At 43.8% G+C, this 48159-nt stretch carries 43 protein-coding genes, 1 pseudogene and 1 riboswitch; of the genes and pseudogenes, 21 read left to right on the forward strand and 23 right to left on the reverse strand.

Annotated features, from left to right (window positions below):
• Positions 1-361 precede the first annotated feature (361 nt).
• From NI469_RS08850 to NI469_RS08875, 6 genes are all read left to right on the forward strand, one after another.
• Positions 362-1261 (forward strand): MlaA family lipoprotein, encoded by a 900-nt coding sequence (locus tag NI469_RS08850; protein ID WP_216986562.1) that lies wholly within the window; start codon positions 362-364, stop codon positions 1259-1261.
• 103 nt (positions 1262-1364) lie between these two features.
• A complete protein-coding gene (gene gigA, locus NI469_RS08855) occupies positions 1365-2333 on the forward strand; it encodes an RsbU family protein phosphatase GigA (RefSeq protein WP_004732911.1) in 969 nt (322 codons plus the stop codon).
• Between the two features lie 112 nt (positions 2334-2445).
• Positions 2446-2964, forward strand: a complete 519-nt coding sequence (gene gigB, locus NI469_RS08860; protein WP_216986561.1) for an anti-anti-sigma factor GigB — start codon at positions 2446-2448, stop codon at positions 2962-2964.
• Positions 2965-2984: 20 nt separating this feature from the next.
• The gene (locus tag NI469_RS08865) at positions 2985-3812 is read left to right on the forward strand and encodes a carbon-nitrogen hydrolase family protein (protein ID WP_216986560.1); all 828 of its coding nucleotides are present in this window, start codon (positions 2985-2987) and stop codon (positions 3810-3812) included.
• A gap of 102 nt (positions 3813-3914) precedes the next feature.
• Positions 3915-4340 (forward strand): organic hydroperoxide resistance protein, encoded by a 426-nt coding sequence (locus tag NI469_RS08870; RefSeq protein ID WP_004732917.1) that lies wholly within the window; start codon positions 3915-3917, stop codon positions 4338-4340.
• Between the two features lie 183 nt (positions 4341-4523).
• Positions 4524-4916, forward strand: a complete 393-nt coding sequence (locus tag NI469_RS08875; RefSeq protein ID WP_216986559.1) for a DUF4951 domain-containing protein — start codon at positions 4524-4526, stop codon at positions 4914-4916.
• A gap of 50 nt (positions 4917-4966) precedes the next feature.
• On the opposite strand, the gene gspE is transcribed toward NI469_RS08875, so the two are convergent.
• On the reverse strand, positions 4967-6454 hold the full coding sequence (gene gspE, locus NI469_RS08880) for a type II secretion system ATPase GspE (protein ID WP_253174898.1): 1488 nt from the start codon (positions 6452-6454) through the stop codon (positions 4967-4969).
• Positions 6455-6598: 144 nt separating this feature from the next.
• On the opposite strand from gspE, the gene NI469_RS08885 reads away from it, so the two are divergent.
• Positions 6599-7378 (forward strand): hypothetical protein, encoded by a 780-nt coding sequence (locus NI469_RS08885; protein WP_253174927.1) that lies wholly within the window; start codon positions 6599-6601, stop codon positions 7376-7378.
• A gap of 9 nt (positions 7379-7387) precedes the next feature.
• The gene (locus tag NI469_RS08890) at positions 7388-8311 is read left to right on the forward strand and encodes a mechanosensitive ion channel family protein (RefSeq protein ID WP_216986557.1); all 924 of its coding nucleotides are present in this window, start codon (positions 7388-7390) and stop codon (positions 8309-8311) included.
• 46 nt (positions 8312-8357) lie between these two features.
• Here the strand turns inward: NI469_RS08890 and NI469_RS08895 are convergent, their stop codons facing one another.
• Positions 8358-11066: a DUF2339 domain-containing protein gene (locus tag NI469_RS08895; RefSeq protein ID WP_253174900.1), complete on the reverse strand. Its 2709-nt coding sequence runs from the start codon at positions 11064-11066 to the stop codon at positions 8358-8360.
• Positions 11067-11227: 161 nt separating this feature from the next.
• Between NI469_RS08895 and polA the strand changes: the two genes are divergently transcribed.
• The gene (gene polA / locus NI469_RS08900) at positions 11228-13990 is read left to right on the forward strand and encodes a DNA polymerase I (RefSeq protein ID WP_253174902.1); all 2763 of its coding nucleotides are present in this window, start codon (positions 11228-11230) and stop codon (positions 13988-13990) included.
• Positions 13991-14351: 361 nt separating this feature from the next.
• On the opposite strand, the gene NI469_RS08905 is transcribed toward polA, so the two are convergent.
• From NI469_RS08905 to ppx, 5 genes are read right to left on the reverse strand one after another with little or no spacing between them, the layout of a single operon-like run.
• Positions 14352-14921 carry a YggT family protein gene (locus NI469_RS08905; RefSeq protein ID WP_064094707.1) on the reverse strand — a complete coding sequence of 190 codons (570 nt, stop codon included), beginning with the start codon at positions 14919-14921 and terminating at the stop codon, positions 14352-14354.
• A 19-nt stretch (positions 14922-14940) separates the two neighbouring features.
• Positions 14941-15780, reverse strand: a complete 840-nt coding sequence (proC, locus tag NI469_RS08910) for a pyrroline-5-carboxylate reductase (RefSeq protein WP_004647533.1) — start codon at positions 15778-15780, stop codon at positions 14941-14943.
• Positions 15781-15782: 2 nt separating this feature from the next.
• The gene (tilS, locus tag NI469_RS08915) at positions 15783-17159 is read right to left on the reverse strand and encodes a tRNA lysidine(34) synthetase TilS (RefSeq protein WP_253174904.1); all 1377 of its coding nucleotides are present in this window, start codon (positions 17157-17159) and stop codon (positions 15783-15785) included.
• Positions 17096-17920: an acetyl-CoA carboxylase carboxyltransferase subunit alpha gene (locus NI469_RS08920; RefSeq protein WP_004278263.1), complete on the reverse strand. Its 825-nt coding sequence runs from the start codon at positions 17918-17920 to the stop codon at positions 17096-17098. The genes tilS and NI469_RS08920 overlap by 64 nt, the downstream gene beginning before the upstream one ends.
• 30 nt (positions 17921-17950) lie before the next feature.
• Complete coding sequence (ppx, locus tag NI469_RS08925; protein WP_253174907.1) at positions 17951-19471, reverse strand: exopolyphosphatase; 1521 nt, start codon at positions 19469-19471, stop codon at positions 17951-17953.
• Positions 19472-19743: 272 nt separating this feature from the next.
• Between ppx and trxA the strand changes: the two genes are divergently transcribed.
• The 3 genes from trxA (at position 19744) to NI469_RS08940 (ending at position 22362) form a co-directional block, all read left to right on the forward strand.
• Positions 19744-20070: a thioredoxin gene (gene trxA, locus NI469_RS08930; protein WP_004278266.1), complete on the forward strand. Its 327-nt coding sequence runs from the start codon at positions 19744-19746 to the stop codon at positions 20068-20070.
• Between the two features lie 322 nt (positions 20071-20392).
• On the forward strand, positions 20393-21661 hold the full coding sequence (gene rho / locus NI469_RS08935) for a transcription termination factor Rho (RefSeq protein ID WP_004278267.1): 1269 nt from the start codon (positions 20393-20395) through the stop codon (positions 21659-21661).
• Between the two features lie 401 nt (positions 21662-22062).
• Positions 22063-22362 (forward strand): hypothetical protein, encoded by a 300-nt coding sequence (locus tag NI469_RS08940; RefSeq protein ID WP_071852242.1) that lies wholly within the window; start codon positions 22063-22065, stop codon positions 22360-22362.
• A 104-nt stretch (positions 22363-22466) separates the two neighbouring features.
• Here NI469_RS08940 and NI469_RS08945 read toward each other — a convergent pair whose 3' ends face one another.
• The 3 genes from NI469_RS08945 to pheS all read right to left on the reverse strand — a co-directional run bounded on the left by NI469_RS08945 (position 22467) and on the right by pheS (position 26259).
• Complete coding sequence (locus tag NI469_RS08945) at positions 22467-22763, reverse strand: integration host factor subunit alpha (protein WP_004783565.1); 297 nt, start codon at positions 22761-22763, stop codon at positions 22467-22469.
• Positions 22760-25141 (reverse strand): phenylalanine--tRNA ligase subunit beta, encoded by a 2382-nt coding sequence (pheT, locus tag NI469_RS08950; protein ID WP_253174914.1) that lies wholly within the window; start codon positions 25139-25141, stop codon positions 22760-22762. The genes NI469_RS08945 and pheT overlap by 4 nt, the downstream gene beginning before the upstream one ends.
• Before the next feature lie 137 nt (positions 25142-25278).
• Positions 25279-26259 carry a phenylalanine--tRNA ligase subunit alpha gene (pheS, locus tag NI469_RS08955; RefSeq protein WP_004278272.1) on the reverse strand — a complete coding sequence of 327 codons (981 nt, stop codon included), beginning with the start codon at positions 26257-26259 and terminating at the stop codon, positions 25279-25281.
• Positions 26260-26418: 159 nt separating this feature from the next.
• Between pheS and NI469_RS08960 the strand changes: the two genes are divergently transcribed.
• On the forward strand, positions 26419-27444 hold the full coding sequence (locus NI469_RS08960) for a hypothetical protein (RefSeq protein WP_253174915.1): 1026 nt from the start codon (positions 26419-26421) through the stop codon (positions 27442-27444).
• A gap of 525 nt (positions 27445-27969) precedes the next feature.
• Here NI469_RS08960 and NI469_RS08965 read toward each other — a convergent pair.
• From NI469_RS08965 to NI469_RS08995, 7 genes and pseudogenes are all read right to left on the reverse strand, one after another.
• Positions 27970-28107: pseudogene (locus tag NI469_RS08965) on the reverse strand (GNAT family N-acetyltransferase); the annotation flags it as partial.
• Between the two features lie 15 nt (positions 28108-28122).
• The gene (locus tag NI469_RS08970; protein WP_004732946.1) at positions 28123-28278 is read right to left on the reverse strand and encodes a hypothetical protein; all 156 of its coding nucleotides are present in this window, start codon (positions 28276-28278) and stop codon (positions 28123-28125) included.
• A gap of 156 nt (positions 28279-28434) precedes the next feature.
• Positions 28435-28794, reverse strand: coding sequence for a 50S ribosomal protein L20 (rplT, locus tag NI469_RS08975; RefSeq protein WP_004647525.1), 360 nt, complete (start codon positions 28792-28794; stop codon positions 28435-28437).
• 11 nt (positions 28795-28805) lie between these two features.
• Positions 28806-29000, reverse strand: coding sequence for a 50S ribosomal protein L35 (rpmI, locus tag NI469_RS08980; protein ID WP_004278281.1), 195 nt, complete (start codon positions 28998-29000; stop codon positions 28806-28808).
• Positions 29001-29186: 186 nt separating this feature from the next.
• Positions 29187-29609 carry a YqaA family protein gene (locus NI469_RS08985; protein ID WP_216986551.1) on the reverse strand — a complete coding sequence of 141 codons (423 nt, stop codon included), beginning with the start codon at positions 29607-29609 and terminating at the stop codon, positions 29187-29189.
• A gap of 7 nt (positions 29610-29616) precedes the next feature.
• Positions 29617-29907, reverse strand: coding sequence for a hypothetical protein (locus tag NI469_RS08990; RefSeq protein ID WP_004647523.1), 291 nt, complete (start codon positions 29905-29907; stop codon positions 29617-29619).
• A 74-nt stretch (positions 29908-29981) separates the two neighbouring features.
• Complete coding sequence (locus tag NI469_RS08995) at positions 29982-30602, reverse strand: glutathione S-transferase family protein (protein ID WP_004732952.1); 621 nt, start codon at positions 30600-30602, stop codon at positions 29982-29984.
• Between the two features lie 283 nt (positions 30603-30885).
• On the opposite strand from NI469_RS08995, the gene NI469_RS09000 reads away from it, so the two are divergent.
• Together NI469_RS09000 and NI469_RS09005 are read left to right on the forward strand one after the other, a co-directional pair.
• Positions 30886-31341 carry an Hsp20 family protein gene (locus tag NI469_RS09000; RefSeq protein ID WP_004647520.1) on the forward strand — a complete coding sequence of 152 codons (456 nt, stop codon included), beginning with the start codon at positions 30886-30888 and terminating at the stop codon, positions 31339-31341.
• A 104-nt stretch (positions 31342-31445) separates the two neighbouring features.
• The gene (locus tag NI469_RS09005; protein WP_153566419.1) at positions 31446-31997 is read left to right on the forward strand and encodes a hypothetical protein; all 552 of its coding nucleotides are present in this window, start codon (positions 31446-31448) and stop codon (positions 31995-31997) included.
• A gap of 43 nt (positions 31998-32040) precedes the next feature.
• Here NI469_RS09005 and infC read toward each other — a convergent pair whose 3' ends face one another.
• The 4 genes from infC to NI469_RS09025 all read right to left on the reverse strand — a co-directional run bounded on the left by infC (position 32041) and on the right by NI469_RS09025 (position 37211).
• Positions 32041-32592: a translation initiation factor IF-3 gene (infC, locus tag NI469_RS09010; protein ID WP_071850398.1), complete on the reverse strand. Its 552-nt coding sequence runs from the start codon at positions 32590-32592 to the stop codon at positions 32041-32043.
• Between the two features lie 5 nt (positions 32593-32597).
• Complete coding sequence (gene thrS, locus NI469_RS09015; protein WP_004278291.1) at positions 32598-34520, reverse strand: threonine--tRNA ligase; 1923 nt, start codon at positions 34518-34520, stop codon at positions 32598-32600.
• Positions 34521-34744: 224 nt separating this feature from the next.
• Positions 34745-35914, reverse strand: a complete 1170-nt coding sequence (locus tag NI469_RS09020) for an alanine racemase (protein WP_253174917.1) — start codon at positions 35912-35914, stop codon at positions 34745-34747.
• A 10-nt stretch (positions 35915-35924) separates the two neighbouring features.
• On the reverse strand, positions 35925-37211 hold the full coding sequence (locus NI469_RS09025; RefSeq protein ID WP_253174919.1) for a D-arabinono-1,4-lactone oxidase: 1287 nt from the start codon (positions 37209-37211) through the stop codon (positions 35925-35927).
• Positions 37212-37444: 233 nt separating this feature from the next.
• Here NI469_RS09025 and NI469_RS09030 point away from each other — a divergent pair, with 233 nt between their 5' ends.
• Positions 37445-39085, forward strand: a complete 1641-nt coding sequence (locus NI469_RS09030) for an acyl-CoA synthetase (RefSeq protein ID WP_253174921.1) — start codon at positions 37445-37447, stop codon at positions 39083-39085.
• Positions 39086-39210: 125 nt separating this feature from the next.
• On the opposite strand, the gene trpB is transcribed toward NI469_RS09030, so the two are convergent.
• Together trpB and NI469_RS09040 are read right to left on the reverse strand one after the other, a co-directional pair.
• Positions 39211-40455, reverse strand: coding sequence for a tryptophan synthase subunit beta (trpB, locus tag NI469_RS09035; protein WP_004732965.1), 1245 nt, complete (start codon positions 40453-40455; stop codon positions 39211-39213).
• On the reverse strand, positions 40436-41080 hold the full coding sequence (locus NI469_RS09040; RefSeq protein ID WP_253174923.1) for a phosphoribosylanthranilate isomerase: 645 nt from the start codon (positions 41078-41080) through the stop codon (positions 40436-40438). Before NI469_RS09040 ends, trpB begins: the two co-directional genes overlap by 20 nt.
• 144 nt (positions 41081-41224) lie before the next feature.
• Positions 41225-41435, forward strand: a riboswitch (cobalamin riboswitch).
• A 37-nt stretch (positions 41436-41472) separates the two neighbouring features.
• Between NI469_RS09040 and NI469_RS09045 the strand changes: the two genes are divergently transcribed.
• The 5 genes from NI469_RS09045 (at position 41473) to NI469_RS09065 (ending at position 48036) form a co-directional block, all read left to right on the forward strand.
• The gene (locus tag NI469_RS09045) at positions 41473-43308 is read left to right on the forward strand and encodes a TonB-dependent receptor plug domain-containing protein (RefSeq protein WP_253174925.1); all 1836 of its coding nucleotides are present in this window, start codon (positions 41473-41475) and stop codon (positions 43306-43308) included.
• Between the two features lie 102 nt (positions 43309-43410).
• Complete coding sequence (locus NI469_RS09050; RefSeq protein WP_005107832.1) at positions 43411-43995, forward strand: cob(I)yrinic acid a,c-diamide adenosyltransferase; 585 nt, start codon at positions 43411-43413, stop codon at positions 43993-43995.
• 142 nt (positions 43996-44137) lie between these two features.
• Positions 44138-44851, forward strand: coding sequence for a glycerophosphodiester phosphodiesterase (locus NI469_RS09055; protein ID WP_247143792.1), 714 nt, complete (start codon positions 44138-44140; stop codon positions 44849-44851).
• A 440-nt stretch (positions 44852-45291) separates the two neighbouring features.
• Entirely contained in the window at positions 45292-46458 is a 1167-nt protein-coding gene (locus NI469_RS09060) for an acyl-CoA desaturase (protein WP_004647507.1), read from the forward strand.
• A gap of 132 nt (positions 46459-46590) precedes the next feature.
• Positions 46591-48036, forward strand: a complete 1446-nt coding sequence (locus NI469_RS09065) for a protein adenylyltransferase SelO (protein ID WP_253173605.1) — start codon at positions 46591-46593, stop codon at positions 48034-48036.
• The last annotated feature ends 123 nt before the right edge of the window (positions 48037-48159 follow it).

A 48159-nucleotide genomic window follows, 5' to 3' on the forward strand; every position in this document is an offset into this window, starting at 1 on the left:
GTCACCAGCAAGCTAGGTCGGCTATATTACTCTCTATCTCTAGAAAGTCAACCAGTAATGAAAACTATTTTTAAACTTTCTTTCTAAAACCGAACTTAATCAAACTTAACTAAGTCATTGTTTTATCAGAAGTTTTAATCTTCATCACCGCCGATGGATGTGCATTCTACAGCATTTCAGAGCCCTTGCAACACCTTTTTCAAGAAAATCATTTTGTATGTATATTTTTTAAGCTTTTCGTGTGTTTTCATTCATTTTTTATACAAATTTGCTTAAATGATGTCTATTCGTGAATATAACGTTTATTATTTTCATACTAATAAGTAGTGCTACTTACACAGAAAAGGCCTCGGGTTACCTTATGCATCGTTCTATTTACTTATCTATATGTTTATTTTCTTTAGCCTCAAGCGCACATGTTTTCGCCGAGGTGGCCACCGATGTGGAAAATCTGGAAAACGAGCCTGCAAAAACGCCACTTAGAACAAAGATCTCAACCAAAGCGCAACAATTACAAACGCAACTGAAAGTTGATGCCAGTGCAGCACAGGCAGAAGAAGTTAAAGATCCTTTTCAGCCCTTAAATAGAAAGATCTATCAGTTTAATGATGCGATTGACCGCACCGTGGTACGCCCCATAGCTGTACAATATGTGGAAAAAGTTCCTCAAGATGTTCGTGGCAGCTATACCCAATTCCGCAGTAACCTGGGTGAACCTTGGAATGTGGTGAATCAGCTGATTCAAGGTCGTCCTGCCCGCGCTGCTAAATCTCTAGGTCGTTTTACTATTAATACCTTAACGACTTTAGGACTGGCTGATCCAGCACGTCGCCTTGGCTTGAGCCATGAAGAGGAAAAATTTGGAATTACTTTAGGGTATTATGGGGTGCCTTCTGGCCCTTATATCATGTTGCCATTTTTAGGTCCAAGTTCTGTCCGTGGGGTGATCGGTACTGCTGTAGATAGTCAGGCCCGTCCACAAAAATACATTCTCGAAGATGAAGATGGACTTTACTGGACTGATCAGTTTTGGCGTGCCATTGATACCCGTTCAGAAATACTGGACGTTGAAGGGGTGCTGACTGGCGATCGCTATGCGCAGATTCGCGATATTTATTTGCAACGTACCAATTATGCAATTGCAGAAAAGAAAGGTACAGAACAAGATACGCTGTTCCTAGAAGATGATTTTGAAGATGAGAATTCTGATGATGCACCTTCTAGTGATAGCAACATTGAATCTTCAAACGAAGATCTTTAAGTTTAAGCTTCATGTATGATTGCTAGTGAAAATCTGTTCGCTAGCAATACTTTGCTTGTTATAGTACATCTTATAACCAATCCTGGGATTGAATCACTTTTTTATGTATTTCATTCAACCGACTCGTGATATTCCTTACTTAGATCAAGTACTTGATACGCTTCCGCATGTTCAGATGATCTATCTGGATGATCATGAACTGTATGACTCTACGATTATTGCGATTGCAGATGTACATGATTATCTGAAATATAAGTGGAATCTACCTACGATTGTACTGGCCTTAGAAAATGAAGGTACTGCTTTGGCTCAGGCCTGGGAACAAGGTGCTTTAGCCGGCTGGATCTGGAACAAGCTTCCCGAGAATCCAGATCTAGCATTACAAAAAATTGATGCACAATATAAGCGTAACCAGGATAGCCGTGACCTTCCTTCTGCTGCAGAACTACAAAAAAAATTGTTACCGAATCCTATTGAACTGACCAATTACGAGGTCGAAACCTATTTTCAGCCTTCAGCCTATCTTTCAGGGGATTGGTATGATTATTGGAAAATCAGCGACAAAGAAGTGATTTTCTATTTGGCCGATGTATCCGGACATGGCGTCACCAGTAGTTTGCTCACGTCCTGGATGGCTGCTTTCCATGGTCGCTCCAAGACGCCGCGCGAGCTGATCAAGAAGCTGAACGGCATGCTGATGCAGGAAAATATTGAAAAGCACATCACCATGATTGCCGGGATTCTTAATCTGGAAACCCATGTATTGAAATGGTCTAGCGCCGGACATTATCCACCACCAATTATATTTGAACCCAATCAAGAGCCTAAAATCCTCTCTTCCAGCAGTTTCCCTTTGGGTTTAACCGAAGATCTTGAAGTTGAGGAAAATGAATGGGTATTAAGTCGCAATGCACGCTTTATTATCTGTTCGGATGGGGCATTAGAACCCTTTGATGGTGGTTTAAATGAACAATTCTCGCAATTATTACACCATTTGCAGAACCAATCTTTTCAGGCTCCGGAACATGTGGCTGACGATATCGCCTTTTTAAGCTTTATCCGCGTAAATTAGCAGTATATTTACAGACTTTATAAGCACTTAATTTGATTACTACTTTCAGCCACTTGAGTATCAATACACCCTATGGGATAATTTAATATCCTTCTCTGCAAATGGCATTTATATGTCAACAGGTCATATTGAATATGCAAGTCTGAACGGAACGCATATTTTTAAGCTTATCGGCGAAGTGCGTGCCCAATCTTGTATTAGTCTAGACAAATTACTGAACAAAATTGAACAGCAAGACAACGTAGTTGGCGCTATCGTTGATCTCACCGAAACTAGTTTCATTGACAGTACCGTACTCGGTGTTTTAGCGAAACTAGGACTCAAACTCAAGCAAGTACATAACATTCAGGCTGTCATGCTTTCTACCAATTCTGACATTACCACTTTGGCCAACAGTATGGGACTGAGCCAGGTGTTTGTGATTCTGAATTATTGTGGCGATCCAAATGTCTGCACACGTGCACTGATGGAAGAACATGTCACGCATCAAAATATGCTAAATACGGTTCTGGATGCACATAAAACCTTGATGAAACTGAATCAAAGCAATCAGAACATGTTTGAACCTTTAGTCAAACAGCTACAGAAAGAGCAAGACAATTTAGATAAAATTTCCGAGCAACAGGTATAACCATCTTATAAGAGGACCCTATGACTTTACTTTCTGTTGTACAAATGAATTCTCAAAATGAAATTGATGCCAATTTCGTGGAGATTGAATCTTTAATTCAACAAAGTAAGGCCAATGGTGCTGAACTGATTGTTTTCCCGGAAAACTTTGTCTGTTTTGCAGCAGGTAAACAGCGTGAAACTGCTGCACAATTTGAAGTGATTCAGCAACGTCTAGAACAACTTGCCCATGAATATGACACCTGGATCGTTGCCGGTACATTACCCTGCCCTTATCGTCCGGATGGTTCAATCATTGAGGATGGCCGGGTGCGTACCGTTAGCCTGTGTATCAGTCCGGAACGGACCGAAGCACGTTATGACAAAATTCACCTGTTTGATGTGCAAGTCGGCGATGCTGTCGGTGGTTATCAGGAATCCAAGTTCTTTGAACCCGGCACAGATGTTGTCGTAGCCAAAACACCTTTTGGCAATATTGGGTTAATGGTCTGTTATGACCTGCGCTTTCCGGAACTGGCGTTAAATTTACGAGCCAAAGGTGCAAACCTCTTGACCGCTCCTTCTGCCTTTACCTATACCACAGGTGAAATGCACTGGCAGCTTCTTCTGCAAACACGTGCTCTAGATAGCCAATGCTCGGTGCTTGGTGCAGCTCAACAAGGCTGGCATGGAGAAAAACGCCAGACTTGGGGACATGCAGCCGCCACCAATAGTCGTGGACAACTTCTTAATATGATCCATGCAGAAGGTACTCAACTCATCACCGTCGACTTTGATTTAAATGAACAGCAAAAAGTGCGTGAATCCATGCCTTTAATGCAACACCGTAGACTTCTTCAACTTTCCTGAATCGTTTCATTTGCTTGCATAAAATAACAAAATCCCTGCTTATTCTTCAGGTGAAATCACCGAGCATAGAAGCTCTACGAAAAATAAACAGGGATTTAACTCATGTCATTAGAAAAAGCCGTCTATACCGCACATGCCAAAGCCACAGGGGGCCGTGATGGCCGCGCCATTTCTGACGATCAGATTCTGGACGTCCAATTGGCCGTACCTAAAGAAATGGGGGGACCAGGCGGTGGAACCAATCCTGAACAGCTCTTTGCCGCAGGTTATTCCGCCTGTTTCTTGGGTGCAATGAAATTTGTTGCCAATCGTGACAAGCTCAATATCAGTAAAGATGCCTATATTGAAGGTGATGTTGGGATTGGTCCGATTCCTACCGGGTTCGGGATCGAAGTGACATTAAACATCCATCTTGAAGGCATGGATCAGGAAGAAGCAAAAAAACTGGTGGATGCTGCGCATATTGTCTGTCCATACTCAAATGCGACCCGTAATAATATTGATGTGAACTTAAACGTAATTACTTAATTTTTTTATTTAACAGCTATCCTGAAAAAAGTTTCAGGATAGCTAGACTTCAATTATAAATTTCAAAATTTACCCGCTTCATCTTTTGTCAAAAGCTACTTCTCTTCCCCACTTGAAAACTGCAGCAAAAACTTAAGAAATTATATATAATGATTCTTATTTACATTTATTCGATTTATATTGATGTTAAAACTAGTTCTTCTGAATTCTCTCCTGCTCCTCACTGCTACAACCTCTTTTGCAGATCTTTATCTCTCAGAAAAAATCCGTCCGAAAATAAAATCTCTGCTCAATACTGAAATTGAACGCCTACCCATTCCTGCAACACCCAACAATATGATTCTGCCTGAATTTGGTAAAGGGATTATTGGCTGGGGAGCTGGCCCCAAAGATGCTGAAGCCCGTTTTCTCAATATTACTCAGGCAGATGTTGAAACAATGAAACAGGAAGGACTGAGTTTAGCAATGGCGCAAGCCTGGCGGAACTTTTATGAAAATGAAACTCTGCGCAATCCGGGCAATCCGACTGGACCTTTTCGTGCACAACTCATGAAAAAAATCGCCAGTCTCTGGTAAATATCCAAAAGTCCTGACGATCCTTATAATAAAAGTAATAGATTAAAAGATTACTCCGCCGCTTCGTTGGTCACTCGCAATACTTCTTCAATCGTGGTTTTTCCGGCCAATACTTTACGCAGACCATCATCACGAATGGAACCTGACTGCTGACGTACATAGCTTTCGATTTCATATTCAGCCGCATTGCCATGAATCAAACGGCGCATATGATCATCGACTGGGACAATTTCATAAATTGCAGTACGGCCACTAAAGCCAGTATTGCCACAACGTTCACAGCCTTGAGGTTGCGGTAATCTTAAATCTTGGGGATGCTCAATATTGCCAAATAGATTCTTCTCGAAAGCATCTGCCTCATGCCAGGTCGCGCAATGTGGACACAAGGTACGCACCAGACGTTGGGCAATTACCCCGATTAAAGAACTGGACAGCAGAAATGGTTCAATTCCCATATCTTTCAGGCGCGTAACCGCACCAATCGCGGTATTGGTGTGTAAGGTGGATAACACCAGATGTCCTGTCAGGGATGCCTGCACCGCAATTTCTGCGGTTTCCAGATCACGAATCTCACCAACCATGACCACATCCGGGTCCTGACGCAACATGGCTTTTAACGCACGGGCAAAAGTCATATCGACTTTGGTATTGACCTGCGTTTGTCCAATGCCTTCCAGCTGATATTCAATCGGATCTTCAGCCGTGAGGATATTTTTGGAACCATCATTCAGATCAGAAAGTGCCGCATATAAAGTGGTGGTTTTACCCGAACCGGTCGGGCCGGTTACCAGAATAATCCCGTGCGGGCGATGTACTAAGGTCTTGAGTCGATCATAGTCATTATTCATCAAGCCCAAATGGGTCATGTTCAAACGGCCAGCCTGCTTGTCCAGCAAACGCATCACCACACGTTCACCATAAGAAGATGGCAAGGTGGATACACGGACATCGACTTCACGACCAGCCAGACGCAAAGAAATACGGCCATCTTGCGGAATACGCTTTTCGGCAATATCCAGTTTGGCCATGACTTTAATCCGTGAAACCAGAAGCGGTGCCAGTTCACGGCGTGGCTGGACAATTTCACGTAACTGACCATCGACCCGTAAACGCACCGACAGTTTTTTCTCAAAAGATTCAATATGAATATCGGAAGCCCCTACACGAATCGCTTCGGATAATAGTGCATTGATCAGACGCACAATCGGTGCATCATCTTCCTGATCCATTAGGTCTTCAGCTTCCGGAACCGAATCAGCCAGACTGAGTAAATCTGGATGATCTTCCAGGCCAGCAGCCACCTGCTGTGATTCCCCGCTATCGCCGGCAAAGCTGGAACTGAGTAACTGGTTAAATTCCTGTTCGCTACAAAGTTGAAAATGAGCCGGATAACCGAGCAGACGGCGAGCTTCCTGCAATGCAAGCATCGAGGTATTGTCACGACGCAGAATAAAAGCCTGATCTCCCTCATAACGCAACAGCACACCATGGCGCTTGGCGAAGCTATATGGGATTTGTAATTGTTTAAGTACTTGCATCGCGGATTATAATAATGATGAAAAAATTTAAATTGAGTGTACTCTAAGCATATGACAGCGTGAAGTATGTTTTCAAAGATTTAGCAAGAAAGGGTGCCAAGATTGCCGCAAGATAAAGATGAATTACTCCCGAATACAGCAAAAATGCGCTGGTGGGGAGAACAGAATTTTGAAATAAATCAATCCAAAGCCTGGCAGTTTGGCTCCTTGCTGTTTCGCCTGACCCGAGGGATTCAGGAATGGCGACTGGAATATTATCGCCCTTCCGTACAATACGATTATGAGCAGCAATGGCATCAGATTGATGATCCGAATTTTGCCTTTCCACCGCCCCTGAAAATTGAACGCTATATGTTCAAATCCACGCAAAAAAAATTGCAACTGATGCCACGTCTTGCAGACCGTTCTGTGGTGATTAAACCAGTCGATCCGATTTATATTCCTGCTGGACAGCGCGGTACGCTTTATATCAGCACGCCCTTATGGATTGCCGGTTTTGTCGAGGGTCAACGCGAACCGATTTTCGATTTACCGGTAATCTTGCCAAAAGACACCTGGTTTGGACCCAATCACCGTTCGGGGGAAATCTGCTACGCCACCGCAGTTGATGGCAGAACCGAACTGAAACAGTTACATCCGCGAGCCTTTCGTGCAGTCACGCCAATTGAGTTTCACAATACCAGTAACCAGCAATTGCGCTTTGACCGAATGAATGTGCCAGTGCCTGCCCTGCCGCTTTTTTACAGTGAAAGTACCGGCCGCTTATGGACCTCGCAAATCCGCGTTTTGCATGAAAGTTCGGACCGTCCACCACGGATTCGGGTCGAAAACCGCACGCCACCAAATGCTGGTGAAGTGGCCTATGTGCATCCACCGCGTGATCCAGCAGGTGCATTATTTAATATGTTTGATTCATTTTTCTAAGGGCGTCTGATGCCAAGTTCAAATATTCCGACCGAAGTCACCAATAGCCTGAAGGGAGTATTTACCAATATCAATACCGATCGTTTGACCGAAGTTTTGGTGGCGGTGGTGTTGTGCTTTATTGGTTTCCTGATTGCGCGCTTTATTTCCAATACCTTTATTCGTACCATTGGTGTACGTTTTAATGCTCATCAAAAACTGGTCTGGCGCCGCGGGATTTTCTATTTTATCTTCCTGTTGTTTGTGATGGCCAGCCTCAAGGAAGCCGGTTTTAAACTCAGTGTCTTCCTCGGCGCTGCCGGGATTTTAACGGTCGCACTGGGTTTCGCTTCGCAAACATCAGCATCCAACCTGATCAGTGGCCTGTTCCTGATTGGTGAAGGTTCTTTTGAAGTCGGTGATACCATCCAGATTACCTTGATTCGTGGGCATACCATTGAAGGCGAAGTGATTTCGATTGATCTGCTCTCGGTTAAACTTTTGACCCAAGATAATATCTATGTGCGTTTACCGAATGAACAGCTAATTCGGGCACCGGTGCAGAACTTGTCGAAATTTCCGATACGGCGGATTCCGATTACGTTGGCGATCAATTTCCATGAAAATATTATCAAGGTACGCGAAGTTCTGCTGGACGTTGCCAATAAATATCCACTGGTACTGGCCGACCCGAAACCTGCAGTCACCGTTACCGCTTTCCGTGAATCTTCGATTGAACTGCTGTTTGCAGTGTGGTGCCAACAGGAAAACTACCTGAAAGTTCGTGATGAAATGCAGGAACGGATTCGCAACGGCTTTGTCGATAACCAGATTGAAATTCCGGTGCCAAAAATGGGCTTTGTCGATCATCCACTTTCCCGTCCTGTAGAAAATGAAGAAATCGATCAATATGCCAATGAAAAGGCCCTCAAAAGAGAGCCTGATCTGAAATAACCCTTAGATTCCCTCTCCTTTTAAAGGAGAGGATTAGGGAAAGGATTCAATGCTCCTTCTCCGGCATCGGTGCAATATAAGCAATCAGCAGCATCACCCCGCCCGCCAGCAGGAATGAAATCACCCGGGTCAGGGTGCCAATATGTGACAGGTCAAATAGTACGAGCTTCAAGGTCACAATCACCAGAATACTGCCGCCTAAAATCCACATCGGTTTCAGTTTTTTGAGCGTTGCTGTCCACATGGTAATCCAGGCCAGCAATACCCAAAGTATGGTCAGACTGAGCTGAACTGTTGCATTGTTCCATAATGCCAGCTCATTAAACGGTGTCTGCAGGTACACATGTAAAGCTCTTAAAACAATATAACTGGAAAGCCATAACAGGCTTAGTACCATTAAAACTGCGATCATGCCTTTATCACGTCCCACTTTAATTTGCTGTAACAGCATCCAGATAAAGCTGGCAAACATGGCGATACTGATCAGATCAAAAGGATTCAGAATTGGCAGCCAGTAATACTGAAAGGCTTGCTGACTAAATAACTGTGAACAAACCAGCCAAGTTGCCATCAGCAATAAACAGCTCTTGGTTTGCCAAAGCTGCTGCCAGCCTGACTGCGGATCCTGTCGATAACACCACAGGCAGAATAATAAAGGTAAAATCATCATGCTCAGATAAGGCATGTTCGGGATCAGACATAAACTTGCCAGAGTCAGACTGCTAAAAACACCAAAACTCATCCATTCCTTGGAGAGCTGCAAGCCAGCCAACGGTCTAAGCCACAAAATGGCTAGTAGCATCGTAGAAAGGGCAAAAACTCCACGTTCAAAACTACTATTCCAGACAATCACCGCATTTTGACTACGATCCAGGGTCAGAATCGCCGCAATGACCAGCAAGGGCGAGATGCCGCTCCACTTCGGCAGTAACCAGGACCACTCCTGATTTTTGCGCAGGATCATTTCATTGAACAGTACATATCCCAGTATGATGATAAATAAACTCAGCACATAGGCATGCTGACTCGGAAATTCATCTTCCAGCAAGGCAAATAACATCAGGCTGGCCGCAACACTTAAACTGCTTAAAAAGCTGACACTCAGACTATCCATCTGCTGCTGGTACTGCTTTTTAAGCTGACTGATGACCACGACTGCCACATAGCACAGACTCAAAATCCAGAAAATGATTCGCGGTGTGGGATTAATCTCGATCAGATAATACAGGCTGCTGAATCCGGCCATCAGCAATAAACCCATGCTCAGATAGTGTGCTACCCGGACATTTTTTTCCAAGGCCCATAAATAAATCAGCACACCTTCAACTGCCCAGCCAATCACAGTCCATTGTTCTGTCAATAAGATCGGTGGCACTAAGGCGAGAAAAATCAGCATCAGGCTCAGATAGCTCTGCGAAATGAGCTGGATAGTTTGTTTACGGCGCAGCAGTGTCCAGCAAGCGGCAAAGACCAGTGCAAAGAACAGGCTTAATCCAGCTTGCCAGAGTTTTTGATTGGGCTGATTAAAATGAATCAGATACAGAAAAATATAAGCGGTAATAGGGGCAGCAAAAATCAGCGCTAAGTCCAATACCGGTTTTAACTGAAACCGTGAGAGATCCTGTCGTGCCAGCAACTGGCTAAAGCGGAAACCTAGCCAGATAAACAGTGCACTATGTGCCAGAATCAGCGCAGTCATGGCATAACGCTCATATGTATAACCATGAATCAGGCTATATATCCCGCCAACGACAGCCGTCACTAAAAAGGCAATTTGATTGAGAATCTTCCATGGTCGGAAACTGCTCAGCACTGCCACCCCGATATTGATCAGCAAATAATAGCTAATCAGCTCAACGGCAGAAGCATCGCGGGTCGGTAAGGTAAACGGCGCCAGATAAGCAATCAGCAAAGCCATCAAAGCCAGTTCGATGCTTTCCTGTTTCAGGCTTAAATATAGAGTGATGGCCAGAATTATTAGGAATAGCAAAGTCGCCAACGGTAACGTGGAAATCACCAGATTGTAATAGGCAAAAAATAAGGTCAGGAACAGACTCCCCAAACCCAGTCCTTCCAGTGCCAGAGCAAAACTCCGATTTTTTTGCATCAGGCGATAACCCAGACCTGTTACACAGCCACTTGCCAGTGCAACCAGGCCCAATTTTGCAGCCAGACTGAGTTGCCAGTGCTCGGTGGCAAAGCGCAGCAGTAAAATAATCCCAATCACCAAAATACTGATTGCGACCTTGAGGACAGGATTCCCCTGAAAAAGCCAGCGCTGCAGTTGATCTACCAGATGAGGAGAATCGTTTACCTCTTGGGCAGACTCGGTTTTCACCAATGGAACAGAATCGGATCGATCCGGTGATCGCTGTAAGGGATCGGCAGAAAGAGATTGTGATTGCAGCTGTATCAAGCGCCCTTCCAGACGTTGCAGCCACCTGAGCAAAAAGAATACCCAGGCCGTAATCCCAATTCCCATCAGCCAATCCAGTTCAGCCAGTCCACCAACAATGGCAGTAATTGAAGAAATATATAAAGGAACTTTAGAATTGCGTTCTAGGGACATCTGCTGCTGTCCGGCCAATTGATTCAGCGGTGCTTCTACCGCAGTGACATATTGCATCACGCTAAAGATAAACCCCAAACCACACAGATAAGTCACAATCTGATAACCCAGATACCAGGCGCTGATCCCGGTAATCAGCAAGGTAATCAGCCAGATCATGCGCAACTCATTCCGTCCTGCAGCCATTCTTATATTTCTCTTTCCTGAATCGTTCCATCATACAACAGCTTGTGCTGCTTATTTCATCTTCGACCGATATTCGCTAAGCTGTAAACTCAGACTCGTCTCAGCGAGCGCGGTAAAAATCACGTACAATAGCGCTGTATTTTGAATAAGGAATTGATTACATGCCACCATTTGTCTTGGTCGATGGCTCTTACTTTTTATTTCGTGCCTTTCACGCACTGCCACCATTAACCACGTCAACCGGTTTACATACCAATGCAATTCGTGGTGCGATTTCTGCTATTCAAAAACTGATGCGCCGGACCCAACCGACCCATATGGCGGTAATTTTTGATACCCCAGAACCGACCTTCCGGCATGAGCTGTCACCGATTTATAAAGGTGACCGTCCCAGCATGCCAACGGAATTATCCGAACAGATTCCTTATCTGCATGCCTTGATCCGCGCTTTGGGCATTCCGCTGCATACCTTACCGGGCGCCGAAGCCGATGACATTATTGGGACACTGGCCAAACGTGCCGAGGCGATGGGACATCAGGTGCTGATCTCTACGGGCGATAAAGATATGGCGCAACTGGTGACCGAAAAAGTCACCCTGGAAGACAGCTTTAAAGAAAAACCGCTGGATGTCGACGGTGTGTTTGAAAAGTTTGGAGTCTGGCCGAATCAGATTATTGACTATCTCACCCTGATGGGCGATGCATCAGATGGCATTATGGGCGTGCCAGGTGTAGGTGCCAAAACGGCAGCAAAACTGCTCACTGAATATGGCTCGATCGGCGGCATTTTAGAAAATGTCGACAAGATCAAAGGCAAAGTCGGTCAAAATATTAAAGAACATGTCGATGGCATTGCACTGGACCATCAGCTGGCCAGTATTGTCATCGATCTGGATCTTAATTTTGGTTATGACGATTTAAAACTGGGTGAGCCAAATATCGAGACCTTGCGTCATTTGTACACCGAGCTGGAATTCCGTAACCAGCTGCAGTCCTTAGATCACCCGAACAACCCGAATAATTCAAATTACCAGCAGGCGGCAAAATCTATTAACGCCAAAGCGGTTACAGCACCAGAACCTCTGGAAGACCATGCGTCTGTAACCAGCAGTGATGACCAGCTAGGTCAAGCGACCTACCACACAGTATTAAGCCAGCAGGACTGGGACACACTGTTTGAGCGCCTAAGTACCGAAAAACGTTTTGCCTTTGATACCGAAACCACCAGTTTGGATTATCGTATTGCACAGATTGTCGGTTTCTCGGTCGCCTTCGATGCGCAGAATGCTTATTATGTTCCCTTGGCACATGATTATGAAGGCGCACCGGAGCAGCTGAATCGTGAAGTAATTCTGGCGCAGATCAAACCAATTCTGGAAGATGAGTCTGTAAAGAAAATTGGGCATCATCTGAAATATGATGCACATGTACTGGAAAATCATGGCATTCATCTGGCAGGCTGGTATTTCGATACCATGCTGGCTTCCTATGTCCTGAATTCTGTCGCGACCCGTCATGGCATGGATGATGTGGCCCGTCTGTATTTGAGTCATCTGACCACGACTTATGAACAAGTGGCCGGTAAAGGTGCTAAACAAAAGACCTTCAACCAGATTCCACTTGAAACTGCAGCACATTATGCCGCAGAAGATGCACATGTCACCTATCGCCTTTATGAAGTCTTGAGCAGCAAATTGCAGGCACACCCTGAACTGGTGAATATTCTGCATAATATTGAAGTTCCGGTCGCACGTGTACTGACGCAAATGGAAGAAAACGGCATCGAACTGGATCTTGCTTTTCTGGATCAGCTTGGGGGCGAATTTTCCAACACCATGCACAATCTGGAAAACCAGATCATGGAAATTGCCGGTGAAAGCTTTAATGTCAGCTCACCTAAACAGGTCGGTGAAGTTCTGTTTGAAAAGCTGGGGCTAAAAGGCGGTAAAAAAACCACCACCGGACAATACAGTACCAGTGAAAGTGTACTGGAAAAAATTGAACATCCGATTGCCCAGCTAATTCTGGAATATCGTGGTTTGTCCAAGCTGAAAAGTACCTATACCGATGGCTTATGCAAACAGGCCAATCCTGATACCCATCGTGTGCATACCAGTTATCATCAGGCACTGACTGCAACTGGCCGTTTATCATCGACTGATCCAAACCTGCAGAACATTCCGATTCGTGCCGAAATTGGCCGTCAAATTCGCAAGGCGTTTGTGGCACCGGAAGGTCGTGTTTTGCTGGCAGCCGATTACTCACAAATTGAATTGCGTCTCATGGCCCACTTATCTCAGGATGAAGCCCTGCTGGATGCATTTATTCATGGTCAGGATGTACATCGCCGTACCGCAGCGGAGGTTCTAGGCATTCCGTTGGAAGAAGTGACCAATGACCAGCGCCGTCAGGCCAAGGCCGTCAACTTCGGCCTACTTTACGGCATGTCCGAGTTTGGTCTGATCCGACAGTTAGGTTTTACCCGTCAGGAATCACAGAATTATATCAAGCAGTATTTCCACCGTTATCCGGGCATTTATGACTATATGCAGCGTACCCGTCAGGTCGCATTAGAACAGGGTTTTGTTGAAACCTTGCTCGGACGCCGTTTATATACCCCAGATATCGATGCCCGTAATATGATGGTGCGTAAAGCGGCAGAACGTGCTGCGATTAATGCCCCGCTACAAGGTTCGGCCGCAGACATTATTAAAATGGCAATGATTGAAGTCGACAAGATGTTGCCGAAAGATCAGGCCAAAATGCTGCTGCAAGTTCACGATGAACTGGTGTTTGAAGTCGATGAAGACATTGCCGATGAACTGGCACCTAAACTGGCTGAAGTGATGCAATCGGTACTGCAGATTTCTGTACCATTGGTGGTAGAAGTGGGTAAAGGTAAAAACTGGGATGAGGCGCATTAATGTGCCTTTAACCCCATCTTCCTTATAGGAGGTGAGGAATATATTCCGCAAGGGGATGGAGGGGATTTTAATTTATAATCCTCATCTACAGGCAGCGATATTAAAATCTTTTCTGCTATCAAGTTTCGAACGCATATTTTTCTATTTTTAGGAAATCAGCAGCATTACTGGTTCAGAGTATCCAAGTTCCCTCTCCTTCCAGGAGAGGGTTAGGGAGAGGTTAATATCCCATCTTCTTCTTGTACTGCGATTAAAACTTGTTCACGGTTTGGGAAGTTTAACAAATCCCTTCCAATCTCCCTTATCTAAAGGGAGGAGCAAATAAAAAGGACGCCTCAGCGTCCTTTTCTTTTCATTCAGATTAAAAACCCGTTAACAATACAATTGCCACCTGGTTCATGATCATTTCAATCACAATCAAGGCCAGAATTGCCAGGATTGGAGACAGGTCAATCATGCCCATATTCGGCATAATCCGGCGGAAAGGTGCCAGCAATGGCTCGGCAAGTTCCTGAACTACTTCAATATAAGGTGAACGGGATTGGGTAAACATCACCACCCAGCTTAAAATAATGGTAGCGAAAATCAAGTAACGACAGAAACGGATCAAATCCTGCATCATGGTGACAAAAGTCAGAATGAGCAAATGCACAGGACCATTCGGCATGCCACCAGACAGATACATCATGCCGAAAATTTTCAGCAAATACAGCACTACCAAAAGTGCCAGTGCCGCAGTATTAACCCGCCCTTTGCCCATCGTAGGGAAAATACGCCCGAATACATCTACAATTTTAGTGGCTTTCACAGTAGAAAGAACCACAGGATTGTAGGGACTGACGGCTGCCAGTTGCATTAAAAATCGGAAGAATACGAGCAAAATCGCGACGTTAATGATAATGCCAAAAATTAGCGCAGAATTTGCACCCATACTTGAACTTTCCTAAAAATTAAACTGAAGATTTGCTGCTTTCACTGAGCTCTTGAGCTAGTTCCTGACTGCGTTTTTGCGCAGCAGCAAGTGCTGCCTGAATATTCTGAGAAATTTGCGCGCGGTCAAAGACTTCAAGTGCCGCCTGTGTAGTCCCATTTGGAGAAGTCACATTTTTACGTAACTCAGCCGGCGTATTCGAGCTGGTAATCGCCATTTGCGCCGCGCCTAAAGCGGTCTGCAAAGTCAGTGCGGTTGCAACTTTTTCATCCAGACCTAAATTTTTACCCGCACGAATCATACTTTCCATCATATAGAAAAAGTAAGCTGGCCCCGAACCCGAGACTGCAGTGACTGCATCAATTTGTGCTTCTGAGTCGACCCAAATGGTTAATCCAGTTGATGCCAAAACCTGACTGGCCAACTCACGGTCACTGGTTTCCACAAATGCATTGGCATATAAACCATGTGCCCCGGTCTGTACCAATGCTGGCGTATTCGGCATGACCCGGACAATACGCTCTGTCCCCAACAATGCTGACAATGTGGCAATTTCTGCACCGGCAACAATGGAAATAATCAGTTTATTATTAACCAGACCTTTTAAAGGTTGCAGCACTTGAGCCAAAACCTGAGGTTTTACCGCCAGCACAACAATATCTGCATCCTGAATTGCAGCGCTATTATCCCCGGTCACATTAATTTCTTTTTCCGCCAATAAAGCACGGACTTTTTCGACCGGATCAGAAACTGTAATACGTGTTGCTGGCAAACCACGTGAAATCAGACCGCCAATTAAGGCTTGGGCCATATTACCGCCACCAATAAAACAGATATTACAATTTAAAGCTGCACTCATGTTCAATGCTCATCGTTGAGTTCTAAAGTTGAAGAAACCGACATCGGCAGCCATCCACCTGCTTCACAATATGCAGATTGAGCCAACCAAAATCCTTTAGGGGTAAACACGCCTAGCATAACATTATCTGCGCTTAATATTTGAATAGTATGCCGAGCCCAGGGAAATATTTGCGCTTCCTGAATGGCTTTTTTCAGCGGCCAGGTACCGACACGGCCATATAAATGAATTTTTTCGCCACCCTGACGCTGCTGCAAATGCAAAGGTTGCTGCAATAATGCAGCAGATAAACCGAGCTGTGCAGGCGCAATGGTAAATTTCCCTGACAAAACCTGCACGCTGTCTTTTAAAGCGAATTTTATAGTTTTCGGGCTAGTTTGAACTTGTTGTTGATCAGCTAAATAGATCTCTGCGGCCAAACGATATAATTGCTGCTGATAGCGTACATAGTAAAAGCCTTGCCAATACAATGCCGCCTGAGCATCTTGCTTGGCATAAATCACTTCGCGTTGCAAACGCTCTACCATCGCTAAAGATGGACGATACTGTTCTTTACCTTTCATCCAGGCAGAGAGCAATTGACGTTGTCGTGATTTTGAAAGCTGTAAAAATTTACCAAGATCGAGCTGCGTTTCAGTTCCACAAGATGCTAAATCCTGTTGCAGCACTTCTTGTAAAATGTCTTGAGCATCCTGCATCAGCTCACTGGTTCGCACCAAGGCGGCTTGCATTTTAGGATAACGTTCGCTTAATACCGGCCACAGCGTCTGGCGTGCCCAGGCCCGGTCATAATAGGTATCAGCATTGGTCGGATCTTCAATATTCTGAACATTCAGGTCTGATGCCCATTGGCAAATCTGCTCACGGGAAATATTCAGTAGTGGCCGCCAAATCGTCAGATTTTCACGTATATCGATCTGTTTCATTGCCGCTAAGCCGTCAACACCGGCACCAGACAATAAACGTAGCATCAGGGTTTCCGCCTGATCCTGCTGATGATGTGCCAGCACCAATATTTCATCCGCTTGCAAATGTTGCAGATAAGCCTGATAACGTGAATTGCGCGCTTGCTGTTCCAGATTGCCACTAGCGACATGAACTGGCTGGATGATGCAGGGAATATTCAGTTGCTGACATTGATGTGCAACGAACTTGCCCCAATCTGCGCTGAGTGCTTGTAACTGATGATCGATATAAATCGCCCGAACTTTTTCCGGGCATAAAAAAAACATCAGATGCAGCAACAGCATAGAATCTACGCCGCCACTGCATCCGATGAGAAATTTTGTCTCTGCAGGAAAGTCCTGCAGCTGTTTTAAGAAACCAGACCTAAATTGTCGCTGCCAAACTTCATTAAACGTTGGTAACGTGCTTCGCATCGTGCTTGCGCTTCCATTGGTTGCAGTTCATTCAAAGCTTCTTTCAGCACTGCTTTCAAGCTGTTCATGACCTGATCCGGATTTAAATGAGCACCCTCGCCTTCATCCACCACATATTCTACAATACCCATTTTCTGCAATTTTTCTGCAGTCAGAGCCAAGGCTTCACTGGCCTGTTCAGCTTTTTCAGCGGTTTTCCAGAGAATTGAGGCACAGCCTTCCGGTGAAATCACCGAATAAATACTGTGAGAGAGCATCACCACACGGTCTGCCACCCCAATACCCAGCGCACCCCCTGAACCGCCTTCACCCAATACAGTTGCAATCACAGGTACTTTCAAATTAGAAAGCTGAGCCAGACTGGTGGCAATTGCTTCAGCCTGACCACGTTCTTCTGCACCGACACCCGGATAAGCACCCATGGTATCAATAAAGGTGAATACTGGAAGATTGAAACGCTCTGCCATGTCTAGCAGACGCTGTGCCTTACGATAACCTTCTGGGTTACTCATGCCGAAATTATGCTGTAATTTTTCACGGGTACTACGACCACGATGCTGACCGACGATCATCACCGGTTGACCATCAAAACGAGCCAGACCACCGATCATCGCGCCATCATCACCATATAGGCGGTCACCATGTAAAGCATCAAATTCAGTGAATATTTCACCCACATAGTCCAGGAATTGTGGACGTTCTGGATGACGTGCAATCTGCACTGTCGCCCATGCTTTTGATGGAGTTGCTTTATTTTTCATAGGTTAACCGTTTTCATCCCTATAAAGGTATTAATTAACAAACTGTTCGGATTGAATCGAGAGTTCAATCTCCCAATTTTTAAATTGCTGCTGTTCATCGTGCAGTTCAGCGACCAGCAATGGCCATTGCTTGGCATCACCAGACACGCTGAGTTGCCATTGTTGCGCATTTTCAACCTTGAGTTCAATGGCAGGAAGCATCTCATCGCTACGACTGTGATTGACCAAAACCGACAGACGAAGCAGCAGACATAACCATAAAAGTTTAGATCCACCGACTTTCATCACATCAATCTTGGCATCAGCGCGCAATTTGCGCCGATGGTGCGCGACCAAATGTGACAAATGATTTTGATCAACTTGCGAGAAACCGGCAATATCCGAGTGTTGTAATAAATACGCGCCATGACGATGATAGCCACTGTGACTGATGGCCAAACCAATCTCATGGAGATAGGCAGCACGACGTAACAGGTCACTATCTTCAACACTCAAACCGAGTTTACTGGCCACGTCATTAAACAGTTTCTGTGCCGTCTGAACCACACGCTCAGCCTGCTTGGCATCGGCATTGTATCGACCAATCAAGGCATGTACGGAACGATCACGGATATCTTCATGCTTGAAACGGCCAAGCAAGTCATACATCACGCCTTCACGTAGCGCACCATCAGAATAGACCAAATGATCAATTCCCAGTATATCAAAGACTGCATACAGAATGGCAATACCAGCAGGTAAGACGGCACGACGATCATCTTTCAGACCTTCGAATTCCATATCTGAGACATATTTATATTTAAGCAGTTTGTCTTTAAGCTTTTCCAGGCCTTCACGCGTCAACTGTTCGCGATCATTGCTCCAGCCCATATTGACGCAAATCTGGCGACAGGCTTTAATGGTACCACTCGAGCCGACGACAGCATCCCAACCGGCTTCTTTATAAGTATTGGCAATTCCGGAAATTTCTTTACGTGCCGCAGTAACTGCTTTATCAAAGGCTTTGGCGCTAATTTCACCATCCTGAAAATAAGCTTTGGTAAATGCTACACAGCCCATTTGTACTGATTCGGTATGAATCGGCTCGAATTCTTCACCGATAATCAGCTCGGTTGAACCGCCACCGATATCAACCACCAGACGACGACCGCTGTTGGCCATGGTATGCGATACACCCAAATAAATCAGTCGGGCTTCTTCACGGCCGGCAATAATTTCGATCGGTTTCGGTAAAATTTCTGCGGCTTTCTGGATAAATTCATGACCATTTTTGGCTTGACGTAAAGCATTCGTCGCCACGATCCGTAATCGGTTCGGCTGAACTGCACCTAAACGTCCAACGAAACGGGCCAGACAGGCCAAACCGCGTTGCTGTGCGGCTTCGGTTAAATTCTTATTTTCGTCTAGTCCTGCGGCAAGCTGAACTTTTTCTGACATTGATGCCACTTTCTTCACTTCGCCATGATCTACACGGGCGATGGCCAAATGAAAGCTGTTTGATCCCATATCGATGGCGGCAAGTAATTCTTCATCAATCAAAAAGTCAGACATTCCAGAAATAAACCTTTAACGAATTGTGCTTAGAGTAATTCACATGCATGCAATTTAAAAGCCATTTGTAGCGACAATTTAATGCCTTATTCTTTTTTGTATCGGGAATAGTATCGGGAATAATAGTGAGACACGATCATCACTATCGTGATCATCCATTAGACAAAATAACATTAAGCATTGAAAATTTACAGATTCCCCTACATTGTTAAAGATGGCTATGTAATACTAATAATTAGTTATCTTTAAAATATTAATCTGGAGCACATTCCATGTCTGGCAACATCGTAAACACTACTGACGCAAACTTCGAAGCAGACGTTCTTCAATCAGACGTTCCTGTACTGGTGGACTTTTGGGCAGGCTGGTGTGCACCATGTAAAGCAATTGCACCTGTACTTGAAGTGCTTGCCGATGAATACCAGGGCAAAGTTAAAATCGTGAAAGTTGACGTAACTTCTTGCGAACAAACTGCTGTAAATTTCAACATCCGTAACATCCCGGCTTTGTTGATGTTCAAAAATGGTGAAGTTGTTGCGACTCAAGTCGGTGCTGCACCAAAATCTAAACTGACTGCATTTATTGATGACAATATCTAAGCACAGCATTTTTAGTGAAAAATACGCGACTCATGCTCGCGTATTTTTTTCGGCTATAAATTGACAAAGCCGGCATTATCTCTTATATTCGCTACTCAAGAGATAAAGGATCCTAAATCCTGTCAATTTCTTACAAGACACATTACATAAGATGCCGCTCGGCAATAGAAATTGTTTTTCACATTTTCCTTTGAAACACTCAAACAGATCTCTGAATTGTTCTTTTGCAAATTCAATTGCTTTCGTTTGAATGCTGGTATGCGGCCGAATGTTACTCCCTTTCTAACCTGTACCTCAGAACTTTGATTCTATCTGACCACCTATGAATTTAACCGAACTCAAGAAAAAACCGATTGGCGAACTCATCAAGATTGCCGAGTTTATGGGCCTCGAAGGTATGGCTCGTAACCGTAAGCAAGACATTATTTTTGCCATCTTAAAACGTCATGCAATGAATGGCGAAGAGATTTTTGGTGATGGCGTTCTAGAAATTTTGTCAGATGGTTTTGGCTTTTTACGCTCAGCCGCAGGTTCTTATTTAGCAGGTCCTGACGATATTTATGTCAGCCCTTCTCAAATTCGTCGTTTTAACCTCCGTACTGGCGACACCATTACTGGCACCATTCGCCCGCCGAAAGAAGGCGAACGTTATTTTGCTTTACTTAAAGTCAATCAGATTAACTACGACACACCTGAAAATTCACGTAACAAGATTCTGTTTGAAAACTTGACCCCATTATTCCCGACCGAACAGTTGGTGATGGAGTTAGGCAATGGTACCACTGAAGATTTAACCACCCGTGTGATCGACCTAGTGGCCCCGATTGGTAAAGGCCAGCGTTCAATTATTGTGGCTCCGCCGAAAGCGGGTAAAACCATGCTGCTGCAAAGCATTGCACAGTCCATCGTTCGCAATAATCCTGAAGTTATTCTGATCGTTCTCCTGATTGATGAACGTCCAGAAGAAGTGACCGAGATGGAACGTACGGTTCGCGGTGAAGTCGTGGCTTCTACCTTTGATGAATCTCCTGCACGTCACGTTCAAGTTGCTGAAATGGTGATTGAAAAAGCAAAACGTCTGGTTGAACACAAGAAAGATGTGGTGATTTTGCTTGACTCGATTACCCGTCTGGCACGTGCTTATAACACTGTGATTCCTTCATCAGGCAAGGTATTAACCGGTGGTGTAGATGCGCATGCCTTAGAACGTCCTAAACGTTTCTTTGGTGCTGCACGTAATATCGAAGAAGGCGGTTCACTGACCATCATTTCTACTGCCCTGATTGAAACAGGTAGTAAAATGGATGAAGTGATTTACGAAGAATTCAAAGGTACAGGTAACCAGGAAATTACCCTTGATCGTCGTATTGCTGAAAAACGCGTATTCCCTGCGATGAACATCAAGAAATCTGGTACTCGCCGTGAAGAACGCCTGATGTCGGAAGACAATCTGCGTAAAGTCTGGATTCTGCGCAAGCTGTTGCATACTCAAGATGAGTTGGCGGCAATGGAATTCTTACTGGATCGCATGAAAGAAACCAAGACCAACGATGATTTCTTTGATCAGATGAAACGCAAAGCTTCAAATTAAAATTTCAAATGAAAGGTCACCTAAGCGGTGGCCTTTTTTAGGTTGACATAAATTACAGAATGAAACAATCAAGCCTGATTTATGTAAACTTATTTTTAAGTTTTTGATTAATAAAATATTCAGATTAAAAATTGTATAACTTTTAAGTGTTTAACAAGCCTTTCTCCAATCTAAATGTTTCATTCCATTGTTATTTTCTGTTAAAAACTTCTTATTTTTTATCGTTTTTCCGTACTTTTTTGATCATTGCCAGTAGCAATTAAAAATGTGCAGTGATAGCATATTTGCAGACCAGTTAGACTGCTCCTGCGTTGTTAGTCCCTAACACAATTAGGAACAATAAAAGCACTTAACAGACTAACTTTGGTTTTTTTTAATCTCAATTTTTAGAGAGTGATGCCATGTTATTCAAAAAAATCGCTATTGCTGCTGCAGTTGCTACTACTTTAGCTTTCGTTGGTTGTGCTAAAAAAGCTGACGACGCTGCTGCTGACGCTAACCAAGCTGCTTCTGAAGCTGTAGAAGCTGCTTCTGAAGCTGAAGCTGCTGCTGACGCTGCTGCTGTAGAAGCTACTGACGTTGAAGCTTCTTCTGAAGTTGCTGCTGAAGTTGACGCTGCATCTGAAGCTGAAGCTGCTGCTGCAGTTGCTACTGAAGCTGCTGCTGACGCTACTGCTGCTTCTGAAGCTGCTGCTCAATAATCTTTTAGATTATTCAGTACAAAAAAAGAGAGCCTTTGGCTCTCTTTTTTTATTTTAGAAACTGAAATTTAAAAATATTAGATTTCAGCTTTTAAAAAAGCAGATCAGTTGATCTGCTCATTTCCCACACGTTGACGGAACTTCTGTCCCGCACGGAAGGTTACTACACGGCGTGCAGAAATCGGAATCTCTTCACCCGTTTTCGGGTTACGGCCTGGACGTTGACGCTTGTCACGCAACTCAAAATTACCAAAACCCGAAAGTTTTACTTGCTCGCCTGAGATGAGCGCCTGGCTAATCTCATCGAAGAACAACTCAACCATTTGTTTTGCTTCACGACGGTTTAAACTCGTGAGCTCACTTAAATGATCAGCCATTTCTGCTTTAGTTAGTGCTGTCATGAAGCCCTCAATGTCGCTTGGTAAGTGTTTTCTAACACTTGAAGGATATTATCCATACCTGATTTAATTTCAGCATCTTCCAGTGTACGGTTTGGATGCTGCCAGAGAAGTGCAAATGCCAGTGAGCGTTTCCCTTCTTCTACTCCTTGTCCAGTGTACACATCGAACAACCAAGTTGAGTCTAAAAGCTCTCCGCCTGTTTTTTCGATAAGTCCCTGAATTTCGCTAACATTAATCTTATCACTAATTAAAAGCGCAATATCACGTCGAACCGATGGAAAACGTGATAATTCTGTAAAATTAGATACATAAGTTTGCAAAACAGCCGCTTGATCCAATTCTGCTACCCATGTGGTTGCCAGATCAAGTTCGTCTTCAAGTGAGGGATGTAAACGCCCCAAGTAACCAATTGATTGACCATTCACGAGAATTTCTGCGGATTGCCCTGGGTGCAACCAGCTACGCTCTGAACGCACATATTCTACTTTGACACGACCAGCAGCCAGAATTTCTTCTACATCACCCTTAAAGTCAAAGAAGTCCATTGGCTGTGCCTTACCATGCCAAGACTCAGCATGACGTGAACCAGTCGCAATCAATGCAAAAGTTGGAATCTGTTTTAAATCATGGATGCTGCTGGCTTCTTGATAGTCGAAACGCAGACCGAGCTCAAAGAAACGTACACGGCTTTGCTGGCGGTTGACATTGTACTGAACACAAGGAATCAGGCTAGACAGCAAGGTTGAACGCATCACAGCCAAATCACTTGAAATTGGATTAGCTAATGCTAATGGATTCACACTGGAATTAAGTTGCTTTTCAAGTTTTAGGTCTGAGAAGCTAAAGCTGATCGCTTCTTGGTAACCTAAAGTTACGGCAGTTTGACGGAGTTGGCCCAACTCAAATTGATCTTGGTATTTCGCCAATTTCACATCAATCACAGGCAGACTGATTTGAATATTGTCATAACCGTGAATACGTGCCACTTCTTCAATCAAATCTTGATAGATCACCATGTCATAACGATGTGATGGCGGCACTACAGACCACTCACCTTCTGCTTTTACTGTAACTTCACAACCTAAACGGGTTAAAGCATCAGTAATGAACGCTGAGTCAACACTATAACCTAGCAGTTGATCGACTTGGGCTTGATTCAATTCAATTGCGTCACGTGTTGGCAATAGAGCCGCATTTTCGGCAACTGTAATTGGTCCGAACTCACCGCCCGCAAGTTCCGCAATCAATTGTGATGCGCGGTGCATAGCGATCAATGGCAATTCAAAATCGACACCACGTTCATAACGCTGAGAAGCATCAGTATGCAGGCCAAAGCTACGTGCACGACCGGCAATATGCAGTGGCGCGAAGAATGCTGATTCCAGGAAAATTTCAGTGGTTGCATCGCTGACTGCTGAAAACAAGCCACCCATAATACCAGCAATGGCCAATGCTTTTTCATCATCTGCAATCACCATCACTTTTTCATTCAGCTCCACTTCTTGTTCATTGAGCAAAACTAACTTTTCATCTTCTGTCGCTTGACGTACATGTACCGCGCCTTGAACTTTGCCGCCATCAAATGCGTGTAGCGGTTGACCCAGCTCCATCAGCACATAGTTGGTAATATCGACCAGAATGCTGTGCTGACGGATACCTGAACGTGCCAATGCACGCTCCATCCATACAGGAGTCACAGCCTTGGTATTGACGTTCTTGATCACACGACCCAAGTAACGTGGACAGCCTTCAGTCGATACAACGACTTTCTTTTCTTCGCTAATAGTCGCAGCTACTTCTTTAATTTCAGGGGCAGTTACTGGCAATTGGTTAATCACACCAATTTCACGTGCGATCCCGCGAATACTGAAGCAGTCCCCACGGTTCGGTGTAATGCTGATGTCAATCACGTTGTCATCAAGGTCTAGATATTCACGAATGTTCATACCTACTGGTGCATCCGCTGGAAGCTCTAACAAACCATCAATTTTATCTTCTAAATCGATTTCTGAAGCGCCGCACAGCATGCCTTGTGACTCGATACCACGTAGCTTGCCTTTCTTGATTTTGAAATCGCCCGGAAGTACTGCACCAATGGTCGCAACTGGCGCTTTCATGCCGGCACGTACGTTTGGCGCACCACATACAATTTGCAATGGTTCATCTGAACCGATATTGACAGTGGTCACACGTAAGCGATCTGCATCAGGATGCTGTTCTACAGTCAGAACCTCACCGACCACAACACCTGTAAATGGTTTTGCTGCTGGTGCAAGCTCATCAACTTCAAGACCTAACATGGTCAATTGATCAGAAAGTTTATCGCTATCGATGGCTGGGTTGACCCATGTGCGTAGCCAATTTTCGCTAATTTTCATTGATATAAAACCTGTAATTCAAATCTCTAGAATCCCCCTCTGCCCCCCCCATTTTCCAAAGGGGGAGAACTCCATCTATTTCGCGGAGTCCCTCTCCTTTTTAAAAGGAGAGGTTAGGAGAGGATTATTAAAAAGTTTTAAGCAAACTGGCGTAAGAAACGCACATCGTTTTGGAAGAACATACGTAAGTCATTCACGCCATAACGAAGCATTGCAAAACGTTCAACACCCAGACCAAAAGCAAAGCCTTTGTATTTTTCAGGATCAATGCCAGCAGCTTGCAGCACATTCGGATGCACCATACCGCAGCCCAATACTTCTAACCAGCGACCGCGTTCATCCATAATATCCACTTCCGCACTCGGCTCGGTGAACGGGAAATAAGATGGACGGAAACGTACTTTCAAATCTTTTTCGAAGAATTCGTTCAGCAGGTTAATCAGCAAACCTTTCAGTTCCGCGAAGCTGGTATTTTCAGCCACGTATAAACCTTCGATCTGATGGAACATCGGCGAGTGGGTTTGATCCGAATCACAACGGTAAACACGGCCCGGACACACGATCTGGATTGGTGGCTGCTGTGTTTCCATGGTACGAATCTGCACACCAGACGTATGCGTACGCAACAAATGGTTCACATCGAAATAGAAGGTATCGTGCATGGCACGCGCCGGGTGATGACCCGGAATATTCAGTGCTTCAAAGTTGTGATAGTCATCTTCAACTTCAGGACCTGTTGCAACCGTAAAACCTGCCTTGGTAAAGAACTGGCAAATACGCTCTTGCACCTGGGTCACTGGATGGATACTGCCCACCTGTTGGCCACGACCTGGTAAAGTAATATCAATGGTTTCGCTTGCCAGTTTTTGTTCTAAGGCAGCTTTATGCAATTCTGCCTGACGTGAGGTCAATGCAGCGGTAATAGTTTCACGTACAGCATGGATTTGTGCGCCGAAGACTTTACGTTCTTCAGGATCCATTTTACCAAGCGACTTAGATTGTTCCGCGAGCTGGCTTTTTTTCCCCGTAAATTGCACTCGTACTTGATCAAGTGCAGCAAGGTCTTGAGCTGCTGCAATCGCAGCGAGCGCTTCAGTGGTCAGGGCTTCCAGTGACATAGTAACTCTCAAAGCAACAGGTTAAAAAATATTTTAAAAACCCCACATTCTAACAGTTTTTAGACACTTTGATGAAGATGCGTTTTAAGGAAAATTAGATTGGCATGATTAAATATAAAAAGTATAAGATAAACACAATATCAATCAGATCAAATCACTATGGCACTCGATCAAATTTGGAAACAGCAACTAACCCTCGTCACTTACGGCAATGAGTATTTGACTCAAGACCTGAGTTTCAATCGTTGGATTCAACATTCCATTTTTAATCAGCATCAGTTTGCCTTTCGGGATCTGATATCACAACACCTGCTGGCCCAGCATTTCCAGATCTGGCTGGAAGGCCTGAAAAAACAAGGCGTGCGTCGCCTCAGCTTGCATCGCTCTGATTTACTGGTTGATGAAAAAAATCCGAATGCCAATGTCGAGCTACTGCCACTGGCACATTTTATTGTCAGTCATGGTGCCAAAGCCAAAACCGCCTGGATCATTGGCAAGGAACTGCCTGAATGGTACAGCGCAGACAATGATTACGAAGCGCCTAAATCACAGCAATCTCCTTTACGCCATGAAACATTCTGGTGTTATGAGCTGAATCCTAAACTGGCCAAGCGCATTGATGTCGATCTGGAAGCCCCAAACTGGGATGATATTCAGGCCTATACCGATCATGAACTGTTTGAAAGTAGCCTTGCCCAAGATTTTACTGAACCGGCGTATACCAATTTGCCTTATTACGGCACCATGCCTGCCATTCAGGTCGATAGCGAAAGTCATTTGGCCTTAATTCCCACTGACTATTCAGCGGATTATGCTCACCAGACTTTGTACCGCCTAGATGCCTTAAATGACTTTATTCAAACTAAAATCCAACATCCCTATCGTGCAGATGGCGAAGTACTCAGCCCGGAGCAGCAACTCAATCTGCGACATTTTTCGCAAAAAATTGATGATTTAAGTGCTAAATTCATCAGCAAAGTCGCCAATCACTATAAGACCGCGCAGCTTACCCCTAAAGTTGCACCTGATCCATTTATCGGTATGAGTACTGAAGATCGTTCACCAAAAATTTCTAAAGCAGAAAAACCTCAGGACCCAGGAAAATCCAGTTCGTCTGCAAATGTGCTGACCTTAATTGTGATTACCGTGATTATCTGTCTGATTGGCTACTATTTCGGCCTTTAACATTTTACCAGAAAAGATTGAACATCCCGGGCAGAATTCAATGGAGATGTTGATACTCAGGAGCAGACATCAGCTTGAAGTAATACTGACGATTTTTGTGATGAGTTTTGATCATACAACCTATTATAAAATTGAGGTGAAGCATCTGCCTGAAAATTTCAGCATTGTTTGAATAAGCTAAAGCTGTTATTTGCTGATCGCCCGGAAATGCTCTCTTAATTGACCGATGGATATATTGAGATAAAAGGATAAATCAGCCATACATTTCTAAGGGCTGATTTATTTTCTATCGTCTTTTCCCAGGTTTTAGATTTTTCTACGTTGAGCCAGCTGGGCCAGAGTATTCAAAAATTAAATGTCCCACTGATAACATAAGTCTTTAAGATTCTCGCCCAGATCACTGGCATCTCCTTCACTGACAAAATAGGCGCCGGTCTTTTCATAAAAATAACGACTGGAATTCAGGTTCAATACGCTGCATTGCATATGCTGATAGGATTTTTCTCGACTTAAACCCAGACCCAATTAAACCAAATCACGTCCAATGCCGCGACCTTGAATATTTTGAAGCAAATAAAGTGCTCTCAATTCACTGATTGGCGCATCTACCGGAAAATTAAAAGCAGCAAAACCCAAAACTTGAGCATTTTCTTCATAGACAAATACCCGTCGATTCTCCTATTCAAGCACAGAACGCCACAAGGCGGCTCTTTGTTCTACACTCAACTTATCGAGAATTTCTGGTTTAATGATATTTTGATAGCTTTCACGCCAGCTTTGTACATGCACTTGGGCAATCGGCAGGACATCGTGTTGGGTGGCAAGTCGAATCATTATTTTTAAGCCTTATTTTTGATTATGCAATTTAACAATGACTAAAAAATATAAGATTTACAATACTGATTTTTAAATAATATTTAAAATGACTACTTTTATTTAAGCATAAAAAAAAGACCACCAAATGGCGGTCTTTTTTCAAGTCATAAAGACTTATGCAGCCAATGCATCTTTAGCTTTAGAAGCTAAAGCAGCAAACGCAACTGCGTCATGCATAGCGATGTCAGCAAGTACGCGACGGTCGATAATCACTTGAGCTTTTTTCAAGCCAGCGATCATACGGCTGTACGACAAACCATTTTGACGAGCACCAGCGTTGATACGTGCAATCCACAAAGCGCGGAATTGACGTTTCTTTTGACGACGGTCACGGTAAGCATATTGACCAGCTTTGATTACCGCTTGGAACGCTACGCGGTAAACGCGTGAACGAGCACCATAGTAACCTTTAGCGCGAGCAAGAATTTTTTTGTGACGGCGATGAGCCTGTACACCACGTTTTACACGAGCCATTTATAATCTCCTTAGATGTACGGGCACATACGACGAACTGAAGCAACGTCACTTACGTGAACCATTACACAGCCGCGCAATTGACGAATACGCTTAGCAGATTTTTTGGTCAAAATGTGGCGTTTGAACGCTTGTTTACGCTTAAAACCGTTAGCAGTCGCTTTAAAGCGTTTAGCTGCACCACGGCGAGTTTTCATCTTAGGCATAACAACCTCTTTTGAACACCTGTTCGGCTCGTTTGCACCATTACAAAACGACCTGCAGGTAAGGGAGCGAGTATTCTAAAGCATCTTTGTTTAAAACAAAAGCATCTTCACCCAATAAGCGAATTTAAAGAATGATTTCGCTCTGAAATAATATCCAAGACTGGATCAGGAAAATTATTTTCAAGTTTAGAACATGGCAAAGGCCGCATAGACAAACAGATAACGTCCAATTTTAGCGATGCTGACCATCAGCAGAAAACGGACGAGGTTTTCTTTTAATAGTCCCGCAATCAGGGTAATCGGATCACCAATGATAGGCACCCAGCTCAGCAGTAAAGACCAGTAACCATATTTCTGATAGGTCTTTTGCGCCTTGAGCATCTTATCTGCTGAAACCGGAAACCACTTTTTATTTTTATAATGCTCAATCTTGAGTCCCAGATACCAGTTCACACAAGAACCCAGTATATTCCCCAAACTGGCCACCGCAATTAACAGTACCGCACTCTGCTCACCCTGCACTAAAAGCCCCAGTAGCACAGCTTCAGACTGTAAAGGCAGTAAGGTCGCTGCACCAAAGGCAGATAGAAACAGTAAAAACAGGCTCATTAGAGCATTAACGGCTCAAGCCCATTTTTTTCTTGGCTTTACTATATTCCCAACTGGACCAAACGACTGCAGTCACCATCGCCATGATCCGCGCCCATTTATACTGCTCATTGAGCGGTGCAATTGCAGCACGTAAAATCTGCTGATCTTTGGTATTTAGGGCAGCAATCACCTGATCGATATGCACAATTTCAGCAACATACAGCACTAAACATGCAGCAATGCCGAAAAGAATGCTCCAGTAAATTCGGGTATTACTTTCAACAATCTTGGTAAAGTTCAGAAGAAAATCGTTCATATATCCATCCAATAAAAAACCACCGTAAGGGTGGCTTTATTTGCTTAAGGCTATTTTAACATAAAGGCAGACGCTTAACTGACCTGTATTGCCAACGCTTTCTGAACCGCAGGACGAGCATTCAAACGATCGATATATTTGGAAACTTCAGGATAGTCTTCCAGAGTGATCTGCTGCCAGTCATGCCGTAATAACCAAGGGAAAATGGCCATATCTGCAATCGAGTATTCGCCAGCCACATACTCCTGCCCGACCAGCTGTTTATTCAACACCCCATATAAACGCTTGCTTTCATTGACATAGCGCTCTGTGGCATAAGCAATCCGCTCAGGTGCAAAACGGCTAAAGTGATGATTTTGCCCGAGCATCGGCCCCAAACCGCCCATTTGCCACATCAGCCACTGTTCGACCTGAATACGCTTCACTTCATCGGCTGGATAAAACAGACTTGTTTTGCGACCCAGATATTGCAAGATCGCACCTGACTCAAAAATTGAAATGGCGCGGCCATGTGGCCCATCCTGATCAACAATTGCCGGGATTTTATTATTGGGAGAAATAGCCAGAAAATCGGACTGGAACTGGTCATTTTCCAGAATATTGATGGGAATAATTTGATATTCCAGCCCCATTTCTTCTAGAGCAATACTAATTTTATGGCCGTTGGGGGTGCCCCAATAATATAAATCGATCATTTTCTTCTAATACTCCCTGCACTTTTACTATGCGACGATGTACTCAACATAGAGGATTTAGAAAGAAACAACAAGTCTGCATTTTAAAATTATTTTTCAATAAATATCAAAATCTTATTAAAAATTTATATATTTTTTTCTTTTTGATCTTGAAAATTTCAGCTCCAAACACATATTTATTTCTGCATAAGGATTGCGTCAATCTTATGCGCTGTTGATGTCTGACATGACAGATCTTATTTTCTTGTTTTTATAACTTTGCTTTAGTGAGAAGGTTCTAATCATGAGTAACTTAAATCTTCATCCATTATTTCGTCGTAGTATTGGCTTTGATCGCTTGAATGACTTTATTGACTATGCCATGCAAAGCGATGCACCGAATTATCCACCGTATAATATCGAAAAGCATGGTGAAAATAATTACCGCATCGTGGTGGCAACTGCGGGTTTTCGTCAGGAAGAACTCGACATTCGTCTGGAAAATAAGTTGCTGACCATCTTGGGTAAGCCCGAAAATCAAAACAATGACAGTATTGAATTCCTGCACAAAGGCATTGCACGACGTGCATTTAAATTGTCTTTACGTCTGGATGAATATATTGAGGTCCAGCAGGCAGATTATGAAAATGGTTTATTGATCATCGACTTGCAACGCATTATTCCAGAAGAAAAATTGCCGCGTCAAATCCCGATTGGCAATAAACTGCTTATTGCAAACGATGAAAAATCAGTGGAATAAGCTTGATTAAGTACGCAAAGGAAGGTCCGCAAGGGCCTTTCTTTTTGGCTACAGATTACCTAAGCTCATGGAGGCAATACGCTTTCTGATCATAAAAATAAACCATGACTGCGCCAGAAAACATCCTGTTTCATCAAGCTAGCCCGATCATGCGCACTACGGGATATTTGCTGTTTTGTTATCCGATCGGAATATTCAGCATTTTTTATTTCAGCAGTGTGCGTAGCAATTCCAGTTTTTTCCAAGGACTATTATTTTTATGGCAGGAGTCTCCTGACTTTTATATTTATATTGGCGGCTTTCTTGGTCTTTCGCTGTTTATGCTGGGAACCAAACTCAAAATAACCTCACACGCTATTTATTATACTTTGGCCGGTTTCCGCATCAGCCTGTGCTTAAAACGACATTCGGTACAGTATAGCTTTCTGAATCCACGCTATGCTTCTCTCAAAGCACATCTCAAACGCTGGCTCTATAACATGCCAGCGCATGTGATTAGTCAACGCGATGGCACTTTGGATTTTAAATTGCATCAGTCCGGTCTGATGAATCAAATTTGCCTCGGGTTTTTCCGGATCCAACTATCGATGTTTTCCCGCCAGCAAGCCAGGGAAATTATTCAAGCTATGTACAATGCGTGGAATTTTAGAGCATAAAAAAAGCCCTGCATATGCAGGGCTTTTTTCGCTTAATGAGTGCTTACTTTTTCTTTTTAGGACCAAGTAGCATACCCATTTGACGGCCTTCCATTTTCGGCATCTGCTCAACAGTACCGAATTCAGCCACGTCAGCTTCAATTTTTTGCAATTGAGCTAGACCCAACTGTTGGTGCGCCATTTCACGACCACGGAAACGAAGCGTGATTTTCACCTTGTTACCTTCTTCAAGGAACTTGATGATTGCACGTAGTTTTACGTTGTAATCACCAACATCAGTACCCGGGCGTAGCTTGATTTCTTTCACCTGGACTTGATGTTGTTTTTTCTTCGCTTCTTTCTGCTTTTGCTTAAGATCAAACAAATGCTTGTTGAAGTCCATGATCTTACATACTGGTGGCTCAGCGTTTGCTACGATCTCAACAAGATCAAGTTCAACACTTTCTGCTGCGCGTAGGGCGTCAGCTAAGCTTACAATCCCTTTCTGCTCACCATTTTCGTCTACAAGACGGACTTCTTTCGCACGAATTTCATCATTCAAGGCAGGACGGTTTGATTTGTTACCGCCCTGTTGATTACGGTCAGGCTGTTTAATCGCTGTTACTCCACAATGTACCGGCCGCGTTCGGCTACGGCTGCTTTTACTAGGTCAACGAAAGCATCGATTGACATAGTACCCAAATTTGTTCCTGAGCGGGTACGCACGTTTACGGTACCTTCCTCTACTTCACGGTCCCCAAGTACCAGTAAGTAAGGAATACGCTCTAATGTACGTTCACGAATCTTAAAGCCGATTTTCTCATTTCTCAAGTCAGAAATTGCACGGATACCGTTTTCTTTAAGTTTTGCGACGACTGACTCACATGCCTCAGCTTGAGAATCGGTAATGTTCATTACACACGCTTGCATTGGTGCCAACCAAGGTGGCATGAAGCCTGCGTAGTGTTCGATCAGTATACCAATAAAACGCTCGAAACTGCCAAGAATTGCACGATGTAACATTACTGGCTGATCGCGGTCGTTATCTTCTGTGACATAAGACGCGTCTAGACGCTCTGGCAAGTTAAAGTCACACTGAATGGTACCACACTGCCAGACACGACCTAAGCAGTCTTTCAGAGAGAATTCAATCTTCGGACCGTAGAATGCACCCTCACCTGGTTGAAGCTCCCACTCAAGACCCGCAGCATCTAAAGCATCTGCCAAAGATTTTTCTGCCATATCCCAAAGCTTGTCATCACCCACACGTTTTTCAGGACGCGTCGACAACTTCATTTGTACTTCTTCGAAGCCAAAATCTTTGTATACATCCAGTGTCAATTTGATAAAGTCTGCAACTTCAGGACCAATCTGTTCCTTGGTACAGAAAATATGCGCGTCATCTTGAGTAAAGCCACGTACACGCATAATGCCGTGTAAAGAACCAGATGGCTCGTTACGGTGACATGAACCGAACTCTGCCAAACGCACAGGAAGATCACGGTACGACTTCAAGCCTTGATTGAACACCTGTACGTGACAAGGACAGTTCATTGGCTTCACCGCATAGTTACGGTTTTCAGAATGTGTGGTGAACATGTTGTCTGCATAGTTGGCAGCATGTCCTGATTTTTCCCACAATGTGAAATCTACAACCTGTGGGGTACGAATTTCTTCGTAGCCATTGTCTTGCTGAACTTTACGCATGTATTGTTCAAGCACTTGGTAAATGGTCCAGCCATTCGGATGCCAGAACACCATACCCGGTGCTTCTTCTTGCATATGGAACAAATCAAGCGCTTTACCAATTTTACGGTGATCGCGTTTTTCAGCTTCCTCAATACGTTTTACATAAGCAGCAAGCTGTTTCTTGTCTGCCCATGCTGTACCGTAGATCCGTTGTAGCTGCTCATTCTTCGCATCACCACGCCAGTAAGCACCAGAGATTTTAGTCAGTTTGAACGATTTTAAGAATTTAGTATTTGGAACGTGCGGACCACGGCACATATCCAAATAATCCTGATGGTAGTACAAGCCCATTTGGGTTTCTTCAGGCATGTCTGCGATCAAGCGTAATTTGTATTCTTCGCCACGTGCTGTGAATTCTGCAATCACTTCATCACGCGGTGTCATTTTTTTCACAACATCATAGTCTTGATCGATGAGCTTTTTCATACGCTCTTCAATCGCTGCCATGTCGTCTAAGGTAAACGGACGTGGCATCCAGATGTCATAGTAGAAACCTTCTTCAATGACCGGACCAATGACCATCTTTGCTTCTGGGAACAGTTGCTTAACCGCATGACCGACCAAATGCGCGCAAGAATGGCGAATGATCTCGACACCAGCTTCGTCTTTAGGCGTGATAATTTGTAGTGTTGCATCTTCAGTGATGAGATCAGACGCATCAACCAAACGATCGTTGACACGACCAGCAACTGTATTTTTTGCAAGACCAGGACCAATGCTAAGTGCAACGTCCATCACAGATACGGCGTGATCAAACTGTTTTTGATCGCCATTTGGCAAAGTGATAATTGGCATAAGAAATCCTTAAGGAGTGATGCCCCGTACCATGGAGCATATCACCGCGAGATTATGATCGAGGCACAGCCTCAAAAGATAAAAACGGTGGATAAATAAAATCGATTCGAATTTTACACGGCTTGGCCGCATGATTAAACCTTTTCCCAATAAAAATAAGATTTACCATCAAATCTGTGCCTGATCTTTAAAGGCTTAGGCTCATTTTTCAGTTCAGAATGTGGTTATTCCCGGAACGTCTGCCACTGGATAAACTTTCCCTCTGCATAAACATACAGCTGGTCGAATTGCGGGATGATAGCTTCACTTTGTATCGGTCTTAAAAACACATAATCATCGACATGAATATCGCACTGCATGGGCACCTGAAGCATTTCCTGATTACTGCTGCGACCATACAACACATGCGGCCGGCTTTTTTCAGGATAGATATAATCCGCTCGCCAATAGCCTCCGTAAATAAATACGGCTTTATATTGATGTGGAAGATGATTTAGTAGTTCCAAACCGGGAATTTGGCTACAAGGCAACACTTTTAAAATGGGTGCGGCAATCCATAAAGCACAGCTTAAAGCGGACAAATTTTCCAGATCGAAATCACTGGGCATAAGCAGCATCGAGCCAAAGGCCAGATCATTACAGACACTGTGCTGGCAATGCTGCATAAAGGTCGGACTGCCACCGCCATTAAAACAGAGACCTTCATGCCATAAATCAGGGAATTGCTGCTGAATCATCGTTTTATATTGTTGATATATCTGCTGTGATTGCTGATAACTTTTTTCTGGGCTTTTTATGATTTTTGGTAATTTAGCGACATGTGCGTCATAGCCCATCAATCCCGAAAGTTTGAGATAAGCCGCGTTGTGCTGAATCAGCTCCATTAAGGCTATAAATTGCTGCTGCGTTTGTACGCCGCCACGATGCAGCCCCACATCAATTTCAATATTGACATTCAGGCAGATATTCAAGCTTTGCGCGAGTTGCAGATATTGTTTTAAGCGCTCCACATCATCAATCAGCCATTGGATACTTTCTTGATCATTGATTTTATTTTGATCAGATAAAGTTTGATAAAAAGATTTTACCGCCTGAATTGGCATCGGTTTACCCAGCAAGATATCGGCCTGTGGAAATGACGCACTTATGCAGGAAAGATGCGGCAGATGAAACACCATAAAGCGCTGGCTATTTAGTTTTTCACTGGCCAGTTTGAGTAGCTGAATGCTGGCTAAGGATTTCACCACCAGGCGCGGTTGTAACTGCGCAGGCAATTTCGACTGCACAACCTCCAGATTATGTCGATATTGCGCCAAATCCAGAATCAGTTGCGGTGTGCCAGTTCCCTGCTGTTTTAAGTCTTGTGTCAGTTGCTGAAAATAATTTGATTGCATCGCCCTCTCCTCATTTCCCAGATAAAAACAATTCTTTTAAATATGGATTCAGCCATTTTTGCTGTGGATCCAATTGCTGACGTAGCACCATGAAATTATCCCATTTCGGGTAGAGTTCGCGCAGCGAAGCTGCGCTCATACTATGTAACTTGCCCCAATGCGGTCGTCCCTGATATTTCTGTAAAATCGGCTCGACCAGATCAAAGATCGCGTGGTAATCCTGTTTATAAAATTGATGAATCGAAATGGAGACCGAATCACGCTGATAAAAAGGACTTAGCCAGATCTCATCGCCTTTGACATAACGAAACTCGATCGGGAAAAACATCGGCACTTGGTGTTTGCATAAAACATGCAGAATCTCGTCCAGACACTGCAAGCCAAACCCAACCGGAACCTGATATTCCATTTCATTAAATCTGGTCTTACGCGGAGTTGGAAAAATTCTGGATGAACAGTCTACATAACGAGTCGGTTTGACAAATACACCGAGCAGTTTTTGCAGATAGGGATTTGTCTTTGGGAAGAGTCGCGTCAATTCCGAACATAGAGTCAATAAAATATCTTCCGGAGGCCAGCTCTCTGTTCTCGGCTGAATGGTTGCATCCGTTTCATCCAGAGTTTTCAGCATCACTTGATCGGCATGTAAAAAAGCCCAAAATTCAATATACCGGTGCTGATGTTTCCATTGATCAATATGGGTAAATATGTCTTTTAATGAACAGAGCCGAATCTGTTCTTTTAGTTTATATCGTGGCCGATTTTGCAGGGTGATTTGGGTCAATACACCCAAGCTGCCCAATGCCACCCGTCCAGCCTGAAATATCTCAGCATTCTGCTCACGATGACATTGCAACAGCTCTCCATCCGCGGTCAGTAATTCAAAGCCTTCCACGAAAGCAGAGATGCAAGGTAAATCGATGCCCGTGCCATGCGTTCCGGTAGAAATCGCTCCGGCCAGACTTTGCTGGTCTATATCGCCCTGATTGATTAAGGCCTGATTGATCGGTACCAGATCTTTCCCCAAATCATATAAACGCGTCCCGGCCCGCACGGTGCATTGGGTTTTCTCTTGATCAAAGGCAACGATACCTTTTAACAAATCGAGATTAAGCAACACCTCATCTGTTTTGGCCAATGGGCTAAATGAATGTCCTGCACCCACTGCACGAATGTGTGCATGGGTCTTCACTAAACTTTGTAATTCACTGATCTGGCTGGGCTGAACAATCCGAGCGGCACTGAACTGGCTCCCCGACCAGTTTCGCCAGACGTCATTCGCCTGTTGTATTTTCATTATTCTTCCTGGGCTCATATTATTTTAATGGCTGAACTAGAGTAAAATACCTAAAAAATCAAACTTGGGAACCCATGCGTTCAAAACATTTAAGTAGGGTTAAATATTTTTATTAATATTCAAATACTTAAAATTTGTAAAATCGTACTCGACTAAAGCATAAATGCAAGATTTCTGAGAAATACATATCTTTTCAACAGGATATGAAAATAAATATAGAACGGAGTTTTACAATGGTTAGCGCATATGATGAATTACCGCGTACCCCCGCGAATTTTGTAGCCTTATCACCTTTACGCTATCTTGATCGTGCAGCTTATATCTATCCAAACCAGAACGCGATTATTCACGGTAAGCGTCGTATTACCTGGCGTGAGAAATACAACCGTTGTCGTCAGTTTGCCAACCAACTCCAAAAATTAGGCATCGGTAAAAATGATACCGTGTCTGTCCTGCTGCCTAACGTCCCTGCCATGATCGAAGCGCATTTTGCTGTACCAATGGCAGGTGCCGTCCTGAATACCTTAAATACCCGTCTGGATGCCAAGACCCTTGCTTTCATGCTGGAACATGCTGAGAGCAAAGTATTATTGGTTGATCCTGAATTTACTGCACTTGCGACTGAAGCACTCGCTCTAGTTTCACAAGACATTTATGTCATTGATGTGGCTGATGCAGAGTTTGAAGGTGAAGACCAGCGTATTGGCCAAATCGAATATGAAGACTGGATTGCGCAAGGCGATGCAAACTTTGAATGGCATTTACCTCAAGATGAATGGGATGCCATCAGCTTAAGTTACACTTCTGGGACCACCGGCAACCCGAAAGGCGTGGTCTATCATCATCGTGGTGCCTACATTAACGCAGCCAGTAATATTATTGCCTGTGGCATGACACCACGTGCCACCTATTTATGGACACTGCCGCTATTCCACTGTAATGGCTGGTGCTTTGCCTGGACCATGGCGGCCAACGGTGGAACCAACGTTTGCTTGCGTAAAGTTGATGCTGAACTGATCTTTAAACTGATTGCCGAACATAAAGTCGATTACTTCTGCGGTGCACCAATTGTCTTGTCAATGCTGATTAACGCACCTGAAGAGAAAAAGACCAAAATTGATCATCGTGTCGAAGTGATGGTGGCGGGTGCCGCACCTCCAGCAGCAATTATTGAAGGCATGCGCAATATCGGCATTAATGTCACGCATGTTTACGGCTTGACTGAAACCTATGGCCCTTCTGCACTCTGCGCTTCACAGGCAGGCTGGAGCGATCTGTCTATTCAGGAACAGGCACAGTTGCACTCCCGTCAAGGCGTCCCGTATCCATTGCAAGATGGCATGAAAGTGCTTGATCCGGATACCATGCAGGAAGTGCCACATGATGGTCAGACCATGGGTGAAATCATGTTCCGTGGCAATATCGTGATGAAAGGTTATCTGAAAAATCCTGAGGCGACCGCTGAAGCCTTTGCCGGTGGCTGGTTCCATACAGGAGATCTGGCAGTTTGCCAACCGGATGGCTATGCCAAAATTACCGACCGCTCTAAAGACGTGATTATTTCCGGCGGAGAAAATATTTCTTCACTTGAAGTGGAGGAAGTGCTGTATCAGCATCCGGCGGTGCTGACTGCGGCGGTAGTCGCCAAGCCTGATCCACGCTGGCAGGAAGTTCCTTGTGCCTTTATCGAACTCAAAGAAGGAAAAAAAGCCACAGAAGAAGAAATTATGGAATTCTGCCGTGAGCATCTGGCCCGTTTTAAAGTGCCTAAGGATGTGGTGATTACCGAAATTCCAAAAACTTCGACCGGAAAATTGCAGAAATTTGTTTTACGTGAATGGGCCAAAGAGCGCGCGCAAGGTGAATTCTCTTAATTCCATACAAACGTGTTCTTTCAAAATCTACTCAATAAAAAATCGTGCTAAGAAAACTTAACACGATTTTTTATTGAAATAACCTCTCCCAAACCCTCTCCTGCAAGGAGAGGACTTTAAGGAACTTACATCTCAACCATTTCTACCCCATCAATGCGTGCCACAGTCATCAAGTCTTTATCACCACGACCTGAAACCGTCGCAATAATAATCTGATCCTTGTCCATGGTCGGTGCAAGTTTAGTGACATAAGCCATAGCATGTGCGCTTTCTAAAGCCGGAATAATGCCTTCAATCTTGGTCAAGTCGCGGAAACCCTGTAAAGCTTCCTGATCATTGATCGGCACGTATTTCACGCGATCCATATCTTTCAGAAAACTATGTTCCGGACCCACACCTGGATAATCCAGACCTGCAGAAATTGAATGTGTTTCGATGATCTGGCCTTGCGCATCCGACATCAGATAAGTACGGTTACCATGCAGAACACCGACATGACCGGCATTCAATGGCGCAGAATGTTTACCTGATTCAATCCCATGACCTGCTGCTTCAACGCCGTACATTTTCACATCTTGGTCATTCAGGAATGGATAGAACAAGCCCATTGCATTAGATCCACCACCGACACATGCTACCAGGGCATCTGGTAAACGGCCAGCCTGTTCCAGAATCTGACGGCGTGCTTCACGACCAATGATCGACTGGAAATCACGAACCAGTTGCGGATATGGGTGTGGACCTGCCACAGTACCAATCACGTAATAAGTTGAATCAACATTGGTCACCCAGTCACGCATGGCTTCATTCATGGCATCTTTTAAGGTTTTAGAGCCACTTTCTACCGGCACAACCGTCGCGCCTAATAAACGCATACGGTAGACGTTCATCGCCTGACGTTTTACATCGTCTGCGCCCATGAATACTACACATTCAAGACCTAAACGTGCTGCAATTGTTGCCGTTGCTACACCATGCTGGCCTGCACCTGTTTCGGCAATAATACGTTTCTTGCCGGAAAGCTTCGCCAGTAAGGCCTGACCGATTGTGTTATTTACTTTGTGCGAACCGGTATGGTTCAGGTCTTCACGTTTCAGGTAAATCTGTGCGCCACCCAACTCTTTCGACCATCGTTCAGCATGATATAAAGGACTCGGACGACCGACGTAAAACGCCATGTCACGGTCAAATTCTGCCAAAAACTGCGCATCATCTTTCATACGGAAATAGAGCTTTTCCAAGTCTTCTAAAGCCGCCATGAGTGTTTCTGACACAAAACGTCCGCCATGAATACCGAAATGCCCGCGTTCATCCGGGAATTGGGTATAGTCAACTGCCTGACTGTTCTGGCTAGTACTTTGCTGATCCACGATGGACTCCTTGCATAAAGCGTTCTATGAGTTGTTGGTCTTTAATACCTTTTGCGGACTCGACACCGCCACTCACATCCACGGCATAAGCCTGTGTGGTGAGAATTGCCTGTTCGATATTGTCAGGATTTAACCCGCCTGCCAAGATCAAGGGAATATTGAGTTTAGGAAATGTGTCCCAATCGAAGCTGTGCCCTGTGCCACCTTTCAGGTCAGGATGCCATGCGTCTAACAGTACTGCACTTGCGCCTGCATCTTGATAACGCTGAATTTCTGCAACCACATCCAGATCAGGTTGCACCTGAATGGCTTTATACCAGCGGCGTCCCACCTGCTGGGCGATGGCCTGACATTGTTCAGGTGTTTCATCGCCATGAAATTGCAAAATATCCAGGGGTACTTTATTTAAAATCGCCTGGATTTCATCTGCGTGACTATTCACAAATAAACCCACTACCTGTACATACGCCGGAACCGCCTGGATCAGGATTTCAGCCTGCTCTAAAGTAACATGTCGCGGACTCGGTGGATAAAATACAAATCCTATCGCGTCACAGCCAGCATTGACTACGGCATGTACATCTTCAACTCGGGTGATTCCACAAATTTTGGCACGGGTTCGCATATTATGTTGGCTCTAGATCTACCAATGTATTGAACAATCTATAAGATTGAGGCAAATCATTGTAATGCAATTTTTCTGACTTGCGTAAAGTTCATCCGGATTATTCTCTATGCAGATTGTGTATAACGCATACTGACTTTATACTGCGCTCACTTTGCAGCAAGTTCAAGCCTTCAGGCTTTAGGGAAGCTGGTGTAAATCCAGCACTGCCCCCGCAACGGTAAAAAATGAAATGTCTATCAATTTAAACCTTTCGGTTTACACCACTGCATCTTGATGTGGGAAGGTGGATATACAGCAAGGTCGCTGCTTTGCACATTTAAGTCCGGAAACCTGCTTGTTGTGTTCTATAACTCAATCATTCACGGGGAAGTGAATGTATGGAGCATTTCATGTCTATTCAATTTCAACCTACTGCCTTGGTAGGTGCGATCGCACTTGCGTTGGGTTTTACTTCACCTGTTCATGCCGCCGAGCAAAAAGTTGCAAAAGCATCTTTAAATACCATTATAGTGACTGCTTCTCGTAGTGAACAGAACATCAAGGATGTACCTGCTCGAATTTCAGTAATTGATCAGAAGACTATTGAATCAAATCCTATTTTAAACATCTCTGAATTAATTCAGCGTGATCCATCCATATATATCAAACAAAGCGGTGGTTTTGGACAAGTTTCTGAAATTAGACTTCGTGGTACAAACGCTGTTCATACTTTAGTGCTTAAAGATGGAGCACGTTTAAACAGTCAAAATAATTATGGTCCTTTATACCCTTCTTTTTTAGATACAACAGATGTTCAACAAGTGGAGATTTTAAAAGGTCCTGCCTCTGTTCAATATGGCAGTGATGCTATTGGTGGAGTTGTCCAACTTCTCTCTAAGAAACCTGAAAAAACTGGTGCTGAAATTACTAGTATTTATGGAGAGAATCAAACCTATAAAGCTATTGCAAAAGCTAATTTAGTTGCTAATAACGGATTTTATGCACAAGTTAGTGGCCAACAGTTAGAAACTGATGGTACCCGTATTTATGAAAATTTACCGACTAATGATCTTGGCAGTTTTGACCAACAAGGATATAGTGCAAAACTTGGTTATATTAAAGAAGAATTGCTAAATAGCTCCATCTCTATCAGTGAAAATAAAGGTACTAGTATCTTTAGCAGTAATTACAATACAACAACCTCACCACGTGAGTTTAAAAACCGTATCATTAATGCCAAACTAAGTTACCACGTTTCGCCAAATATAATTTTAGGTACTCATCTAGCAAATGTTCAAGACAAACAAAATGTCATTGATTACGGTGACCATTATAATACTGAAAATAATGAAGCAGATTTAAACCTCAAGTGGAAGTTTAATAAGTACCAAAACATTTTAATCGGTGCAACTTATAACGATGCTAACTATAAAACTAATAGCATCCTAGCAAATGATCAAAGCGTAGAAAGTAAAGGTTACTATGCACAACACCAATTTAAGAATAATCTTCTAGATACTCAACTTGGAGTCCGTTTAGAAGATAATGAACGATTTGGTACACATACCGTTGGACAAGGTGCCATTCGCTATCACTTTCTACCAAATGCTAGTATCTATACAAATATTGGTACAGCATTCCGCGCCCCTAGTCTAAATGAGCTCTATACAAAATGGGGAGGTAATACTGATCTGACTCCAGAAAAAAGTACCTCATACGAGCTTGGTTTAGACTATAAACTAACAGATAATCTGAGCACTCAAGTTTCTGCTTATCACACCAAGATTAAAGATCTAATCGGTTATGGTGACTCTCAAAATGAAAATATTGCAGTTGCCAAGATAAAAGGTGGAGAAGCAAGTATTAAATGGGCTCAAGATGACCTTTTTGTATCCACTGCTTATGCTTATGCAAAAACTGAGAACAAAGAGAATGGTAAAGAGCTTGCTTATCGTCCTAAGCAGTCACTAACTCTTACTACAGGTCTTGAAAATGACAAGTATGGAATAAGTGCATCTCTTATCGCTCGGTCAAAGTCATATACAAACAATAGTAATTCAGAGCAAATTTCAGGTTATGCAACTGTGGACTTAAATGCTTATTTAAATCTAACGCCACAAGTGAAATTATTTACGAATATTCAAAATATTGGTGATGTTGAATATCGAACTGAACAATATGGCAATAAAGATTGGTACATCAACGGTGGCCGTCTCGCTTCTGCAGGTATCACCTTTAAATACTAAGCTCTAAACAGCAAAAAACTTTAAAACAGCGCAGTTTATGGATAATGTTATGACCGACATTATCCTTTTTTATTATCTTCATTAAAAATTCAAGGAACACATATGGGCCACCGTTTAAGCAAAATCTACACCCGCACAGGCGATTCAGGTACCACAGGACTCGGTGATGGCTCACGTGTTGCCAAAGATGATTTGCGTATCACAGCACTCGGCGATGTCGATGAACTGAATGCCGTGATTGGCGTATTACGCGCACAAATTTCAGCAAGCAACATTGAAGATCAAGCCGCTTGGGATAAATCTTTAAGCCTGATCCAGCACTGGTTATTTGATCTGGGCGGTGAAGTGTGTATTCCGGGTTTTAATCTGGTGCAACCGGTATCGATTGAGTTTCTGGAAAATGATATCGACCGCATGAATGAAGCTTTGCCGATGTTAAAAGATTTTATTCTGCCTGCTGGAACGTTGGTGTGCAGCTTTGCCCATCAGGCCCGCGCTGTTTGCCGTCGTGCAGAACGCAGCGTGATGTCGGTACATCACCGTGACCAAAACATTCAGGCAGCGTCACTGCAACTACTTAACCGTTTATCGGACTGGTTATTTGTAGCATCACGCACCCTGCAACGCGCTGAAAGCGGTTCCGAAGTGCTGTGGCAAAAAAATATCAATGACAGCATCGAAAAGTAAAATTATGTTTCAAGTTAGCATCTAAAAATACACGTCAGATGTCTCTTGATTTTACAGAGCATCTGACGAAAATAGAAAGTGTCATCCTTCTGTCACGTAGCCCTCGCAAAATGAACTTAACTTTCCCACTCATGAGCATCTTATGCGCATAATTGGTCATCGTGGTGCACGTGGTGAAGCCCCTGAAAATACCTTGGGCGGTTTTCAATATATTCAGGAGATCGGCATTCGCGCCGTTGAGTTTGATGTTCGTCAGCTCAAAGACAATGCCTTAATCATCATGCATGATGATGACTTTGTGCGTACCACCGGTTTGCAGAAGCATCTATACGAGTGTAACCGTCAAGATCTTACCCAATATAATCACGCAGTGGCCTGGTCAGAATGGAATAAAATCGAAGCGACCCCACTGCTCGATCAAACCTTAAATGTCATTCGAAATTTCGAGCATATTGAAGTCGAAATTAAAAGCGTAACATCTGAAGCAGCAGCTGAGAAAATCGCGTTTGAAGTCGAACAGCAATTACAAGGCTATGAGCAGGCAGCCATTATTACCAGCTTTGATGCCAAAATTCTGGATGCATTTAAACAGCAAAACTCACGTTTAAAACGTGGTTTATTGATTGAGACCGATGTCAAACATCAAGCTATTGATCAGGCGCTGGAACTGGGATGCTGTCATATTGGCTGGATGGATGAACTGGCCAGTAAAGACCTGATTCAAGCCACGCAGGCTGCCGAGTTGAATATCAGTGTCTGGACAGTGAATGATGTGACCCGAGCTAAACAGCTGCGAGACTGGGGCATTCAGGGGCTGATTACCGATTATCCAAAATTGATGCTGCAACAACTCTAAATAATCTCTCTTAGCCTTGATTGATCTAGGTATTTCTTGATCCAGTTCATTTCGAAAATGCAATAATGAAAGTGGGAATCTTCCTTAATCAGATTTTATTTGAAAGTGAAATTAAGTTGCCCAACCTCTATATTCTGCAAATTTCCTGATAGTATTGTAGAAATTATGAACAACTATTTTCCTCTGATTCATTCGGTTTCCATTTTCTGAAAGAGTGATAATCCTCAGTCACTTAGTCGGAAATCAGAACCCGTCTACGCTCGCAAAATGGTCACTTCTGCCCTACTTATTCTGTTACCGACAAGTACAATACAACCGTACAATAATGCTAGTGATGCCTTAGGGCACATGCTAATATGGACAAGATAGGCTGCTGTTAAAACCAACAGTAGTTTCTGCTTTTTGTTATACCTTCCGAGGTTCTAGGAGTGCTGTTGGAGATGAATGCTCCCTTACCCAAAGCCCCCATCAACTGGATTGCTGTGTTTGCATTGGTATTTTTACCGATCGTAGCCCTGATTGCGATTCCGTTGTATGCGTATCACCATGATTTTAGCGCTGCCGCTTGGATCAGTATGTTTGTTTTACTGGGCGTAAGCAGCCTCGGCATTACAGCAGGATACCATCGCCTGTGGGCACATCGTGCTTATGAAGCCACTTTACCATTAAAAATCATCTTGATGATTATGGGTACATTTGCTGTACAGAATAGTATTTTATTCTGGGCATCTGGTCACCGTACCCATCACCGTCATGTCGATGATGTTGATCAAGACCCGTACTCGATCAATAAAGGCTTCTGGTATGCACATATTGGCTGGATGTTACGTGATTATCCATCTGGTGCTGCCAACTATAAAAATGCGCCAGATCTGTTAAAAGACAAAGTGGTGATGTTTCAGGACAAATACTACGTTCCTTTAGTGATTGCCGTGCATGCTGCGATTTTACTGCCCATCGGCTGGGCTGTAGGTGATGTCTGGGGCGTATTACTGTTGGGTGGACTAATGCGTTTAATCCTGAGCCATCATGTGACCTTCTTCATTAACTCACTTTGCCACATGTGGGGAAATCGTCCTTATACCGATGAAAATACTGCACGTGACAACTTCGTACTCGCGGTTGCAACTTGGGGTGAGGGTTATCATAACTATCACCACATTTTCCAATACGATTACCGTAACGGCGTAAAATGGTGGCAATACGATCCAACTAAATGGTTGATCTGGACTTGTTCTAAACTTGGTTTAGCTAAAAACTTGCGCCGCATTCCTAGCTTTAATATCAAAAAAGCGGAATTGGCAATGAAGTTTAAATATGCCGAACAGGATCTTGCGGTGTATGGCCATGATGTTTCTGAAGATATCTCGGCGGTAAAAACCAAGATCGCACAGGAATATGATGCATTTACCCAAACTTTAAATGACTGGGCGAAGCTGAAAGAACAGGAAATTCAGGTCAAGAAAGCATCGATGGCTGAAAAAATCCATCAGATGGATGACAAGCTGAAAGTTGAATTCCAGCTGGTTGAACAGCGTCTTTCTCATCATCGTCAAACCTTGAATCTACTGGTTCGTAATTTGAAAAAATCTGCAGTTTCTCAATAAAAGCTGTTGAACACTAAAGCCCCGATTGGGGCTTTTTTTATGTCCGAAAGATAACGTGAACTCTCGCTTATACAACAGTTTTATACAGCTATCTTTGTTATAGTAAATTTATTCCAATCCTGTACTGACGCCATGTATTTTAACTCTCGCTATCAAACACTACCTGCTCGCCTCTATCATCATCAAGTTCCGCTGCCGTTAAAAGGTGCAAAAGCCGGGCACTTCAATGCCGCTTTGGCAGAACAACTACAATGGTCGGATGAAGACAAGGCGCAATGGGTCGAGATTTGTAGCGGTCAGAAAGTCTTCGTTGAGTTTGAACCTTTGGCTATGGTCTATGCAGGTCATCAGTTTGGGCAATGGGCAGGACAGTTGGGAGATGGTCGCGGGTTGTTGATTGCGCAAATTCTGGATAAAAATAATCAGACCATTGACCTGCATTTAAAAGGTGCTGGTGCAACCCCTTATTCACGCATGGGCGATGGTCGTGCAGTACTGCGTTCAGTCATTCGTGAGTATCTGGCAGGTCATGCCTTAAATGCTTTAGGTGTAGCATCCAGTAATGCAGTTGGTTTTACTTCATCAATCCAAGGTATTCAGCGTGAGAAGCTAGAGCCGGGCGCGATGATGTTGCGTACTTCAGACTGTCATATCCGTTTCGGCCATTTTGAATGGATCAATCAGTATCAGCCAGATCTACTAGCTGAATTTACCCAGAAATGTATCGAATGGCATTATCCAGAATGCCTGCAAGCCGAACAGCCGATTCTGAGCTTTGCCACAAAAGTTATTCAGCGCACTGCGGTGATGATTGCCAAATGGCAACTGGTTGGTTTTGCACATGGCGTGATAAATACTGACAACCTGAATATTACCGGTTCAACTTTGGACTTTGGTCCTTATGGCTTTATGGAGCGCTTCCGTCCGAACTGGATCAATAACCACTCGGATTATCAAGGGCGTTATACCTATCAGCAGCAGCCAAGTATTGGGCATTGGAATTTGTGGCAATGGTTAAATAATCTGGTGCCGCTCTGCCCTACAGATTATGACAAAGAACAATGGAAACAGGATTTGGCAGCATGTCTGGAGCACTATGAGCCAACATTCTTAGAGCATTATAAATATGGTTTAAATCAGAAAATGGGCTTGCCAAGTTTCCATAAAGACAGTTTTGATTGTGCGATGGCATTTCTGCGAATTTTGCAAAGTGAGCAACTGGACTACACCCAGAGTTTTATCCGTCTGCAAAATAAAGACTATGAAGCCATTAAAGATGATTGCTTAGACCGTCGTCAGTTTGAAGCATTTTTGACGCAATATGAAAGCATTCGAGAACAACAGGATATTGAAGAGTTACACGCCGCCATGCACTTGATCAATCCACATTATATTCTGCGTAATCACATGGCACAGAAAGCCATTGAACTGGCAGAGCGGGATGATTTTTCTGAAGTCGACCGCCTGTTTAAATTACTCAGTCAACCTTATCTGAAACAGTCAGATCTGGAACAGCCTGAAGATTTAGCGCCATTGCCGAGTGACGTGCCTGAAGTCATGGTGAGTTGTTCTTCTTAATAAAAACGAAGCATATCGCTCCGTTTTTATTAGGCGGATTCAAGCGGCAAGTGCAACAGTATAAAAACCAGCCATAACATCACTGGGCGTATACCATCCCAGTGTCTTTCTGGGGCGATTATT

The sequence above is a fragment of the Acinetobacter lwoffii genome (assembly GCF_024129735.1).
GTDB classification, from domain to species: Bacteria; Pseudomonadota; Gammaproteobacteria; order Pseudomonadales; family Moraxellaceae; genus Acinetobacter; species Acinetobacter lwoffii_H.

Coding starts and splice junctions, on each gene's coding strand:
- NI469_RS09030 (WP_253174921.1), top strand. CDS start 37,445: ATGGTTAGCGCATATGATGAATTACCGCGTACCCCCGCGAATTTTGTA.
- NI469_RS08850 (WP_216986562.1), top strand. CDS start 362: ATGCATCGTTCTATTTACTTATCTATATGTTTATTTTCTTTAGCCTCA.
- polA (WP_253174902.1), top strand. CDS start 11,228: ATGCCACCATTTGTCTTGGTCGATGGCTCTTACTTTTTATTTCGTGCC.
- gspE (WP_253174898.1), bottom strand. CDS start 6,454: ATGCAAGTACTTAAACAATTACAAATCCCATATAGCTTCGCCAAGCGC.
- gigA (WP_004732911.1), top strand. CDS start 1,365: ATGTATTTCATTCAACCGACTCGTGATATTCCTTACTTAGATCAAGTA.
- NI469_RS08940 (WP_071852242.1), top strand. CDS start 22,063: ATGTTATTCAAAAAAATCGCTATTGCTGCTGCAGTTGCTACTACTTTA.
- thrS (WP_004278291.1), bottom strand. CDS start 34,520: ATGCCAATTATCACTTTGCCAAATGGCGATCAAAAACAGTTTGATCAC.
- gigB (WP_216986561.1), top strand. CDS start 2,446: ATGTCAACAGGTCATATTGAATATGCAAGTCTGAACGGAACGCATATT.
- NI469_RS08960 (WP_253174915.1), top strand. CDS start 26,419: ATGGCACTCGATCAAATTTGGAAACAGCAACTAACCCTCGTCACTTAC.
- NI469_RS09050 (WP_005107832.1), top strand. CDS start 43,411: ATGGGCCACCGTTTAAGCAAAATCTACACCCGCACAGGCGATTCAGGT.
- pheT (WP_253174914.1), bottom strand. CDS start 25,141: ATGAAAATTAGCGAAAATTGGCTACGCACATGGGTCAACCCAGCCATC.
- NI469_RS09065 (WP_253173605.1), top strand. CDS start 46,591: ATGTATTTTAACTCTCGCTATCAAACACTACCTGCTCGCCTCTATCAT.
- NI469_RS09005 (WP_153566419.1), top strand. CDS start 31,446: ATGACTGCGCCAGAAAACATCCTGTTTCATCAAGCTAGCCCGATCATG.
- NI469_RS09045 (WP_253174925.1), top strand. CDS start 41,473: ATGTCTATTCAATTTCAACCTACTGCCTTGGTAGGTGCGATCGCACTT.
- rpmI (WP_004278281.1), bottom strand. CDS start 29,000: ATGCCTAAGATGAAAACTCGCCGTGGTGCAGCTAAACGCTTTAAAGCG.
- NI469_RS08985 (WP_216986551.1), bottom strand. CDS start 29,609: ATGAGCCTGTTTTTACTGTTTCTATCTGCCTTTGGTGCAGCGACCTTA.
- rho (WP_004278267.1), top strand. CDS start 20,393: ATGAATTTAACCGAACTCAAGAAAAAACCGATTGGCGAACTCATCAAG.
- ppx (WP_253174907.1), bottom strand. CDS start 19,471: ATGTCTGACTTTTTGATTGATGAAGAATTACTTGCCGCCATCGATATG.
- NI469_RS08905 (WP_064094707.1), bottom strand. CDS start 14,921: ATGGGTGCAAATTCTGCGCTAATTTTTGGCATTATCATTAACGTCGCG.
- rplT (WP_004647525.1), bottom strand. CDS start 28,794: ATGGCTCGTGTAAAACGTGGTGTACAGGCTCATCGCCGTCACAAAAAA.
- pheS (WP_004278272.1), bottom strand. CDS start 26,259: ATGTCACTGGAAGCCCTGACCACTGAAGCGCTCGCTGCGATTGCAGCA.
- NI469_RS08865 (WP_216986560.1), top strand. CDS start 2,985: ATGACTTTACTTTCTGTTGTACAAATGAATTCTCAAAATGAAATTGAT.
- NI469_RS09040 (WP_253174923.1), bottom strand. CDS start 41,080: ATGCGAACCCGTGCCAAAATTTGTGGAATCACCCGAGTTGAAGATGTA.
- trxA (WP_004278266.1), top strand. CDS start 19,744: ATGTCTGGCAACATCGTAAACACTACTGACGCAAACTTCGAAGCAGAC.
- NI469_RS08870 (WP_004732917.1), top strand. CDS start 3,915: ATGTCATTAGAAAAAGCCGTCTATACCGCACATGCCAAAGCCACAGGG.
- NI469_RS09025 (WP_253174919.1), bottom strand. CDS start 37,211: ATGAAAATACAACAGGCGAATGACGTCTGGCGAAACTGGTCGGGGAGC.
- proC (WP_004647533.1), bottom strand. CDS start 15,780: ATGAGTGCAGCTTTAAATTGTAATATCTGTTTTATTGGTGGCGGTAAT.
- NI469_RS09055 (WP_247143792.1), top strand. CDS start 44,138: ATGCGCATAATTGGTCATCGTGGTGCACGTGGTGAAGCCCCTGAAAAT.
- NI469_RS08890 (WP_216986557.1), top strand. CDS start 7,388: ATGCCAAGTTCAAATATTCCGACCGAAGTCACCAATAGCCTGAAGGGA.
- NI469_RS09060 (WP_004647507.1), top strand. CDS start 45,292: ATGAATGCTCCCTTACCCAAAGCCCCCATCAACTGGATTGCTGTGTTT.
- NI469_RS08885 (WP_253174927.1), top strand. CDS start 6,599: ATGCGCTGGTGGGGAGAACAGAATTTTGAAATAAATCAATCCAAAGCC.
- NI469_RS08970 (WP_004732946.1), bottom strand. CDS start 28,278: ATGATTCGACTTGCCACCCAACACGATGTCCTGCCGATTGCCCAAGTG.
- NI469_RS08945 (WP_004783565.1), bottom strand. CDS start 22,763: ATGACAGCACTAACTAAAGCAGAAATGGCTGATCATTTAAGTGAGCTC.
- NI469_RS08875 (WP_216986559.1), top strand. CDS start 4,524: ATGTTAAAACTAGTTCTTCTGAATTCTCTCCTGCTCCTCACTGCTACA.
- NI469_RS09020 (WP_253174917.1), bottom strand. CDS start 35,914: ATGCAATCAAATTATTTTCAGCAACTGACACAAGACTTAAAACAGCAG.
- NI469_RS08990 (WP_004647523.1), bottom strand. CDS start 29,907: ATGAACGATTTTCTTCTGAACTTTACCAAGATTGTTGAAAGTAATACC.
- tilS (WP_253174904.1), bottom strand. CDS start 17,159: ATGCGAAGCACGTTACCAACGTTTAATGAAGTTTGGCAGCGACAATTT.
- NI469_RS08895 (WP_253174900.1), bottom strand. CDS start 11,066: ATGGCTGCAGGACGGAATGAGTTGCGCATGATCTGGCTGATTACCTTG.
- NI469_RS08920 (WP_004278263.1), bottom strand. CDS start 17,920: ATGAAAAATAAAGCAACTCCATCAAAAGCATGGGCGACAGTGCAGATT.
- NI469_RS09000 (WP_004647520.1), top strand. CDS start 30,886: ATGAGTAACTTAAATCTTCATCCATTATTTCGTCGTAGTATTGGCTTT.
- NI469_RS08995 (WP_004732952.1), bottom strand. CDS start 30,602: ATGATCGATTTATATTATTGGGGCACCCCCAACGGCCATAAAATTAGT.